The organism is Hyphomicrobiales bacterium, assembly GCA_030688605.1.
Taxonomy (GTDB): domain Bacteria; phylum Pseudomonadota; class Alphaproteobacteria; order Rhizobiales; family NORP267; genus JAUYJB01.
Genome location: JAUYJB010000014.1, coordinates 1 through 56,985 on the forward strand (window position 1 = coordinate 1; position 56,985 = coordinate 56,985).

Annotated in this window: 52 protein-coding genes, 1 tRNA gene and 1 pseudogene (1 of these 54 only partly in view); 31 read left to right on the top strand and 23 right to left on the bottom strand. The window is 65.4% G+C overall.

All coding sequences use genetic code 11. The annotated features are described in order from the left end of the window. Positions 1-874 (top strand): DNA gyrase C-terminal beta-propeller domain-containing protein (locus Q8P46_01640; GenBank protein MDP2618874.1); only part of this gene is annotated, 874 nt, incomplete at its 5' end. A gap of 203 nt (positions 875-1,077) precedes the next feature. After that, positions 1,078-1,692, top strand: a complete 615-nt coding sequence (locus Q8P46_01645; GenBank protein MDP2618875.1) for a LysE family translocator — start codon at positions 1,078-1,080, stop codon at positions 1,690-1,692. A gap of 86 nt (positions 1,693-1,778) precedes the next feature. On the opposite strand, the pseudogene Q8P46_01650 reads toward Q8P46_01645, so the two are convergent. Beyond that, positions 1,779-2,264, bottom strand: a pseudogene (locus Q8P46_01650) (cytochrome b/b6 domain-containing protein). A gap of 179 nt (positions 2,265-2,443) precedes the next feature. Between Q8P46_01650 and coaD the strand changes: the two are divergent. The 10 genes from coaD to Q8P46_01700 all read left to right on the top strand — a co-directional run bounded on the left by coaD (position 2,444) and on the right by Q8P46_01700 (position 11,180). Further along, complete coding sequence (coaD, locus tag Q8P46_01655; GenBank protein ID MDP2618876.1) at positions 2,444-2,941, top strand: pantetheine-phosphate adenylyltransferase; 498 nt, start codon at positions 2,444-2,446, stop codon at positions 2,939-2,941. Positions 2,942-2,982: 41 nt separating this feature from the next. Beyond that, entirely contained in the window at positions 2,983-3,453 is a 471-nt protein-coding gene (locus tag Q8P46_01660) for a peptidylprolyl isomerase (GenBank protein MDP2618877.1), read from the top strand. A gap of 23 nt (positions 3,454-3,476) precedes the next feature. Continuing rightward, a complete protein-coding gene (gene queA, locus Q8P46_01665; protein MDP2618878.1) occupies positions 3,477-4,562 on the top strand; it encodes a tRNA preQ1(34) S-adenosylmethionine ribosyltransferase-isomerase QueA in 1,086 nt (361 codons plus the stop codon). Continuing rightward, on the top strand, positions 4,559-5,689 hold the full coding sequence (gene tgt, locus Q8P46_01670) for a tRNA guanosine(34) transglycosylase Tgt (protein MDP2618879.1): 1,131 nt from the start codon (positions 4,559-4,561) through the stop codon (positions 5,687-5,689). The genes queA and tgt overlap by 4 nt, the downstream gene beginning before the upstream one ends. 54 nt (positions 5,690-5,743) lie before the next feature. Next, positions 5,744-5,819 (top strand) — tRNA-Lys (locus Q8P46_01675). 190 nt (positions 5,820-6,009) lie between these two features. Next, complete coding sequence (locus tag Q8P46_01680; protein ID MDP2618880.1) at positions 6,010-7,686, top strand: glycosyltransferase family 39 protein; 1,677 nt, start codon at positions 6,010-6,012, stop codon at positions 7,684-7,686. Next, the gene (locus Q8P46_01685) at positions 7,683-8,561 is read left to right on the top strand and encodes a phosphatase PAP2 family protein (GenBank protein ID MDP2618881.1); all 879 of its coding nucleotides are present in this window, start codon (positions 7,683-7,685) and stop codon (positions 8,559-8,561) included. The genes Q8P46_01680 and Q8P46_01685 overlap by 4 nt, the downstream gene beginning before the upstream one ends. A 42-nt stretch (positions 8,562-8,603) precedes the next feature. Further along, entirely contained in the window at positions 8,604-9,404 is an 801-nt protein-coding gene (locus Q8P46_01690; GenBank protein MDP2618882.1) for a glycosyltransferase family 2 protein, read from the top strand. Beyond that, positions 9,394-9,723, top strand: coding sequence for a lipid-A-disaccharide synthase N-terminal domain-containing protein (locus Q8P46_01695; GenBank protein MDP2618883.1), 330 nt, complete (start codon positions 9,394-9,396; stop codon positions 9,721-9,723). Before Q8P46_01690 ends, Q8P46_01695 begins: the two co-directional genes overlap by 11 nt. Positions 9,724-9,848: 125 nt before the next feature. Further along, positions 9,849-11,180, top strand: coding sequence for a UDP-glucose/GDP-mannose dehydrogenase family protein (locus Q8P46_01700; protein MDP2618884.1), 1,332 nt, complete (start codon positions 9,849-9,851; stop codon positions 11,178-11,180). 55 nt (positions 11,181-11,235) lie between these two features. Here the strand turns inward: Q8P46_01700 and Q8P46_01705 are convergent, their stop codons facing one another. Continuing rightward, positions 11,236-12,288, bottom strand: coding sequence for a glycosyltransferase family 4 protein (locus Q8P46_01705; protein MDP2618885.1), 1,053 nt, complete (start codon positions 12,286-12,288; stop codon positions 11,236-11,238). Between the two features lie 327 nt (positions 12,289-12,615). On the opposite strand from Q8P46_01705, the gene Q8P46_01710 reads away from it, so the two are divergent. From Q8P46_01710 to Q8P46_01730, 5 genes are read left to right on the top strand one after another with little or no spacing between them, the layout of a single operon-like run. Further along, positions 12,616-13,413: an FkbM family methyltransferase gene (locus tag Q8P46_01710; protein ID MDP2618886.1), complete on the top strand. Its 798-nt coding sequence runs from the start codon at positions 12,616-12,618 to the stop codon at positions 13,411-13,413. 34 nt (positions 13,414-13,447) lie between these two features. Next, complete coding sequence (locus Q8P46_01715) at positions 13,448-14,356, top strand: class I SAM-dependent methyltransferase (GenBank protein MDP2618887.1); 909 nt, start codon at positions 13,448-13,450, stop codon at positions 14,354-14,356. 25 nt (positions 14,357-14,381) lie between these two features. Beyond that, on the top strand, positions 14,382-15,164 hold the full coding sequence (locus Q8P46_01720; protein MDP2618888.1) for a glycosyltransferase family 25 protein: 783 nt from the start codon (positions 14,382-14,384) through the stop codon (positions 15,162-15,164). Next, a complete protein-coding gene (locus Q8P46_01725; GenBank protein MDP2618889.1) occupies positions 15,161-16,198 on the top strand; it encodes a glycosyltransferase in 1,038 nt (345 codons plus the stop codon). Before Q8P46_01720 ends, Q8P46_01725 begins: the two co-directional genes overlap by 4 nt. Positions 16,199-16,214: 16 nt before the next feature. Next, on the top strand, positions 16,215-17,045 hold the full coding sequence (locus Q8P46_01730) for a glycosyltransferase family 25 protein (GenBank protein ID MDP2618890.1): 831 nt from the start codon (positions 16,215-16,217) through the stop codon (positions 17,043-17,045). Between the two features lie 121 nt (positions 17,046-17,166). Here Q8P46_01730 and Q8P46_01735 read toward each other — a convergent pair whose 3' ends face one another. After that, on the bottom strand, positions 17,167-18,303 hold the full coding sequence (locus Q8P46_01735) for a cytochrome c3 family protein (GenBank protein MDP2618891.1): 1,137 nt from the start codon (positions 18,301-18,303) through the stop codon (positions 17,167-17,169). 290 nt (positions 18,304-18,593) lie between these two features. On the opposite strand from Q8P46_01735, the gene Q8P46_01740 reads away from it, so the two are divergent. The 4 genes from Q8P46_01740 to Q8P46_01755 all read left to right on the top strand — a co-directional run bounded on the left by Q8P46_01740 (position 18,594) and on the right by Q8P46_01755 (position 24,583). Further along, positions 18,594-19,802 carry a cytochrome P450 gene (locus tag Q8P46_01740; GenBank protein ID MDP2618892.1) on the top strand — a complete coding sequence of 403 codons (1,209 nt, stop codon included), beginning with the start codon at positions 18,594-18,596 and terminating at the stop codon, positions 19,800-19,802. Positions 19,803-19,843: 41 nt separating this feature from the next. Further along, on the top strand, positions 19,844-23,005 hold the full coding sequence (gene putA / locus Q8P46_01745; GenBank protein ID MDP2618893.1) for a bifunctional proline dehydrogenase/L-glutamate gamma-semialdehyde dehydrogenase PutA: 3,162 nt from the start codon (positions 19,844-19,846) through the stop codon (positions 23,003-23,005). A 100-nt stretch (positions 23,006-23,105) separates the two neighbouring features. Continuing rightward, entirely contained in the window at positions 23,106-23,846 is a 741-nt protein-coding gene (locus Q8P46_01750) for a VWA domain-containing protein (protein ID MDP2618894.1), read from the top strand. 5 nt (positions 23,847-23,851) lie between these two features. After that, positions 23,852-24,583, top strand: coding sequence for a DnaJ domain-containing protein (locus Q8P46_01755; protein MDP2618895.1), 732 nt, complete (start codon positions 23,852-23,854; stop codon positions 24,581-24,583). A gap of 15 nt (positions 24,584-24,598) precedes the next feature. Here Q8P46_01755 and Q8P46_01760 read toward each other — a convergent pair whose 3' ends face one another. Then, positions 24,599-26,089: a serine hydrolase gene (locus Q8P46_01760; protein ID MDP2618896.1), complete on the bottom strand. Its 1,491-nt coding sequence runs from the start codon at positions 26,087-26,089 to the stop codon at positions 24,599-24,601. A gap of 320 nt (positions 26,090-26,409) precedes the next feature. Here Q8P46_01760 and Q8P46_01765 point away from each other — a divergent pair, with 320 nt between their 5' ends. The 5 genes from Q8P46_01765 (at position 26,410) to Q8P46_01785 (ending at position 30,920) form a co-directional block, all read left to right on the top strand. Then, on the top strand, positions 26,410-26,742 hold the full coding sequence (locus tag Q8P46_01765) for a phasin family protein (protein MDP2618897.1): 333 nt from the start codon (positions 26,410-26,412) through the stop codon (positions 26,740-26,742). Between the two features lie 286 nt (positions 26,743-27,028). Further along, complete coding sequence (gene clpS / locus Q8P46_01770; protein ID MDP2618898.1) at positions 27,029-27,358, top strand: ATP-dependent Clp protease adapter ClpS; 330 nt, start codon at positions 27,029-27,031, stop codon at positions 27,356-27,358. An 8-nt stretch (positions 27,359-27,366) separates the two neighbouring features. Next, the gene (gene clpA / locus Q8P46_01775; protein ID MDP2618899.1) at positions 27,367-29,823 is read left to right on the top strand and encodes an ATP-dependent Clp protease ATP-binding subunit ClpA; all 2,457 of its coding nucleotides are present in this window, start codon (positions 27,367-27,369) and stop codon (positions 29,821-29,823) included. A gap of 9 nt (positions 29,824-29,832) precedes the next feature. Continuing rightward, entirely contained in the window at positions 29,833-30,576 is a 744-nt protein-coding gene (locus Q8P46_01780) for an AzlC family ABC transporter permease (protein ID MDP2618900.1), read from the top strand. After that, the gene (locus Q8P46_01785) at positions 30,576-30,920 is read left to right on the top strand and encodes an AzlD domain-containing protein (protein ID MDP2618901.1); all 345 of its coding nucleotides are present in this window, start codon (positions 30,576-30,578) and stop codon (positions 30,918-30,920) included. Before Q8P46_01780 ends, Q8P46_01785 begins: the two co-directional genes overlap by 1 nt. Here Q8P46_01785 and Q8P46_01790 read toward each other — a convergent pair. Genes Q8P46_01790 through Q8P46_01810 form a run of 5 tightly spaced genes read right to left on the bottom strand, consistent with a single transcriptional unit; the run spans position 30,898 to position 34,831 of the window. After that, positions 30,898-31,338, bottom strand: coding sequence for an HIT family protein (locus Q8P46_01790; GenBank protein MDP2618902.1), 441 nt, complete (start codon positions 31,336-31,338; stop codon positions 30,898-30,900). The two genes, Q8P46_01785 and Q8P46_01790, sit on opposite strands and share 23 nt — an antisense overlap. A gap of 35 nt (positions 31,339-31,373) precedes the next feature. Continuing rightward, positions 31,374-32,585 (bottom strand): GNAT family N-acetyltransferase, encoded by a 1,212-nt coding sequence (locus Q8P46_01795; protein MDP2618903.1) that lies wholly within the window; start codon positions 32,583-32,585, stop codon positions 31,374-31,376. A 52-nt stretch (positions 32,586-32,637) separates the two neighbouring features. Beyond that, entirely contained in the window at positions 32,638-33,384 is a 747-nt protein-coding gene (locus Q8P46_01800; protein ID MDP2618904.1) for a glycerophosphodiester phosphodiesterase family protein, read from the bottom strand. Beyond that, positions 33,381-33,845 (bottom strand): RidA family protein, encoded by a 465-nt coding sequence (locus Q8P46_01805; GenBank protein ID MDP2618905.1) that lies wholly within the window; start codon positions 33,843-33,845, stop codon positions 33,381-33,383. Before Q8P46_01805 ends, Q8P46_01800 begins: the two co-directional genes overlap by 4 nt. A gap of 11 nt (positions 33,846-33,856) precedes the next feature. After that, entirely contained in the window at positions 33,857-34,831 is a 975-nt protein-coding gene (locus Q8P46_01810) for a D-glycerate dehydrogenase (GenBank protein MDP2618906.1), read from the bottom strand. 147 nt (positions 34,832-34,978) lie between these two features. Here Q8P46_01810 and Q8P46_01815 point away from each other — a divergent pair, with 147 nt between their 5' ends. Continuing rightward, positions 34,979-35,791 carry a cell envelope integrity EipB family protein gene (locus tag Q8P46_01815; GenBank protein MDP2618907.1) on the top strand — a complete coding sequence of 271 codons (813 nt, stop codon included), beginning with the start codon at positions 34,979-34,981 and terminating at the stop codon, positions 35,789-35,791. A 9-nt stretch (positions 35,792-35,800) separates the two neighbouring features. On the opposite strand, the gene Q8P46_01820 is transcribed toward Q8P46_01815, so the two are convergent. Together Q8P46_01820 and Q8P46_01825 are read right to left on the bottom strand one after the other, a co-directional pair. Beyond that, positions 35,801-36,709, bottom strand: coding sequence for an ROK family protein (locus tag Q8P46_01820; protein ID MDP2618908.1), 909 nt, complete (start codon positions 36,707-36,709; stop codon positions 35,801-35,803). Between the two features lie 4 nt (positions 36,710-36,713). Continuing rightward, positions 36,714-37,379, bottom strand: a complete 666-nt coding sequence (locus Q8P46_01825) for a hypothetical protein (GenBank protein ID MDP2618909.1) — start codon at positions 37,377-37,379, stop codon at positions 36,714-36,716. Between the two features lie 197 nt (positions 37,380-37,576). On the opposite strand from Q8P46_01825, the gene Q8P46_01830 reads away from it, so the two are divergent. Beyond that, entirely contained in the window at positions 37,577-37,948 is a 372-nt protein-coding gene (locus Q8P46_01830) for a response regulator (protein MDP2618910.1), read from the top strand. Between the two features lie 29 nt (positions 37,949-37,977). Beyond that, positions 37,978-39,351 carry a PleD family two-component system response regulator gene (locus tag Q8P46_01835; GenBank protein ID MDP2618911.1) on the top strand — a complete coding sequence of 458 codons (1,374 nt, stop codon included), beginning with the start codon at positions 37,978-37,980 and terminating at the stop codon, positions 39,349-39,351. 550 nt (positions 39,352-39,901) lie between these two features. On the opposite strand, the gene rpmG is transcribed toward Q8P46_01835, so the two are convergent. The 4 genes from rpmG to topA form a co-directional block, all read right to left on the bottom strand. Continuing rightward, the gene (gene rpmG / locus Q8P46_01840) at positions 39,902-40,069 is read right to left on the bottom strand and encodes a 50S ribosomal protein L33 (GenBank protein ID MDP2618912.1); all 168 of its coding nucleotides are present in this window, start codon (positions 40,067-40,069) and stop codon (positions 39,902-39,904) included. Between the two features lie 130 nt (positions 40,070-40,199). After that, positions 40,200-40,952, bottom strand: coding sequence for an NUDIX hydrolase (locus Q8P46_01845; protein ID MDP2618913.1), 753 nt, complete (start codon positions 40,950-40,952; stop codon positions 40,200-40,202). A gap of 2 nt (positions 40,953-40,954) precedes the next feature. Then, a complete protein-coding gene (gene rnr / locus Q8P46_01850; protein ID MDP2618914.1) occupies positions 40,955-43,222 on the bottom strand; it encodes a ribonuclease R in 2,268 nt (755 codons plus the stop codon). Positions 43,223-43,248: 26 nt separating this feature from the next. After that, a complete protein-coding gene (gene topA / locus Q8P46_01855; GenBank protein MDP2618915.1) occupies positions 43,249-45,786 on the bottom strand; it encodes a type I DNA topoisomerase in 2,538 nt (845 codons plus the stop codon). Positions 45,787-46,089: 303 nt separating this feature from the next. Between topA and Q8P46_01860 the strand changes: the two genes are divergently transcribed. Next, positions 46,090-46,344 (top strand): hypothetical protein, encoded by a 255-nt coding sequence (locus Q8P46_01860; GenBank protein ID MDP2618916.1) that lies wholly within the window; start codon positions 46,090-46,092, stop codon positions 46,342-46,344. Positions 46,345-46,630: 286 nt separating this feature from the next. Here the strand turns inward: Q8P46_01860 and dprA are convergent, their stop codons facing one another. From dprA to Q8P46_01880, 4 genes are read right to left on the bottom strand one after another with little or no spacing between them, the layout of a single operon-like run. Then, complete coding sequence (dprA, locus tag Q8P46_01865; protein ID MDP2618917.1) at positions 46,631-47,794, bottom strand: DNA-processing protein DprA; 1,164 nt, start codon at positions 47,792-47,794, stop codon at positions 46,631-46,633. Beyond that, the gene (plsY, locus tag Q8P46_01870; GenBank protein ID MDP2618918.1) at positions 47,781-48,407 is read right to left on the bottom strand and encodes a glycerol-3-phosphate 1-O-acyltransferase PlsY; all 627 of its coding nucleotides are present in this window, start codon (positions 48,405-48,407) and stop codon (positions 47,781-47,783) included. The genes dprA and plsY overlap by 14 nt, the downstream gene beginning before the upstream one ends. A 15-nt stretch (positions 48,408-48,422) precedes the next feature. After that, complete coding sequence (locus Q8P46_01875; GenBank protein MDP2618919.1) at positions 48,423-49,736, bottom strand: dihydroorotase; 1,314 nt, start codon at positions 49,734-49,736, stop codon at positions 48,423-48,425. Positions 49,737-49,742: 6 nt separating this feature from the next. Continuing rightward, positions 49,743-50,702, bottom strand: a complete 960-nt coding sequence (locus tag Q8P46_01880; protein ID MDP2618920.1) for an aspartate carbamoyltransferase catalytic subunit — start codon at positions 50,700-50,702, stop codon at positions 49,743-49,745. A 663-nt stretch (positions 50,703-51,365) separates the two neighbouring features. Here Q8P46_01880 and Q8P46_01885 point away from each other — a divergent pair. Continuing rightward, positions 51,366-53,042, top strand: a complete 1,677-nt coding sequence (locus Q8P46_01885) for an acyl-CoA dehydrogenase family protein (GenBank protein MDP2618921.1) — start codon at positions 51,366-51,368, stop codon at positions 53,040-53,042. Positions 53,043-53,212: 170 nt separating this feature from the next. Here Q8P46_01885 and Q8P46_01890 read toward each other — a convergent pair whose 3' ends face one another. The 4 genes from Q8P46_01890 to pcaB all read right to left on the bottom strand — a co-directional run. Next, complete coding sequence (locus tag Q8P46_01890; GenBank protein MDP2618922.1) at positions 53,213-54,490, bottom strand: GNAT family N-acetyltransferase; 1,278 nt, start codon at positions 54,488-54,490, stop codon at positions 53,213-53,215. A 187-nt stretch (positions 54,491-54,677) separates the two neighbouring features. Next, positions 54,678-55,061: a 4-carboxymuconolactone decarboxylase gene (gene pcaC, locus Q8P46_01895; protein ID MDP2618923.1), complete on the bottom strand. Its 384-nt coding sequence runs from the start codon at positions 55,059-55,061 to the stop codon at positions 54,678-54,680. A 13-nt stretch (positions 55,062-55,074) separates the two neighbouring features. Then, a complete protein-coding gene (gene pcaD / locus Q8P46_01900) occupies positions 55,075-55,854 on the bottom strand; it encodes a 3-oxoadipate enol-lactonase (GenBank protein MDP2618924.1) in 780 nt (259 codons plus the stop codon). A gap of 5 nt (positions 55,855-55,859) precedes the next feature. Then, positions 55,860-56,985: the 3' portion of a 3-carboxy-cis,cis-muconate cycloisomerase gene (gene pcaB, locus Q8P46_01905; GenBank protein ID MDP2618925.1), read on the bottom strand. It continues 245 nt past the right edge of the window; 1,126 of the gene's 1,371 nt are visible here — the last part of the coding sequence; the start codon falls outside the window, past its right edge — the gene reads right to left on this strand; its stop codon occupies positions 55,860-55,862.

The window sequence follows — 56,985 nt, forward strand, 5'->3', positions numbered from 1 at the left end:
GCTGCAGGAGAACGAGATCATCACCACCATCATGCCGCTGCCCGAGGACGAGGCGAGCTGGGAGGGACTGCACGTCATGTTCGCGACCACGGGCGGCACCGTGCGGCGCAACGACCTCGCCGACTTCGTGCAGATCTACCGCAACGGCAAGATCGCCATGAAGCTCGACGAGGGCGAGGCGATCGTCGACGTGCATATCTGCGCCGACGACCAGGACGTGCTGCTGACCACCGCGCTCGGCCAGTGCATCCGCTTCCGGGTCACCGACATCAGGGTGTTCAAGGGCCGCGACTCCGTCGGCGTGCGCGGCATCAAGCTGACGGAGGGGGACCGGGTCATCTCTATGTCGCTGCTCTACCATGTCGAGGCGACGCCGGCCGAGCGCGCCGCCTATCTGAAGCGCGCCGCGGCAATGCGCCGGGCGGCAAACGGCGAGGAGAGCGTCGAGGAACCGGCGCTCGAAGGCGAGGAGGTCGATGAGGAGGCCGAGCTCGGCACCGAGCGCTACGCCGAGATGGGGGCGGCCGAGCAGTTCGTGCTGGCGGTTTCAGAGAACGGCTACGGCAAGCGCAGCTCATCTTACGAGTACCGGGCCTCCGGGCGCGGCGGCAAGGGCATCATCGCCATGACTGTGAACGAGCGCAACGGGCCTCTCGTCGCCTCCTTCCCGGTCGAGGACGGCGACCAGATCATGTTGGTGACCGACGGCGGGCAGCTGATCCGTTGCCCGGTCGACGGCATCCGCATCATCGGCCGCTCGACGCAAGGGGTCATCGTCTTCGACACCGCGGAGGGCGAGCGGGTGGTCTCGGTCGAGCATATCCGCGAGGAGGAAGAGGCGGAGGAGGGCGCGGCGGAGAATAATGGCGAATAAGCCGGTGTTCGCTCTTGTAGAATCGGTTCACGTCCGTATTCCGTTCACCGTCACCCCGACGAAAGTCGGGGGCCGGAGGCAATCCGCGTGGCGGTACGCGATGCTGCTCCTGGATACCGGCTTTCGCCGGTACGACGAGGGTGGGCGGTGAAGCATTACCTTGCCGCTGGCGCGGGCGACCCGCAAGTGGCAATGTCGCGGCCATGAATCTGGAGCTCTTCAGCGCATTTCTGCTGCTCGCGGTCGTGCTTTTCCTGTCGCCCGGGCCGATCGTCACCCTGGTCGTCGCCACCGGGGTCACCCAGGGCATGCGGGCGGCGCTGTTGACCGTCGCCGGCACGACGCTCGCCAACGGCCTGTTGCTGGCGATGATCGCGGCGGGCCTGACCTGGCTGATCCATACCTCCTCGGTGCTGTTCGAATATGTGCGCTTTGCAGGCGCCGCCTATCTCATCTGGCTCGGCATCCAAGCGTGGCGCCACGCAGACCAGGGCATGGAGGTCATCGCGCCGCCAGGGCGCGTCAATTTCTGGCGCGGCTTCTGGGTCGCCCTGTCAAACCCCAAGACCATCGCCTTCTTTTCCGCCTTCCTGCCGCAGTTCGTCGACCCGGCGCTTCCGGCGGGGCCGCAGATAGCGCTGATGTGCCTGGCCTCGGTGATGCTCGGCGGCGTGCTCGATTCGAGCTACGCGGTTGCCGCCGGCGCCGGCAGGGCGTTCCTGTTCACGCCGGCGCGCACGCGGATGATGGGCCGCGCCTCGGGGCTGGTGCTGATCGGCGGCGGAATATGGTTGGCGCTGGCGCGCCGGGCGCCGTGATGGCGTCTATTGGCTCTCGCGCTTTTCTCCGGTGACCATGGACCAGGCCAGGTTCTCCTGGTGCGCATAGCTCGCACCGCGATCAGCAGGAGCAGCACGTTGGACAATGCCTCGTGCAGCTCCTTGGCGGCCTCTCCGCGCCCGTCCTCTTCGTCGTCGTCGCGGGCGGCGGCGGGCGCCGCGAACAGGCTGGTGGTCACCGCGGCGAGCTGCGTTTCATCGCCCCGATAGGCGATGTGGCCGGTCCACACGACCGCGGCGATCGTGATCATTAGGGCCAGGACACTTAAGCCGCCGGCCGGGCTGTGCCCGATATAGCGCTTCGAGCGCAGCCGGATGAGGTCGCGCGCATAGGCGACCACAGTCCCCAGCGGGAACAGGAAATCGCTGAAGCGGGCGTGTTCCGGCCCGACGAACCCCCACAGAATGCGTAAGCCGATGATCCCGGCGACGTAATATCCAGCCACGACGTGCAGCAAGAGCGCGTCGTCCTCGGTCACGAAACAGATCAAGATCGCGGCAACCATGCTCCAATGAAAAGAACGCACGAACAGGTCCCAAACCCTGACCATGAGTGATTCCTCCATATCCCGATTGCGGGGGCGAACGTCCGACCACAATCATTCGACTTCAATATGGCGGTGTCGCCGCCAGCGGCGCAGTGCGCCGCCTTGCCGCAGGAAAGCGGTGGAACGTGGCGGCGCTGTTTCCTGTTGCGTTAACGCCGCCTTGCAATTATCCGGGTAGGGCCATGCGCTTGACCGGTCTATATCCGGGCACCTTCGATCCGGTGACCAACGGGCATCTCGACGTCATCGCGCGCGCCTGCGCCATCGTCGATCGGCTGGTCATTGCCATCGGCGTGCATCACGGCAAGGAGCCGCTTTTTTCTGCCGACGAGCGCATCGAGATGCTGCAGCGGGAGACCGCCGGGATTGCCGAAAACAGCGGCGCCGTGATCGACGTCGTCACCTTCGACGGGCTGGTCGTCGACATGGCCCGCGAGGAGGATGCGACCTTGCTGTTTCGCGGCCTGCGCAACGGAACCGACTTCGACTATGAGATACAGATGGCCGGGATGAATGGCGCCATGGCGCCGGAAGTCCAGACCGTGTTCCTGCCGGCTTCCGCCGAGGTGCGTCATATCGCGGCCTCTTTGGTGCGGCAGATCGCTTCCATGGGCGGAGATGTCGATGCATTCGTGCCGCCGCTGGTCGCCGAGCGGCTGCGCGAGCACTATGGTAGCTGAAGCTGCCGCCCCCACCGTCACGCAACGATGAGGAGATCAGGATGGCCCAGCAGGACCCGGAGAATACATTGATCATGGAAACGTCGCAGGGCCAGGTGGTCATCGCGCTCAGGCCCGATCTGGCGCCGACCCATGTCTCGCGCATCAAGGAGCTGGCGCGGGAAAGCTTCTATGATGGCGTCGTCTTCCACCGGGTGATCGACGGCTTCATGGCGCAGACGGGCGATCCGACCGCGACCGGAACCGGCGGCTCGGGCCAGAGACTGACGGCCGAATTCAGCGAGGAGTCGCATGTGCGCGGCACCTGCGCCATGGCCCGCGCCCAGGATCCCGACAGCGCCGACAGTCAGTTTTTCATCTGCTTTGGCGACGCCCCCTGGCTCGACGGCCAATACACGGTGTGGGGTCAGGTCGTCGAGGGGATGGACAGCGTCGACAAGATCAAGCGCGGCGAGCCGGTCAGCGACCCGGACAGGATCGTCAGCTTGCGCGTCGCCGCCGACGTCGCCTAAAGGCTCGGACTACGGGACCCAGGGTGCGTGTCGATGACTTCGATTTCGAGCTGCCGGAAGAGCGGATCGCCCTGCGCCCGGTCGAGCCGCGCGATAGGGCGCGGCTATTGGTGGTGCGGCCGGGCGCAACGCCGGAATTCGAGGACCGGATGTTTTCCGACCTGCCGGACCTGCTCGATCCCGCCGACATCCTGGTGTGCAACGATACCAGTGTGATCCACGCCCGGCTGACGGGCTGGCGAACGCGGGAGGCGGCGCGCGCCGCAATCGAGGTGACGCTGCACAGGCGCGGCGACGCGGCGACCTGGCGCGCCTTCGCCAAGCCAGCGCGGCGACTCAAGGTCGGCGACCGGGTGTCATTCGGCGCCGACGAGGGGGCGTGCCTCGCAGGCGCCCTCGACGGGACGATCGCCGCCAAGGGAACCGGCGGCGAGGTCACCATCGCCTTCGATTTTGCAGGCCCGGTGCTCGACGAGGCGATCGCGGCGGCGGGCGTCATGCCGCTGCCGCCCTATATCGCCTCGCGCCGCGCGCCCGACGAACGGGACGAGACTGACTATCAGACCGTCTTTGCCCGCGAGGAGGGAGCGGTTGCCGCGCCAACGGCGGCGCTGCATTTCACCGAGGCGCTGCTCGAGCGGCTATCGGGGCGCGGTGTCAAGACGGTCTTCGTGACCCTGCATGTCGGCGCCGGGACGTTTCTGCCGGTCAAGGCGGAGGATACCGCCGACCACCGCATGCAGGCTGAGTGGGGCACGATCGGCGCAGAGGCGGCACAGGAGATCAACCGCGCCCGGGCGGCCGGCGGCAGGGTCGTCGCCGCTGGAACGACGTCGCTGCGGCTGATCGAGGCGGCGGCGCGGCCGGACGGCGAGGTGACCGCCTTTGCCGGCGAGACCGACCTCTTCATCACGCCGGGCTACCGTTTCAATTCCGTCGACCGGCTGATCACCAATTTCCACCTGCCGCGCTCGACCCTGTTCATGCTGGTATCCGCCTTTTCCGGACTTGACCGCATGCGCCGCGCCTATGCCCACGCGATTGCCGAGGGCTACCGCTTCTATTCATATGGCGATGCCTGCCTGCTGCACCCCGAGGCGGCGCGATGAGCGGCTTTTTCTTCAAGCTTATCGCCGAGGACAAGGCGGCGCGACGCGGCGAGATCGAGACCCGGCATGGGCGCGTGCGCACGCCGGCCTTCATGCCTGTCGGCACCCAGGCGACCGTCAAGGCGCTCTATCCCCAACAGGTCAGGGAGGCGGGCGCCGACATGGTGCTCGCCAACACCTACCATCTGATGCTGCGGCCGGGCGCGGAGCGCATCGCGACCCTTGGCGGCCTGCACCGCTTCATGAACTGGGATGGGCCGATCCTCACCGATTCCGGCGGATTCCAGGTCATGTCGCTCGCCAAGCTCAGGAAAGTGTCCGACCAGGGGGTCACCTTCCAGTCCCATCTCGACGGAACGACCCATCAACTGACGCCCGAGCGGGCGGTCGAGATCCAGACCCTGCTCGGCGCCGACATCCAGATGCAGCTCGACGAATGCATCGCCTCGCCGGCAAGCCGCGCCGAGGCCGGGCGCGCCATGCGGCTTTCGCTCGCCTGGGCCGAGCGCGCGCGGGCGAGCTTTTCCGGCGCCAAGGGCCGAGCCCTGTTCGGAATCGTACAGGGCAACGTCTTCGAGGATCTGCGAACCGAGTCGGCGCGGGCGCTTGTGGACATGGACTTTGCCGGCTACGCCATCGGCGGGCTGGCCGTCGGCGAAGGGCAGGAACTGATGCTCAAGGTGCTCGACTTCACGGTGCCGCTGTTGCCGGCGCAAAAACCGCGCTACCTGATGGGGGTGGGAACGCCAGAGGACATCCTTGAATCGGTTTCCCGCGGCATCGACATGTTCGATTGCGTGATTCCGACCCGCGCGGGCCGCCACGGGCACGCCTACACGCGGCTCGGCCGGCTTAACCTGCGCAATGCGCGTCATGTCGAAGATGCCGGCCCGCTCGACCCGGAAAGCAACTGCCCCGCGGCGAGTTCCTACTCCCGCGCGTATCTGCATCATCTGGTCAAGGCGGGGGAATATTTGGGCGCCATGCTGTTGAGCTGGGCCAATGTCGCCTATTATGAAGGACTCATGGCCGGTATCCGCGAGGCCATATCGCAGGGACGGTTCGAGGCGTTCCGGCGCGAGACCCTGGCCGATCTTGCCCGCGGCGGCGAATCCGCGCAGGGATGAGCGCGGCAAATGGTTTCCTAGGTTCGGATAATGCTCTATAGCTGCCGCGCTCAAGAGCCCGTAGCTCAGTTGGCAGAGCAACTGACTTTTAATCAGTAGGTCCTCGGTTCGAATCCGAGCGGGCTCACCAACGCTTTCAAGCGGTTATCGTGAGGGCGATTGGACGGAAACATTGCCTTGCAGCGGGATGATTTCGCGCCGCGCCTTGCCGGATGAACCGATTTGACCGATCCAGTTGACCCCAGATGACCGGCCAACACACCAACTCCACCCGCGAAGGAGGCCCGGCGCAACCGGCTGCCGGGCAGCCCCGAAGGGAGTTGGCCGGAGGCGGGTTCTGTGTCTCGTTCCTCGACCGCATCGCGGCTTCGAGGGGGCTGAGCACCGCCGCGATCATCATTGTCGCGCTGTTCTGCTTTCTGCCGGGCTTGACCAGCATCGATCCCGTCGACCGCGACGAAGCCAGATTTGCCCAGGCGAGCCGGCAAATGCTCGAAACCGGCGACTTCGTCGACATCCGGTTCCAGGACCAAACGCGCTACAAGAAGCCGATCGGCATTTATTGGCTGCAGGTGGCGGCGGCCGAGATCGTCGGCGACGGCGCCGCCTCGCCGATCTGGGTCTACCGCTTGCCGTCGCTCCTCGGCGCTCTGGCGGCGGCGCTGCTCACCTGGTGGACGGCGCTGGCCCTTGCCAGCCGCCGCGCGGCGCTTCTCGCCGGCCTCGTGATGGCCGCCAGTCTGCTGCTTGTCGTCGAGGCCCATCTGGCAAAGACGGACGCCGTGCTGCTGGCGACGGTCTTGCTCGCGCACGGGGCGCTGGCGCGGATCTGGCTCGCAGACGGCGACCGGCCGTACCTTGGCCTTGCGGCCCTGTTCTGGACCGCGATCGGTCTAGGCATCCTGGTAAAGGGACCGATCATCCTGCTCGTCACCGGACTTACCGTCGCCATATTGATGGCGGCCGGCGGTCGACGCGGGCTTGCGCGGCGTCTTGCGGCATGGCGGGGCTTGGCATGGGCCGCCGCCCTGGTCGCGCCCTGGTTCGTGGCGATTACGATGGCGTCCGGCGGCAGTTTCGTCGCCGAGTCGGTCGGCGGCGACATGCTCGCCAAGGTTTTCAGCGTCCGGGAGTCGCACGGCGCGCCGCCGGGGACCTACGCGCTGCTGCTGTTCATCAGCTTCTGGCCCGGCGCGGCCTATCTTGCCCTCGGCGCTCCGTTTATCCGCGACAATGGGCGCCGCCCGGCGATTCTGTTTTCCCTTGCCTGGGCGCTGCCGACCTGGATCGTGTTCGAACTCATCGCAACCAAGCTTCCGCATTACGTTCTGCCGACCTATCCGGCGCTGGCGATTCTCGCAGCGACCAGCATCGACGAGGGGGCGGTGCGCGTGCGCGGATGGCTCGGTCATGTCGTCGGCTTCAACATTGTCGCCGTCCCGCTCGGGTTCTCTATCGGCGTGCCGATACTGTTCTATCTGTTCGAGGGGCGGCTGCCGGCGACGGCGGTGGGCGTGTTTCTCTGCGCCGTCATCGCCGCAACGCTCGCCTGGTGGCTGCTGGCGGTGAAGGGGAGGGCGGCGACGTCTGTTGTGACGTCACTGGCAGCGGCAACGCTTCTCTATATCGGCATGTTCGGGATCGCCTTCCCCGACATGACGTCCATTCGCGTCGCCAGCCGGCTGGTCGAAGCCGGGCGTGCGGCTGTCTCCTGCTCGGAGCCGGAATTCGCCGTCGCCGGGCTCGGCGAGCCGAGCCTGGTATTTGCCGCCGGCACCAGGACGCCGCTGACGGGAGGCGATGGCGCCGCCGATTTCCTAGCCGTAGGCGGCTGCCGGGTCGCATTCGTGGAGCTGCGCGCGCTGCAGACGTTCCAGAGCCGGGCCGAGGACCTCGGCATCTCGGTCGAGAAGAAGGGCGCCGTCAGCGGCTATAATATCGGCCGCCCGCGGCCGGTGACGCTTGAGCTGTACGTCAACAGGGACGCCGCGCCATGACCGAGACCGGCGACCGCAGGCGGCTGGTGTACCGCCTCGGCGAGCGGTTTCGACGCAATGGCGCGGCGGTTGTCAGCCGGCTGCGCGGCAAGCGAACGGCATTGCCGCCCGACGCGCGCAATCGCTCCCTCCGTATCGGCCTCGTCATCGCCGCCCTGACGGTGCTATCGATCCTAGTGGCGGCGATCTTTCTCGACGGGCCGTCGGTCCTTTGGGTGCGCTCCCGGTCGGCGTCGGTCAATCACGTATTCCAGGCCATCACCGGCCTCGGCAAGTCGAACTGGATCCTGATCCCGACGGCGATTCTGGTTCTGCTGCTGCTCTTCGGCGACTGGCAAAGGGTCGACCGGGCGACGCGACTGGCCTGGTCGACAATCGGCGCGCTCGCCTTCTACCTCTTCGCCGCCGTCGCCGGCTCGGGGATCGCCGTCAACATCATCAAGCCGTTCGTCGGCCGCGTGCGGCCTCTCGTCTTCGAAGCGGTCGACCCGTTCAATTTTCACCCGTTTCGGCCCGGCTACGACCATGCAAGCTTCCCTTCGGCCCATGCCACCACCATGGGCGCGCTGATCGTCGCAGGCTGCCTCATCTTTCCGCGCTGGCGGCCGGCCATCATTGCCGCCGGATTCGTGATCGCGGCAAGCCGGGTGATGGTGCGGGCGCACTATCCGAGCGATGTCGTCGGCGGCCTGGCCCTCGGCGGTCTGTTCGCCTATGGGATGGCGCGTTTCCTGGCCGGCATCGGGTACGGCTTTTCACACCGGCCGCACGCCACCATAAGGGCGCGGACCGAAGTCGTCCGCCGCGCTTTCGCCCGCCGCGGCGGACCGCGCCGGATGCTGGCCGGGCTTGTGAAGGCACTCGAAGCTCGCTAGAGCATTCGCCGGGCGTGATGCAGTCCATGATCCGAGGATTCAATGATGCCTTCCCGTTCGCCAAGGACCGCGGCGACAGCAGGGCCGTCGGCTGCCGATGGCGGCCGGGCGGCGCCTGCCGTCAGTGTCGTGGCGCCGTGCCGAGACGAGGCGGGCAACCTGCCCGAGCTTGTCGACCAGATCGGGACGGCGCTCGCCGGCCGGACCTTCGAGGTGATTGTGGTCGACGACGGGTCGAGCGACGATACGGCCACAGTGCTCGCCGCGCTGCACGGACAGAAGCCCTGGCTGAGGCATGTCCGGCACGAGCGCCCGACCGGGCAGAGCGCGGCGATCCGCAGCGGCATCTTGGCCGCGCGCGGCGACGTGATCGTCACCATCGACGGCGACGGCCAGAAAGATCCGGCCTACATACCGGCGCTTCTCGATGCGCTCGACAAGGGCGGCAATGAAGTGGCGCTCGCGGCCGGCCAGCGCACGGGGCGCGTCGCCAGCCTGGTGAAGCGACTTGCCTCGCGCTTCGCCAACAAGCTGCGCAGCGCGGTTCTGAAGGATGACACCCGCGACACCGGTTGCGGCCTGAAGGCGCTACCGCGCGAAGTGTTTCTGCGGCTGCCCTATTTCGACGGGTGGCACCGCTATCTGCCGGCGCTGGTTCAAAGCGAAGGATATTGCGTCACCCATGTCGACGTGGTCGATCGCGCGCGCCGCCATGGCCGGTCCAAGTACGGCATCCTCGACCGCGCTCTCATCGGCGTGGCGGACCTTATCGGCGTCTGGTGGCTGCTGCGGCGGCGCCGGCACGCCCCGAAAATGACGGAGACTGATTTCGATGCTCGCTGAGTGGTTCGAATTGTTTACGGCCTGGCTTTATCTGGTTTTCGTGGCCCAGTTCGATCTGTGGGTCGTGTTCGGCTTCATCGCGCAGTTCATGTTCATGATGCGCTTCGTCGTCCAATGGATCGCCAGCGAGCGCGCCAGGCGCAGCATCATCCCGATTGCCTTCTGGTTCTTTTCGGTCGCCGGCGGCTCGCTGCTGCTGACCTACGCGATCTACCGGCAGGATCCGGTGTTCATCGCCGGCCAGGCCGGCGGCCTGTTCATCTATTTCCGCAATATCTGGTTCGTCTTTCGCGAGCGCGCGGCGGCAGCCGGTGGATAAGCCCCGAGCGTTGCCATATGTTGCCCCATCATGTGTCGCAGGCGCCCCTCGATATCCGGACCGAGAGCTTAGCGACGGCGCGGTCGACCCGCTCACACATGACAAAGTAACGGGTTTGGAAAGCCATGCGAATCGCCGTTATCGGATCCGGCTATGTGGGACTTGTTTCAGGGGCGTGCTTCGCCGATTTCGGCCACGAGGTCGTCTGCGTCGACAAGGATCAGGAGCGGATCGAACGGTTGAACCGGGGCGAGATGCCGATCTACGAGCCGGGCCTCGACGTGCTCGTCAACGGCAACCGGTTCGCCGGCCGCCTCGCCTTTGCGACCGCGCTCGGCGAAGCGGTGAAGGGAGTCGACGCGGTGTTCATCGCGGTCGGCACGCCGGCGCGGCGCGGCGACGGCCACGCCGATCTTTCCTATGTCTACGCCGCGGCAGAGGAGATCGCAGCAGCGGTGGATCGACGAACCGTCATCGTCACCAAATCGACGGTGCCGGTCGGGACTGCGGACGAGGTCGAAGCCATCGTCCGCAAGACGCGCCCGGACGGAGATTTTTCGGTTGCCTCCAACCCGGAGTTTCTTCGCCAGGGGGCGGCGATCGATGATTTCAAGCGGCCGGACCGGGTCATTGTCGGCGCCGAGGACGAGCATGCGCGCGTGGTCATGCGCGCGCTTTATCGCCCGCTCTATCTCAACGAAACACCCATTCTGTTCACGAGCCGGCGCACCGCGGAGCTGATCAAATACGCGGCCAATGCGTTTCTGGCCACCAAGGTGACCTTCATCAACCAGATGGCGGACCTGTGCGAGGCGACCGGCGCCGACGTGCAGGATGTCGCCCGCGGGCTCGGCCTCGACCGGCGCATCGGCCCCAAATTCCTTCACCCCGGCCCTGGCTATGGCGGCTCCTGCTTCCCGAAGGACACGCTGGCGCTGGTGCAAACGGCACAAGACTTCGGCGCGCCGTGCCGTATCATCGAGGCGGTCATCGAGATCAATTCCCGGCGCAAGCGCGCGATGGTCGAGCGGATCGAGAAAGCCTGCGGCGGTACGCTGGCCGGCAAGACCATCGCGGTGTTGGGGCTCACCTTCAAGCCGGAAACGGACGACATGCGCGAAGCGCCCGCGCTCGACATTGTCGCCGGCCTTTTGGACCGCGGCGCCAAGGTGCGCGCCCACGACCCCAAGGGCATGGAGGAGGCGAAAAAGCTGCTGCCCGCCGCCGTCACCTATTGCGAGGGGCCTTACGAGGCGGCCGAAGGCGCCAACGCTCTGACCATCCTCACCGAGTGGAACGCTTACCGTGCGCTCGACCTCGGCCAGTTGAAGGCCGCACTCGCCGAACCCGTCATCGTCGATCTGCGCAATATCTATCGGCCGGAAGAAATGGACAAGGCGGGTCTCACCTATGTCAGCCTCGGGCGCCCGGCGGTCCGCGACCGCGGCGAATCGTGACCGCTGCATAGGCCCGTCATGGCTTGGAGCGGATTTCGTTCATATGAAATCCGCTCTAGCCGTTGGCGTCGCCGGGTTCTGCCAAGTTCAGTGATCGCGCAAAGAATCGACCATCCTCGTCGGCGAGACTCCGGTAGATGTCGATCAGCTTGGTCGCTTCTTCCCGAATGTCGAAATTGTCGACCACATGTTGGCGGCACGCGGCAGCAAGTTTGTTGCGAATTGTGTCTGAGCCCATGAGCGCGTCCGCCGCCGATATCAATTCCGCGACGCTGCCGGGCTCGATCAGATTGCCCGTCTTGCCTTCGGGGATGATTTCGGGAAAGGCGCCCACCTTTGTCGCCACCACCGGGACCCCGCACGCCATGGCCTCAAGGGGGGTCAGGCCAAAGCCTTCCCATCGCTGCGGCGCGACATAGATCGACAAGGCTTGATACCAGTGCGACATCTCATGGGACGGGATTTCGCCCGGAAACAGGATACGGTCGCCGAGGCCGGCGGCGTTCACTCTGTCCTGCAGCGACCGCCGGAAGCCGAAATGCGGCATGGTCGCGCGCCCGAGCACGAGCGCGCACCAGTCGGGATGCCGCGGCAAGAGTTCGATCATGGCGTCGACGAAAACGTCGGTACCCTTTTGATGGCGGATGCGGCCGAAACAGCCGATGCAGTGCTTGCTGCTTATGCCAAGCCTCTCACGAATCTTGGCCCGGCTCGCCGGCGGCTGGAAGGCTTCCAGGTCGATGCCGTGATAGATGATGTCGGCCGGAACCTCCAGATACTCCTTGGTCGCCCTTGAGGTGGCGACGACGCCGTCCATTCTGCGAAGCAGGAACTTGGTGTAGCGGGTGTGATCGCGTTGCGACGCGGATGTGAAAAGCAACCGCAACTTATGCCGAAAGACATATTTCAGGATAATGCCGAACAGCATTTCGGTGTTGCGTCGGGCATGGAATACACGCGGCCGCCCTTTGGCGGTTGGGCGATATCCCAACCGCATGAGTTCGAACAAGCTGATTTTCGGAACAAAATCCGGCAACCCCCAGCCGAAGCTGACGATTCCGATATCTCGCGCCTGTATGGGCACGAGACGCACAATCGTCGCCGTCACGCCCGACAATCTCCGCTTGAAGTTGGGCGCGACGACTTCGACGTCCTTGATCGAGACTGCGGGGTGGGCGGGTTTCATCGGAACCGAACGAGAATTCTCATGCCCTCAAGACATGGCCGGATGCATCAATCGGGCAGGGGTCGGGCGGCAGCCCGAAAGTGAGGCGTAGCGCGTCCCCCGTCGCAATTTCGACCTTCACACCTGGAACGAGATTTGGCAACTGATTGTGTCCGTTGTGCCGCCACCGGAACCGGCGGCCCGCCCGTCGCCGCGGCATGTTCCGGATAGCGCTAGGAAATCGGCGAAAAAGCTTCTAATTATCAGTCGATGAACGCTCGATCCGGCGGGGCGGTGATCAGCAGGCAGATCAAATCACCCCTTGTAAGGAGTGCTTATATCAAGAATCCGTTCAGAAACGTGATCCTGCACTGGCGTCGCCTAAGAAATCTGCAGGCTGTGCGAATTGACGGGATTGTCGTCAGCACCCGGCCGGAGATGGTGGTTCGGTCGGTTCGATCAGCGCTCTTCAAGAGCACCTTTGAGGCTCCCGAACGGCATCTGGTCGCCCGAGCCGTCGAAAGGACGGACCGTGTGCTGGAGATCGGTACGGGGACAGGCTTGGTCAGCCTGGTGGCAGCCAGGATCTGCGGTCCGGAGAACATGCTGTGCTACGAGGCGAACCCCAAGCTGCAAGCGATTATCGAGGAGAACTATAAGCTCAACGGGATGACACCGAATTTGCGAATGAAGGCGGTCACCGTTGACGGCCGAAAGGTAAGCTTTTTCGTCGATGAAAATCTATTGTCATCGAGCCTCGTTGATCGGAGGTCCGGCAGAAAGATTCTTGTGCCCAGCGATCCCTTGGGCGCGATCCTGGCCGAATTCCGCCCCAACGTGCTGATCATGGATGTCGAGGGCGCGGAAGTCGAACTGCTGTCGCGGACCCGATTGGATCCAATCAACAAGATTATCGTCGAGCTGCATCCGCATATCGTCGGCGAAGAGGCAGTTCGCCACCTTGAAGAGCATCTTATGGATATTGGTTTCACGCTTTTCCGGCGACAAGACAGGACCGAACATTACGAGCGCGTCGAACGGAAACCTGGAACGCTGTTGAATGAATGAGCCACATTCGCCGAGTGCATCGATAAGGTTTCGAATGCTCGACCCACTCTATGATGACCGCAAGAGCTCGTTTCACTGCTTGTCCGGAGATGGCAAGCTTTCTCTTGCGGGAAAACTTGCATATATTGGTTTTGTAACTCTTGAGTTTCAGTTAAATAGAGACCGTAGCTTAAATTGGCCCGTAGAATATTACTCTCCGGAGCTCAACGTCGAGCGGCTGACGTATACGTTCGGAGACCATCTCCTGACCGTCAGCCCGTCGCGGGCGCTATGTTATGATTTTCTTTTGCACCATGCGCGGACCTTCTTGGGCAATCGACCCGCCGTCATCGATCTGGGCTGCGGCAATGGGAGTTATTCGCGGCATTTGCGCAAGCTCGTTGAGTTCGCCTCATATCAGGGCCTCGATATCCTTCGCCGGTCCGATTGGGAGAAGCATGCGGCCGATGATGTTGCCTTTGCGACGGCGGTTCTCGGCAAGGATGTCATCGACGTGGATGGCCGCAACGCGGTGTTTTCGCAGTCCGTTTTGGAACATGTCGAACACGACCGGGAGATATTCCGTCGATTCAGGTCGACAGGGCCGGTGACGCTGAAACACCTGCATCTGATGCCGGCGACACGGTCCTGGTATGACTATCGGTTTCATGGCTACCGGCGGTACGGACCCGTCGAGCTCAACCGTCTGTTGAACGATCCGGGATTTTTCAATGTGAGGATCTTCGCCTTGGGCAACTGGCTCAGTAGAACCTATTACCGACCGCTGAAAGGACGGCGGGCGAAGTTTGGCGACGTTGGCGTAAAGGGTCGGAAGGCCTTGGAATCCTACAACAAATCGCTCTCTCCATTGGAGAATCTGGCGCGCAGGCGCGACGAGTTGATCGCCACCGAGATCTCGGATGTGTCTTTTTTCGCGATCGCATTCGAACAACGTCTGGGATGAGCGGCTCCGGATTGCGACAAACAACATGTGGCATTCCTATCTCATTAATCTGAGCGACAATCGAGTCCGTCTCGAACGTTCCCGCAAGCAGTTCGACGCGCTTGGCATCGGCTTTTCGCGGGTCGACGCGGTTAATGGCTGGATGTTGAGCGAAGCGGAGTCCGCGCGGGTATACGACCGCAGGGCGGGGAAACGGCGGTTCAAATACGAACTGGTGAAGCCGGAGATCGGCTGCTATTTGAGCCATATCGAATGCTGGCGGCAGATTGCCGAAAGCGGAGAGGGCGGCGGCTTCATATTCGAGGATGATTTTCACGCCGCCCCGGAGCTGAAGTCAGTGCTCGAGGCCGTCTCCCGCGACGATGGCGACTGGGATGTCGTTAAGCTTTTCACGCTCAAGGAAAGGTCGAAGCAGATCAGCCAAAGGCCGCTGACCAAGGACCACTGGATCGTCATGCCCTACCGGGTTCCGACCTGCCTGATCGGATACGGGATAAGGCGGCAGGCGGCGGATAGGCTCGTCGGGGAGTCGATCCCGTTCTTCCGGCCGGTCGACGAGGACATGAAATTCTTCTGGGAGAAGAGCATCAAAGTCGCGCTGGTCGTACCGCCGCCGGTGAGCGTCGGCGATCAGCAGACACAAACCGGCACGATCGGTATGGCACGGAAGACGGCCCAGGCAAGATCCGGCCGCGGCCAGCTCGCCAAAGCGGCGAAGAACATCGCCTTCCAACTCCACTATAACGGCCTGTTGCTGTATCACCGAACGGTTGGCGCGTTGGTTCCTGGGCGACGGCCATGGCGCTGAAGGTGGTTCATGCTCATTTTGGCAAGGACGGCGGTGCCGAACGTTTCTTTGTCAATTTGGTCAATTCCCTGCACGAGCACGGCGTCGAACAGAAATTCATCATCCGCCCCAATCGAAGCTGGCGCGGCGACATCGAGCAATGTGGCGAGATCATTGAAAACCATTATCGCCGCGTTTCGCTATCGGCTGTGCTTCTGGAGATTCGGTTCCGCCGACTTCTGCGTGAATTCAAGCCCAATGCCATCATGTCCTGGATGCCTAGGGCGAGCCGGTTGATGCAGAAATTCGATGGTGCCGTCAAGATCGCGCGGATGGGCGATTTTCCCCGCCATTTGAAGCATTTCGGCAATTGCGACATCCTGGTCGGGAATGTGCCCGGAATCGGCCGCCGCTGCCGCGAGCTCGGTTGGGAGAAACCGGTCCAGATCATCTCCAATTTTCCGCGCAAGACCTCCGGAAATAAGATCGCCCGTTCGAGCCTGTCGACGCCCGACGGCGCCTTGCTGGTGACGGCGGCCGGCCGGTTCGTCCCGCGCAAGGGGTTCGACGTCGTGGTCCGCGCCGTCGCCCGGCTTGACAACGTGCATCTGTGGCTGATCGGCGAGGGACAGGAAGCTGAGAATCTCATGCAGCTGGCCAAACAGGCCGGCGCGCAGAGCCGGATTCATTTTGTCGGCTGGCAGGATGACCCATCGCCCTATGTCGCTGCATCCGACATTTTTTGCATGCCATCGAGGCACGAACCCTTGGGCAATGTGATACTCGAGGCCTGGAATGTCGGCGTCCCCGTGGTCTCAGCCCGAAGCGAAGGACCGAGCTGGTTCATGCGCGACGGCGACAACGGTTTGATGGTTGCGATCGACGATGTCGACGGGTTCGCAAGGGCGTTCGAACGGCTTCAAGGCGACGAGGCGCTGCGGAAGAGGATCGTCCAAGGCGGGCGCGAGACGCTGGCCGGGCAGTTCTCCAAAGAGAGCATTACCCGCCAATATATGAAGCTGTTTTCAGGCGAGATCGAAAATCACGGGATATGACCGGGAACCCCTCCGGGTGAACATCATCATCATCAATCTTGCCGCGGCGACAGAGCGGCTATCCGTCCAGACAAAGCAGATGGCACGGTTGGGCCTTGCCTTCGAGCGGCTTGAGGCGATCAGCGCCGCCGATCTTACCGATGAGATCGACAAACCGATCTGGAAGAGCTGGCAAAGACCGATGCGGGCAGGCGAAATCGGCTGTTTTCTCAGCCATCGGGCCGCATGGCAGAAAATTGCCGAAAGCGGCCAGCCTGCCCTGGTGCTCGAGGATGATGCCCTGCTTTCCTCATTTGTTCCGGAGGTTCTCGGCGCTCTTGCCGCATGGGATCGCGCCGACCATGTGAGCCTGGAGGTCAAGGGTCGCAGGAAGCTCGTGGGCCGGGCCGCGATAACGGTTGCCGGCCGGGTCGGCGCGGTTCGAATGTATCAGGACAGAAGCGGCGCTGCGGCCTATGTGCTGTGGCCGAGCGGCGCCGAAAGGCTTCTAGCCAAGACCCGGCACAGGGCGGGTATTGCCGACGCGATCCTGTGCGAAAGCTATGACCTGCGCTCCTACCAGCTGGAGCCGGCCTGCGCCATTCAGCTCGACCAGTGCGCCGCCTACGGCCTTCCGCCGATCATCGCCACGGATTCGAGCACCGCACCGGATAGGACGCCCCGCCCCGATCCCGGAACTGTTCTCGACGCCGCCGGTTTCCGTTGGCGGCGCATCAAGGCCCAGCTTGGCATGGCGATCCGCCGCCTGTCCGTGATCCACCGGGCGGAAAAGCGCTTGGTGACCCTGGACAGGTCCCACTTCGACTGGGCGCGGGAGACGTTTGGACGGCCGCAAGAGGAAGCCTGACGGTGCGAAAGCTTGAAAAACGCGAGAAAAAGGCGCCGGCCGTTTCCGGCTGGCGCTCGTCTTCCCTCTAAAGTTCGTCGTCCAGGGCCGTTGCCGGCCCCGGAGCGACTTATCTCCGGCCTTATGATTCCGGCCGGATCAGCTTGCTTGTGTCGACCATCGCCTTCCCGGACAGGTCTTGGAGGCTGTCCACCAAGAGCTGGATGACGTACTGGCCGTTATGGGCATACGCCCCGGGGTCCTTGGCCGCGAACTGATAGTTGTAGGCGGCGCGCAACAGGCGCGGCGTCCACGACTGGTAGCGGTTCGGAAAGATCGCCTCGGACCTGTCGGCCTTGCCGTCCGCATTCGTGTCGGCGAAGAAGTACGGATGGTTGTGCGAGTCGTAAGCGATCGGGGTCTTGGCCACCTCGGTGGCATAGCTCTGGATCGCCTTGAGCAGCGCCTCTTGCAGGGTGGCGATCTCCTCGGCCATGCCTTCCTCAACATTGCCGTCGCCATCAAAGTCGACGGGCGTCATGCGGATCTTCGACAATTCCGCCCTGGACTTGATGCCCGCCTCCACGTGACAGGTGGCGCACAGTTCGAACCTGACCTTCAGGGCATGCTGCTCGTGGCAGTCGGCGCAGCGCTGTTGAATGCCGTTATGGCCGTAATAGCCCTTATAGGTCTGGCCATCATACTCATAGCCGCCCTTGGCCTGGGTGCCAAAGCGGGTCGCGCCGGCTGCCCGATAGTGGACGTTGACGAACCCGAGTTTCGGCTGCACCTCGTCGTCGGTCATGCCGGCGATCTTCTCGTTAACGCTGACCGTGGATTCGCGTCCCTGGTGGCAGGTCATGCAGCGCGAATCGTCGCCGACGTTCTCCACCGTCAATCCGGACGGGAAGGTGACGCTGCTCATCATGATGGTTGCATCATTATGGCAGGCGACGCAGGCGATGACCGTGCCGGTCGGGGCCGGGCGATTGACGACGCCCGGCTCGGAGCCGTCGGCGCCGACAAAGTCACGGAAGCCAGGCGTCGAGTGACATTTGGCGCAGGCGAGCGGAATCTCGCCCTCTTCGTTCCAGTGGATGAACGCCTCGGCGCTCGCCCGCGCGTGCGGCGAGCCGGCCCACTCCGTGACGAACGGGAATTCCAGCGGTGCAGATTGTGCGAAAGCCGGCGTTACGCCCAAGGCTGCGAGCGCCAAGAGCCCTGCGACAGCGGCAATTCGCCTCAGTTCCAGCAAGAGCGACATGTTGTGGACCTCCATTCTCATTCCGCCCGCAGGGACCAGCCCAGTCTTGCCCGCACGGCGAAGCCTAATTTTTCGCGCGCTCGAGGCGGCGCGATGCGATCGACAATCGTCGATGGCGCCTAGCACGGCCGCCGATTGCGCTCCCGTCATTCGATTCCTGTTCCGAATGAATGCTCGTTCAAGGCATCCATTTTCACCATGACATCGATCAAGTTTACGCGCGGCATCGGGCATCCCGGAATTCCCTTTCCGCCCCCTCGTTTGGCGATTGTCACGCCAATCCCGATCGACAATAATCGGCCGTCATGCAGCGGAAATCTCAGTCAGCGGTTCCGACACTCGACATCGACCCGTATGACCGGGCGACACTGATTGCGCCTTACGGCTATTATGACGCGCTCAGAGAGGCGGGGCCGGTCGTCTATCTGCCGCAATACGATGTCTACGCGACCGGGCGGCACGAGGCGGTCTGCGCCATACTGCAGGACTGGCCGACCTATTGCTCCTCGCGCGGCGTGGGCCTGTCGGATTTCAGCAAGGAAAAACCCTGGCGTGATCCTTCGGTCCTGATCGAATCCGATCCGCCGCGGCACAATGAAGTGCGCAAGGTGATCCTGCGCATCCTGTCCAAGCGCGCGCTCGCCGAACTTTCCGAAATGCTCGCGCGCGAGGCCGAGGCGCTGGTCGACAGGCTGGTGGAGCAACGGCGGTTCGATGCCTGCCGGGATCTCGTCCAGCCCTATCTTCTCAAGGTGTTCGGCGATGCGGTCGGCGTCGACGAGACCGGCCGCGAGCACCTGGTTACCTATGGCGAGGTGGCGTTCAATTCGTTCGGCCCGCTCAACGAGCATTTCCACGCCTCGATCGAGAAAAGCAACTCGTCCGGCGCCACCCAATGGGTCATGGACCGGTGCAAACGGGAAGCGCTCGGCCCCGGCAGGTTCGGCGCCAAGGTCTATGAATATGCCGAGGAAGGCAATGTCACCGAATATGAGGCGTGGAACCTGGTGCGCGCGCTCCTGTCGGCCGGCATCGACACCACGATTGGGGGCATAGCCCACCTGTTGTTGTGCCTGGCGCGAAATCCCGAACAGTATGATCTGTTGGCGACCGAGCCGGCGCGGGCCGGCGCGGCGTTCAACGAAGCGGTGCGTCACGATCCGCCGATCCATTCGATCTTCAGGACCACGACCCGTTGTGTGAGCCTGGCGGGCGTCGATCTCGGCGAGGGGCAGAAGGTGCTGGCCAGCATCGGCGCGGCCAGCCGCGATCCGCGGCGCTGGGACGATCCGGCAATGTTCGATCTGACGCGCGATACCGCCGGTCACATCGGCTTCGGCTCGGGCGTACATCTGTGCATTGGCATGAATATCGCGCACCTCGAGGCGGCGGCCCTCACCACGGCGTTCGTGGCCCGGGTGAAACGGATCGAATTGGCCGGCGAGCCGGTCTACAAGGCGAACAATTCCATGCGCTCGTTGGCCGAGCTGCCGGTTTCGGTTGTCCCCCATTAGGGCCGCATGGGTTATGATGGGTTCCCTCGGGAGCCATCGCCATGCGGCCCGCCGCCAATACCCCTATTGAGCTGCCGTTGCGCCAGGCGATTGCGGCCGACTATCTCGCAGAAGAGGCCGCGCTCGTCCGCGCGCTGCTGCCAGCCGCGCGTCTTGAACCGGAGATGCGCGCGCGGGTCGAGAAGAATGCGCGGCGGTTGGTCGAGGCGGCGCGCGCCGGCCGCCGAAAGTTCGGCGGCGTTGACGCGATGATGAGCGAATACGGGCTGTCGAGCGAGGAGGGCGTGGTGCTGATGTGCCTTGCCGAGGCGCTGCTGCGCGTTCCCGACGCCAACACAGCCGACAAGCTCATCGCCGACAAGATCGGAGGACGCGCCTGGGAAGCCCATCTCGGCCATTCCGATTCGCTTCTCGTCAACGCCTCGACCTGGGGGCTGATGCTGACCGGTCGCGTCGTCGATCTCGGCGAGGGCGAGGGAAGCGACGTGGCGAGCCTCGTCAAGCGGCTGGTGGCCAAGTCGGGCGAGCCCATCATCCGGCAAGCGATGCGCCACGCCATGCGCATCATCGGCGGTCAGTTCGTGCTCGGCCGCACCATCGAGGAAGCGCTTCGGCTCGGCGAGCCGCAGGCAAGGCAAGGCTACCGCTTCTCCTTCGACATGCTCGGCGAGGCGGCGATGACCGCGCGCGACGCTGCCCGCTATCTCGATGCATACCTGCATGCCGCTGAAATCATTGCGAAACATGCCGGGCTGGGAGAGGGGGAGAGCATCTTCGCCCGCCCGGGCGTTTCCATAAAGCTGTCCGCGCTTCATCCGCGCTTCGAGCCGAGACAACGTGCCCGCATCATGGCCGAGCTGGTACCGCGGCTTTCCGGCCTCGTCGCGGCGGCACGCGAGCGCGGGCTGGCGCTGACCATCGACGCGGAGGAGATGGACCGGCTCGATCTGACGCTTGGGGTTTTCGCGGCTCTCATCGGCGATCGCGCCGCTGCCGGCTGGGACGGGCTGGGCATCGCCGTGCAGGCCTATGCGCGGCGCGCCATGGCGGTGCTCGCCTGGCTCAAGGCGCTGGCCGAGCAAACGGGCCACAGGATTCCGGTGCGGCTCGTCAAGGGCGCCTACTGGGACAGCGAGATCAAGCGCGCCCAGGAAGCGGGGCTTGAGTCTTATCCAGTATTCACGCGCAAGGCTTCAACCGACGTCTCGTTTCTTGCCTGCGCGCGCTTTCTGCTCGCCCACCGCGATTGCTTTTATGCCCAGTTCGCGACCCACAACGCCCACAGCATCGCCGCGGTGCATGCCCTTGCCGGCGGCAGCGCGGATTACGAATTCCAGCGCCTGCACGGCATGGGACAGGCAATCTACGAGGATGCGACCCGGCCCGATGGGCTCGGCGTTGCCTGCCGCATCTACGCGCCGGTTGGCAGCCACGAGGATTTGCTCGCCTATCTGGTGCGCCGGCTGCTCGAGAACGGCGCCAACACCTCTTTCGTCAACCGTCTGGCCGACGACGCGGCGCCGATCGAGGAAATCATCCTCGACCCGGCGGAAAAAGTCGCGGCGCGGAAGATCATTCCGCACCCGCGCATTCCTCAGCCCGGCGATGTTTTTCTTCCCGAGCGCAAGAACAGCCGCGGCTTCTTGCTGCACGAGGATGCGGTGCGGGGGCCGCTGATCGCGGCGATGCAAAGTGCGCTGCAGGAGAAGGCCGATGCCGGTCCGATCGTCGCCGGCAAGGCCGGCTCCGGTGCGGAACGGACGATTTTCTCGCCCCATGACCGCCGGGTCCGCGTCGGTACGGTCGTGGAAGCGGGCGAGGCCGCGGTCGAGGCGGCGCTTGCCTCGGCATCGGCCGCGCAACCCGCGTGGGACCGGCGCGGCGGCGCTGAGCGGGCCGAACTTCTGGAACAGGCCGCCGACCTCTATGAGGCCAACGGCGCACGGCTGATGGCGCTGATGGTGCGCGAGGCCGGCAAGACGCTCGACAATGCGCTTGCCGATCTGCGCGAGGCGGCGGATTTCCTGCGCTACTATGCCATTCAGGCGCGCCGTCAATTCGCCGGTCCCCGGACTTTGCCGAGCCCGACTGGCGAGCGGAACGAAATGCATCTTCATGGGCGCGGCGTCTTTGCCTGTATCAGCCCGTGGAACTTCCCGCTCGCCATATTCACCGGCCAGGCCGCAGCCGCGCTCGCCGCCGGCAACACCGTCCTCGCCAAGCCGGCTGAACAGACCCCGCTCGTCGCTGCCGCGGCCGTGCGGCTGATGCATCGAGCCGGCATCCCCGACGATGTCATCCAACTCCTGCCGGGCGCCGGCGAGGTGGTCGGCGCGCGGCTCGTCGCCGACAGGCGCGTTTCCGGCATCGCCTTCACCGGCTCCAACGAGACGGCGGATGCGATCCAGAAACTGCTGGCGGGGCGTGGCGGCGCGATTGTCCCGCTGATCGCCGAGACCGGCGGCATCAACGCCATGATCGTCGATTCAACCGCTCTGCCGGAGCAGGCGGTGCGGGACGCGGTGCGCTCGGCCTTCGACAGCGCCGGCCAGCGCTGCTCGGCGCTGCGCTTGCTGTGCGTGCAGGAGGATATCGCCGGCCGGCTGCTCGAGATGCTGGTCGGCGCCATGCAGGAGCTTACGATCGGCGACCCGCTCGACTATGCCACCGATGTCGGCCCGGTGATCGACGAGGACGCGCGCGCGACGCTGGAAGCTCACAAGGCGCAGATGCGCAAACAGGCAAAGACGCTGGTCGAGCTTAGGCTGCCGGCGGCCGCGCGGCACGGCACTTTCGTGGCGCCGGCGGCCTACGAGATAGACTCGATTTTGGTCCTGAAGCGCGAGGTGTTCGGTCCGATCCTGCATGTGGTGCGTTTTCAGGCCGGAAGGCTGGCGCAGGTCTGCGAGGCCATCAACGCCACCGGCTACGGCCTGACGCTCGGGGTGCATAGCCGCATCGACGAGACCGTCAGCGAGGTTGCCTCGCGGGTGCGGGTCGGCAATATTTACGTCAACCGCAACCAGATCGGCGCCGTCGTCGGGGCGCAACCCTTCGGCGGCGAGGGACTTTCCGGCACCGGACCCAAGGCGGGCGGGCCGCATTATCTGCCCCGTTTTGCGGTAGAGCGCGTGACGTCGACCGACATAACCGCTTCGGGCGGAAATGCGGCGCTCCTGTCCCTCGATCCGGAAGGGCGATAGGCGCTGCGCGGAGGTTTGTTTTTTTGCCGCCGTGCCGCCATCTAATGTGAATAAGCATAATCTGAGTAGGCGGCGACGCGCCGCATCGGTGCACAGAGCCATGGCCAACAGGGACAAACCGAAAGCAGAGGTGGTTGAGAGCGGCACGCCGGGAAAGCCGGCGGAGACCTCCAGCCATTCGCAGATCGACGATTTTCTCAAGACGGCGCGCCGGCTTACGCTCCTGCGTGCGTCCGGGGAACGCGGCCGGCTGATTTTTGCCCTCGATGCGACGATGAGCCGGCAGCCCACCTGGGACAGCGCCTGCCGGCATCAGGCGGAGATGTTCCACCAGACCGCGGCGATCGGTGGACTCGATGTGCAACTCGTCTATTTCCGGGGCTTTCGCGAATGCCGGGCGAGCAAATGGGTCGACGACCCGAAACACTTGGCCGAACTGATGACCCGCATCGACTGCCGCGGCGGCCACACCCAGATCGGCAAGGTGCTGACCCATGCGCGCAAGGAGGCGGCGCGGCAGCGGGTTCATGCGCTGGTCTATGTCGGCGACTGCATGGAGGAAGAACTCGACCATCTGTGCGCCGAGGCCGGCAAGCTCGGCCTCTTGCACGTGCCGGCCTTCATGTTCCAGGAGGGCTATGAGCCGCTCGCCGAGCGCGCCTTTCGCGAGATCGCCCGGCTGACCGGAGGCGCCTGGTGCCGCTTCGATGTGGCCGCCGCCAACCAATTGCGCGAATTGCTCTCGGCGGTTGCCGTCTATGCGGCGGGCGGGCGCGCGGCACTGGAGAATTTGAGCGCCAAAGGCGGCCGCGGCCGCTTGTTGCTCGAACAGCTTCGGTAGGCAAGATGCCGGCATTCCTCGGTTTGGTGTTCCTGGTCGCGCTCGTCGTCATGGCGCTATATTTTTTCGCCAACGCCGACGTGCGCACGCTTACCAGCAACATGCACCGCATTGCCGGCATCGCCATGCTTCTCATCGCCGGCCTCCTGGCGCTGGTCGGGCGCTGGGCTCTGGCATTGCCGCTCGGTTTTTTCGGCTTCTCGATCCTGATGCGCGGCTGGCCGAGCTTCCCCGGCAGCGCGCAGAAGTCGGCCGGGCAGCGCTCGCGGGTGCGCTCGCGTCACCTCGACATGACGCTGGATCACGACACTGGCGAGATGGACGGCACGGTCCGGACAGGCCGGTTCGGCGGTGAGCGGCTCGGCAAAATGAGCTTGGCGGAGCTGCAGGAGCTCTATGGCGAGGTGGCGCATGACGCCGAAAGCGTGGCGCTCATCGAGACCTATCTTGACCGCCGCTTTCCCGACTGGCGAGAGGGGACGGGCGAGGCGCGGGCCGGCAATGGCGGCGATGGCGGCACCCGGTATGGGAAAAGCGGCGCCACGGGGCCGATGACGATGGATGAGGCGCACAAGGTCCTCGGCGTCGCCAGGGGCGCGAGCGAGGCGGAGATCCGCACCGCCCACCGCCGGCTGATGAAGAATCTGCACCCCGATCAAGGCGGCTCCACCTATCTCGCCACCAAGCTCAACGAGGCCCGCGACCTGTTGCTCAAGCGCGGCGGCAAACGGCGTTAGGAAGGCCTGGCCGGCCTATTGGCGTATCGGCAGGCAGGGGAACTTGGCCTCTTTGAGCTTCTTGCAGGCGGCCTCGGCGGCGGCCTTGTCGAAGCTCGAGAACCGCGCCCGGTAAAGTGTCGTGGCGTCCGTCTTCACCGACTCGGTATAGGCGAGCCGGTCGCTGAGGATTTCAGCTTTGCGCTGGGCGTCCCGCAACTTCCTGCGCGCCGCCTGCTCGTCGTCGTAGGCGCCGATCTGGATCAGCCACTTTTCGCGCAGGCGTTCGGCGATGGCGTTGGTCACCTTGGTGTCGGGGACAATGCGCGGCCGCGGCGTGGGCATCGGCGCGACGATCGTGATGTGGGATGGCTGCTGCGTCTGCATCTCCGCCGCCGGCACCTTGGCGATGACGGTGTCGCCCTCGGAGGGAGGTGCCGTGTCCTCGGCTTCATCGTCGCCCTCGGCCGGCTGCGACATCGCCAGCACCTCGGCGATCGGATCGCCGCCGGAAGCCGGCGCGACCGAGGCGGCAGCGGGCAGGAGGCGCGGATTGACCGGGGTGGGAGCGGGCAGGAGGTGCGGCTTGACCGAGGCGGCGGGTTCCGGTTCTGCGCTTGCAAGCTGCGGAGCCGCCGCCGCGACCGGCCGTATCGCCGGCAAGGGCGCCACCGCGGGCAGGGTGACAGCGTGCGCCATCTTCGTCTTTGCCGTCGATGCCTTGGCGAACTGCTGATTCAAGAGCGCCGTCACGTGATCGTCGCGCGCGCGCGCGCTCGGACCGCCCATGACGATGGCGATCAGATGACGGGAGCCGCGTTGCGCCGAGGCCGCGAGATTGTAGCCGGAGGCATGGGTATAGCCGGTCTTGATGCCGTCGACGCCTGAAACCCGACCGAGCAGCCGGTTGTGATTGCGATAATTGTGCCCCTGATAGGCGAAGGAGCGGGTCTTGAAGTAGTCGTAATAGTCCGGGAAGTCCCGGATCAGAGCGGCCGCCAGTGTCGCCATGTCGCGGGCGGTGCTGCGCTGTCGGGGGTCGGGCAGCCCAGAGGCGTTGCGGAAGGTGGTGGATTTCATCCCGAGAGCCCGCGCCCGGTCGGTCATCATCGCGGCGAAGGCGGATTCGCTGGTCCCGATATGCTCGGCAATGGCGGCGGCGACGTCGTTCGCCGATTTGGTCACCAGGACCAGGATCGCCGATCGCACCGATATTGTCTGGCCGACCTTGAGCCCCAGCTTCGAGGGTGCCTGACCGGCGGCGTGGGCGGAGAAGCGGATCTGCGTTGACGCGGTGACGCGGCCGGCGCGCATTTCGGCGAACAGCATGTACAGCGTCATCATCTTGGTCAGCGACGCTGGGAAGCGTTGGTCGTCCGCGTTGCGCGAGTACAGGACCCGGTCGGCGTTGGCATCGACGACGATGGCCGCGTATTTGCTCTGCGACCAGCCACCGGGGCGCGCGTGCGCCTGCGGCGGAGCCAGCATCGTGGCCAGGCCCAGCGCGATCAAAAACGAAGCCGACAAACGAGATTGGGTGCTCCCCAGCATTGCTACCGAATCCCATATTTGCGAACGCACGACAAGGCCGAAAAATGCGCCCTTTGGATAACGTTCCTTGTCACGGGGAAGGCAGGGTAGGATCGCCCGGTTACAAAAGCTTTAAGTCCGGTCATTTTGCCGCCGCCGCGGCCCCGGTCGCGCGGGCTTGGAGGGTCCATTTTGTGCAGTGCAGTATTTTCTTGACTATTTTTGTGCAGTGCATATATTCATATCCAGAACGCCGGATCGACACACAGACGGATACGAATCGGCGTCGAAACAGGATTTCAAACGGAGCGATTAAGATGATCAACGGATTTGAAGACTTCCAAAAATTCAGCAAGGACAACATCGACGTCACCATCAAGAGCTTTGGTGCGGTCACCAAGGGCTGGCAGTCGATCGCGGCCGAGATGGCCGACTACTCGAAGAAGAATTTCGAAGCTTCCACGGCGGCCTTCGAGAAGGTCGTCGGCGCCAAGTCGCTCGACAAGGCATTTGAGGCGCAGGCCGATTTCGCCCGCACGGCCTACGAGGACTATGTTGGCGAAGTTACCAAGCTGGGCGAGCTCTGTGCCGGGGTCGCCAAAGACGTCTACAAGCCGATCGAGACAGCGGTAAACAAGGCCACCAAGTAACTCTCTTTCTGCGGTTCCTCCTTTATCTTGGAGCCCGGCGCCAGCGCCGGGCTCTTTTTTTTTCAGTGGAAAAACATCCGGTGGCCACAATCTGTGCACGCTGATTTGATTTCAATTCGCGCTGTCCTATCTTGCGGTCTGGTCAGAGATCGATAGGCTTTCTAGTATAGCTCCGGAATCGTGGGACAGGGAGGCGCAGGCTCGAACGCGAATTCATACGAGTAAACCCATGAAGGAGATCAACGCGGCACTTTTCGAACTCTCCGCCCCGGTGCTCTTAGCGCGCATGAGCGCGGGCGACAACGGCAGCGGCAAGGGCGAGCCGGGAACGGGAATCATCACCCGCACGCGGCCCAAGACGAAACGGCCGCAACTGTATAAGGTTTTGCTGCTCAATGACGACTACACGCCGATGGAATTCGTCGTGCATGTGCTGGAGCGGTTCTTCAACAAGGGGCGCGAGGAGGCGACCCGGATCATGCTGCATGTCCACCATAACGGAGTCGGCATGTGCGGCGTATTCACCTATGAGGTGGCGGAAACCAAGGTGACGCACGTCATGGACTTTGCACGAAAGCACCAGCACCCGCTACAATGCGTGATGGAAAAGGAGTAGAGCCGCCCGTGCCGACCTTCTCAAAACAACTGGAACAGGCCCTGCACCACGCATTGTCGCTGGCCAATGAGCGTCACCATGAATATGCGACGCTCGAGCATCTGCTGTTGGCGCTCATCGACGATCAGGACGCAGCCTCCGTGATGCGCGCCTGCAACGTCGACATCGACGTGCTGCGCGCCAATCTGGTCGAATATGTCGACAATGAGCTCGACAATCTGATCTCCGATCTGGGTGAGGATTCCAAACCCACCGCCGGCTTCCAGCGGGTCATCCAGCGCGCCGTCATCCATGTCCAATCCTCCGGTCGCGAGGAGGTGACCGGCGCCAACGTGCTGGTCGCCATCTTCGCCGAACGCGAGAGCCACGCCGCCTATTTCCTGCAGGAGCAGGACATGACCCGATACGACGCGGTCAACTACATCAGCCACGGCATTGCCAAACGGCCGGGCATGTCGGAGGCGCGCCCGGTGCGCGGCGCCGACGAGGACGCGGCCACGGTCGAAGGCAGCGAGGAGACCAAGCGCAAGGCCGATGCACTCGACGCTTACTGCGTCAACCTCAATAAGAAGGCGGCGCAAGGGCGCATCGATCCGCTGATCGGGCGCGAGGCGGAGATCCACCGCACCATCCAGGTGCTGTGTCGGCGGCAGAAGAACAACCCGCTGTTCGTCGGCGATCCCGGCGTCGGCAAGACGGCGATTGCCGAGGGCCTGGCGCGGCGGATCGTTCATGGCGAGGTACCCGGCGTCCTGAAGAAGGCGACCATCTTCCAGCTCGACATGGGCGCGCTGTTGGCCGGCACCCGCTATCGCGGCGATTTCGAGGAGCGCCTGAAGGCGGTGGTCAAGGAGATCGAGGCCTATCCGGGCGCCATCATGTTCATCGACGAGATCCACACCGTGATCGGCGCCGGCGCCACCTCGGGGGGCGCGATGGACGCCTCCAATCTGCTCAAACCGGCGCTGCAAAGCGGTACGCTGCGCTGCATCGGCTCTACCACCTACAAGGAATACCGCCAATATTTCGAGAAGGATCGCGCCCTGGTGCGGCGCTTCCAGAAGATCGACATTGTCGAGCCGACGGTGCCCGACACGATCAAGATCCTGAAAGGTCTGAAGCCCTATTTCGAGGAGTTCCACGGCATCCGCTACACCGAGCAGGCGATCAGAGCGGCGGTGGAGCTGGCGGCCAAATACATCCACGACCGCAAGCTGCCGGACAAGGCCATCGACGTCATCGACGAGACCGGGGCCTCGCAGATGCTGCTGCCCGATTCCCGCCGCCGCAAGACCATCGGCATCAAGGAGATCGAGACAACCATCGCGACCATGGCGCGGATTCCGCCCAAGACCGTGTCGAAGAACGATGCCGAGGTGCTCTCGCATCTGAGCACCCATCTCAATCGGGTCGTGTTTGGGCAGGATCAGGCCATCGAAGCCCTCGCCGCGGCCATAAAGCTCTCGCGGGCGGGGCTGCGCGAGCCGGAGAAGCCGATCGGCAGCTACCTGTTCTGTGGACCCACCGGGGTCGGCAAGACCGAGGTCGCGCGCCAGCTCGCCGATCTTCTCGGCATCGAGCTCCTACGCTTCGACATGTCGGAATATATGGAGCGGCACACCGTTTCGCGCCTGATCGGGGCGCCGCCGGGCTATGTCGGCTTCGACCAGGGCGGCCTTCTCACCGACGGCGTCGATCAGCATCCATTCTGCGTGCTGCTGCTGGACGAGATCGAGAAGGCGCATCCGGACCTGTTCAACATTCTCTTGCAGGTGATGGACCACGGCAAGCTGACCGACCATAACGGCAAGCGGGTCGACTTCCGCAACGTGATCCTGATCATGACCACCAATGCGGGTGCTGCCGATCTCGCCAAGGCTGCCGTCGGCTTCACCCGGTCGAAGCGGGAGGGCGACGACGAGGAGGCGATCAACCGGCTGTTCACGCCGGAATTCCGCAACCGCCTCGATGCCGTCGTCACATTCGCCCGCCTGCCGCCGGAGGTGATCGCCAAGGTGGTCGAGAAGTTCATCTTCGAGCTCGAGGTGCAGCTCGCCGACCGCAACGTCACCTTCGACCTGTCGCCGGAGGCCAACAAGTGGATCGCCGAGCGCGGCTATGACGAAAAGTTCGGCGCCCGGCCGCTTGCCCGTGTCATCCAGGAACACATCAAGAAGCCGCTCGCCGACGAGGTCCTGTTCGGGCGGCTGAAAAAGGGCGGCACGGTCAAGGTGACGGTGGCCGAAGACGGCCAGCATCTGAGCTTCGAATTCTTCAACGAGGACCCGCCCGTAAAGCCGTCGCCTCCGATTGAAGCGCGCGGCAAGCCGGCGGCGAAGAAAAAGGCCGCGGGCGGGCGCAAGAAGGCTGCCGGCAAGGCCCGTTCGCGCAAGAAGAAGAAAGGCGGCGATTCTTCCGGTGGGGGCGGCAGTCTGGTGCCGCGGGTTCCGCTGCTCGTCGAATAGCCGGCGGTCTTGGCGGGTCTTGACCCAGGGGAGGGCGAACGGCCGGCTCTGAGCCGCCGCGCTGCCTTTCTCCGGGGCATGCGGCGGGCGCCGTCGACCGGGGCCTTCATTCTCATCTGCTCCTTTGTCGGCTATGGCGCGCTCGTTCATGAGAGCGGGCTCACCCTGATCCAGGCGCTCGCGATCGCGCTGTTCGTCTGGGCGCTGCCGGGTCAGGTCGTCCTGGTCAGCGAGATGGCCGCCGGCGCGGCGCTATGGAGCGCCGCCATCGGGGTCACGCTGACCTCTGTACGGTTGATGCCGCTCGTCGTCGTGCTGATGCCGATCCTGCGCGGCCCGCGCACGGGCAGGCTGCACCAGCTTCTGCTGTCGCATTTTTGCGCCATCACCATCTGGGTCGAATCGATGCAGCGGCTGCCGCGAATGTCGCGGGCCGAGCGGGTGCCCTATTATTGGGGCTTCTGCTCGGTTCTGGTCTCGACCAATCTCGTTGCGACAATCGTCGGCTACGAGGCCGCGGCCCTACTCACGCTGGAGCTCGCCGCCGGGCTGTTGTTCCTGACGCCGCTTTATTTCGTGCTGTCGATGCTGCGCGCCTCCGATACTCCGGCCGACCGGCTGGCGCTGCTGTTCGGCTTCGTGCTCGGGCCGCTCGTCTTCGTCACGTTGCCGGGCTTCGAGCTTGTGCTTTCCGGTCTTGTCGGCGGTACGGCGGCCTATCTCATCGACCGGAGGAGGAGGCGGCGGACATGATGGCGGCAGAAGGATATGGCTGGCTCGTCATGCTGTTCGTCGCCGGCACGCTTGCGACCGACATCTGGCGCGTCATCGGCGTTTTTGCCGCGCTCAGGGTCAACGAAGGCAGCGAGGTGTTTCTGTTCGCGCGGGCGATCTCGACGGCGCTGGTCGCGGCGCTGATCGCGCGCATAGTCTGCTTTCCGCCCGGCGCGCTCGCCGAGGCGCCGCTCTTATTGCGGCTGGGCGCGTTTGCAATTGGGCTCGGCGTCTATTTCGCGGGTCGGCGCGCCATGGCGCTCGGAATCTTCGTCGGCGAGGTGGTGCTCGTCGGCGGCTTTATTCTGTTCTCTCATCTTTGAGCGCCGCGCGCAGTTTCTCCGCGTTTGCGGCGAGAACGTCCGGATCGGCCATTTCGCCGGTGTGCGGCCTGAGGGGCACGTCGTGCCAGCGCGGGATGACGTGGAAATGGGTGTGGAAGACGATCTGACCGGACGCCGGCTCGTTGAACTGCTGGATCAGCACGCCTTCGGCCGTGAACGCCTTGAGCGCCGCGCGCGCGACCTTCTGCACCACCGCCATGACCGCGGCAAGGTCGGTGGGCGCGATGTCGAGGAGGTTGCGCGAAGGCGCCTTGGGGATGACCAGCGCATGGCCGTCGGCGCGCGGCATGATATCCATGAAGACGAGGGTCGCGTCGTCCTCGTGGACCTTGTGGCAGGGTATCTCGCCGCGGAGGATCTTGGCGAAGATATTGTCCTTGTCATAGCTGGCAGTCATGGTCACCCCCCTTGAATTCGGCCCGCTTTTCCTACTCAGGTCTCTTCGGGCCGGTCAAGGGCTCCGTCCTTTCTGAACGGCGCTTGTTCGGCCAGCAGGCGCTGCTCGAAGGCGACATGGGCGCGCTCCTCGTGGAGGAAGCGGGCGACCGCGCGGCGCAGGCCGGGATCAGCGATCCAATGGGCCGAATAGATCGTTTGCGGCAGATAGCCGCGCGCCAGCTTGTGCGGTCCCTGGGCGCCGGCCTCGACGCGGGCGAGGCGATGGGCAATCGCGAATTCGATCGCCTGGTAGTAGCAAAGCTCGAAATGCAGGAAGGGATGCTCCTCGATGGCGCCCCAATAGCGGCCGTAAAGGGCATCGGAACCGATCATGTTAAGGGCGCCCGCAATGGGCCGCCCTGCGCGGTAAGCGAAAATCAGCAAGACATCGACGGCCATCGTCTCGCCGAGCAGGCTGAAGAAGCGGCGGTTGAGATAGGGCCGGCCCCATTTCCGGCTGCCGGTGTCCAAATAGAAGGCGAAGAAGGCGTCCCAATGGGCCTCGGTGACCTCCTTTCCCGTGAGCCACTTGATCGTGATGTCGCCGGCCTGGGCGTCGCGGCGCTCGCGACGGATCTGCTTGCGCTTGCGCGCGGCAAGCGCGCTCAGGAAAGCCTCGAAATCGACGTAACCGGCATTGTTCCAGTGAAACTGCTGGCCGGTGCGCTGCAGGAAGCCGCGGGAACCGAGTAGGTCCCATTCGGGCTTGCTCAGAAAGGTGATGTGCACCGATGACATGCCGTAGCGCCTAACGAGTTGCTCGGCGGCCTCGGCGAGAACGGCGCCGAAATGGCGTGCATCGAGGTCCGGGCGCACCAGTAGCCGGCGGCCGGGGACCGGCGTGAAGGGGACGGCGACCTGTAGCTTCGGATAGTAGCTGCCGCCGGCGCGCTCGAAGGCGTCGGCCCAGCCCCAATCGAATACGTATTCGCCGTGGCTGTGGCTTTTCACGTAGCAGGGCATGCAAGCGGCAACGCCGCCGGCATCGTCCTCGACGACGATGTGCTGCGGCATCCAGCCGGCCTTGGCGGAGACGCTTCCGGATTTCTCGAGAATGGAAAGAAATGTATGTGAAATGAAGGGATTATAGGGAATTCCTCGGGCCTCGTCCTGGTGCCTGACCCCGGCGCAGGCGTCCCAGTCGGCGGCGGCGACGGCGCCGATCTCTCCGATCACTCTGGCCTTGACGGGTTCGCGGTCGCCCATGCCGACTTGTTGGTCCTCTGATCGACGCTCTTTCCCCCGCCCTGCGGCTATTTTACGGCAAGAACCCTTCGAAAATCATCGCGTCGGCAAACAATTTCGCCCGCCGCCGGTCGGCCTCGGTGCGCACGGTCCAGGTGATGAGCGGCAGGCCGAACAGATGGCGCGCAAGGAGCGGCGCGGCGCTCGGCAGGCCGTCGATGTCGTAGGCGACGAACTGCGGTCGGGTGCGGTGGCTATGCAGCATGTGGCGCAGCCGGAAGCGGCGCCAGTCCGACAATTTCGGCCAAGCGTCGCGGTTGCGGAAACGCTCCGACACGATGCCGCGCGGCAGGTCCGGGGCCAATTCGATGAAGGCCATGAGCGAATCGGGGTCGTACGACATCACCGCGACGGGCCCGCCATAGCCGCGCAGCACTTCGGCGACGCGGTGCTCCAGCGGGCCGACATGGTCCCATTGGCTCTTGATCTCGAGGATCAGCGGCGTGCGGCCGTCGACCAGTTCGATGAGCTGGCCCAGATCCATCATCCGATCGCCGCTGCCCCGGAAGCGAATCCTTTGCAATTCCTCCGAGTTGCGCCCAATCACCAGACCGCCCTCTTCGGTAAGCCGGCCGAGGGTCGAATCGTGGAACACCATCGCCTCGCCGTCGGCGGCAAGCCGCAGATCGACCTCCACCGCATAGTCCGCGGCCATCGCCGCCGCGACGGCAGACGACGTGTTTTCGACGATGCCCTTGACCGCGTCGTGCAGGCCGCGGTGGGCGATATGTTGTGCGGTCAGCCAGGACAGGCCGCTCATGCGATCTCGAATATGGCGTCGACCTCGACGGCGGCATCGAATGGCAGCGACGGGGCGCCGACCGCGAAGCGGGCATGGCGGCCGGTCTCGCCGAAGGCCAAGACCATCAGGTCGGAGGCGCCGTTCATCACCTTCGGCTGGTCGCCGAAGTCCGCGGTGCAGTTGACGAAGCCGCCGAGCTTGACGCAGCGCACGACCTTGTCGAGATCGCCGGTCGCAGCCTTGACCTGAGCCAGAATGTTGACGGCGCAGAGCCGGGCGGCGGCTTGCCCGTCGGAAAGCGAGACGCCGCCGCCGAGCTTGCCCGTATGGGCGATCATGCCGTCTTCGACCGGGAGCTGGCCGGCGATAAACAACAGATTGCCGCTCAGCACGAAGGGGACGTAGTTGGCGGCGGGGGCTGATGCCTGCGGCAGGCTGACGCCGTGCGATTTCAACTGCGCTTCGATGCGTCCGCTCATCGCCGCTCCCCTTAAGGCCTTATTGCGTCTTTTGGCGTCTGGCCGGCAAAAAAGGCGTCGAGATTGTCGAGCGCCCGGAAGCCCATGGCGTCGCGCGTTTCCTTGGTGGCGCTGCCCAGATGCGGCAGCAGGAAGGCGTTTTCCAGGTCGCGATAGCGCGGATCGATGTTCGGCTCGCCGCGGAACACGTCAAGGCCCGCGGCGGCGAGCTTGCCCGACTGGAGCGCCGCAATCACCGCGTCGTCGTCGACAATGTCGCCGCGCGCCGAATTGACCAGGATGGCGCCGTCGGGCAGGGCGGCGATGCGCTCCGCGTTGATCAGGCCCTGCGTCTCCGGGGTGGAGGCGCAATTGATCGACAGAAAGGCGCAGTGGCCGAGGAATTCAATCAAATCGGAGTGGAAGACCGCACCTTCCTCCAGATCCGGAGGGATTCTGGCGCGGTCGTGATAGTGGATTTCCATGTCGAAGCCACGGGCGCGCTTTGCGACGGTGCGGCCGATGCGGCCGAAACCGAGGATGCCGAGCCGCTTGCCGTTGACCTCGACGCCGAGCGGACCGGTCGGGGTCCAGATATCCCAGCGTTTTTCGCGCACCATCCGGTCGCCCCAGGAAGCGCCGCGGGCAGCCCCCAGGAGCAAGAGAAAGGTCAGGTCGGCGGTGGCGTTGGTGAGCACCTCCGGGGTGTTGGTCACGACGATGCCGCGTTTGGCCGCCGCCTTGACGTCGACATGATCGTAGCCGACGGAGAAGGTGGCGATGATGCGCACGCTCTCGGGCAGCCTCGAGATGAGTTCGGCGTTCAGCTTGTCGGTCGGGCAGACGAGCAGGCCGTCGGCGCCTTCGGCATGGGCGATGAGCGCCTCGCCGTCGAAAATCGTATCGTCCGGGTTGGTGCGGGCATTGTAGCTTTCCGCGATGCGCCGTTCAACCGCGGCAGGGAGAAGGCGGGATACGGCAAGCAAAGGACGAGCGGATTCTGGCACGGTCGGGTCTCCCTTGTTGGCGGTCGAGCGGCGTGATCAAATGCGGGCGGTTGCGAATCCGAAAAGGGCCGGGTCAAATGACCGGATCATGCTTTGAACTCTAAACTGACACGCATGCGCTCGTTGCGTCCAGCCCTGGCGGCGGCAATGACGCTCTTCTTCGCCGGCGCTTGGGCCATCAGCATGACGGTTGCGGCCACGGCGGCGGCGCTCAGCGCGCATCGCGCCGTCTACGACTTGAATCTGGCGCGGGCGGAGCCGGCTTCCGGCGTCGCCGGAATGAGCGGCCGGCTGGTGTTCGAGTTCAGGGGCGATTCCTGCACCGGCTATGTGGTCAATATGCGCTGGGTCAACCAGGTGGTCGAGGAGGACGGCACGGCGGCGGTGAGCGATTTGCGCTCCTCGACCTGGGAGGCCGGCGACGGCGGCGCCTTCGGCTTCAGCACTACGCAATATATGGACTCCGGGAACGGCGAGACGACCCGCGGCAAGGCCTATCGCCCCAGCGGTGGGCCGGTTGCCGTGAAGCTCGACGCACCGGAGCGAAAGACCGTGTCGTTTACCGGCGATGTGGCGTTTCCGACCGAGCATATGCGCGCGTTGATCGCGGCCGCGGGCGCCGGCCGGCGCGTTCTTCAGATGCGCCTTTTTGACGGCTCGGAGAGCGGGGACAAGGTCTATGAGACGACGGCCGTGATCGGCGCCGCCGCCAAGCCACGGCATCAGAACGCCGCGGCGCGGCGTGCCGGAGAGCTTAAGGGACTGTCGACCTGGCCGGTGACCATCGCTTATTTCGACGCCGAGGACGACCGCAGCGGCGAAGCGCGTCCCGTCTACAAATTCTCTTTCGATCTGTACGAGAACGGGGTTAGCGATTCGCTGCTGCTCGACTATGGCGATTACGCGCTGGAAGGGCGGATGCGGCAGATCGAGTTTCTGCCCGAGGCGGAGTGCAAATAGCCGCTACGGTCAGTTCCACAGGCGCGCGGCGCCGCGCACGCCGCTTTCCGCTCCATGCGCGGGGCGGCGGATATCGACGCCCTTGTCGCCGGAGAAAATGAAGGGTGCCATCAGCCCCGGAAGCTCAGCATAAAGGTGGTCCATTTTTGAGAGCCCGCCGCCGAGGACGATGATTTCCGGATCGAGAATGTTGACGACCGCGGCTAGCCCGCGCGCCAGCCGGTCGGCATGGCGATCAAGCGCGGCGCGCGCCAATGGCTCGCGCGTGGCGCGGGCCTCGATCTCAGGGGCCGTCAGCCGGGATTTCGCGGCTTGCGCATAGTCGCGCTCCAGAGCCGGGCCGGAGACCCAGCATTCCATGCAGCCGCGCCTGCCGCACCAGCAAAGCGGGCCGGGAACCTCGTCCGCCCGCGGCCAGGGCAGGGGGAAATGCCCCCATTCGCCGCCGATCGCTCGCGGGCCGTTGACGAGCCTCCCGGCGATGACGATGCCGCCGCCGCAGCCGGTGCCCAGAATGACCCCGAACACCGACTGCGCGCCCGCGGCCGCCCCATCGGCAGCCTCCGACAGGGCGAAGCAGTTGGCGTCGTTCTCGATACGCAGCGGGTCGTGCAGAAGCTTGGCGAGGTCGTCTGCCAGCGGGCGGCCGTTGATCCAGGTCGAGTTGGCGTTCTGGACGCGCCCACTCATCGGGCTGATCGAGCCGGGGATGCCCATTCCGACATGCGTACTTTGTGCCTTGCAACGCCGTTTCAGCCTTTCGATCATCCCGGCAATGGCGCGCAGGGTTGCCTCATAGTCGCCCCGCGGCGTCGCGATGCGCGCCTCGCCGACGGTCCGGTTCTCGGAATCGAGGACGATGCCGGCGATCTTGGTGCCGCCAAAGTCGATGCCGATGCGGTGGGAGGGCATGCTCATCGGCTCATGTGCGGCGCTCGAATTCACGGGCGATGACGGTTTCGATGAAGCTTTGCGCTTCGTCCCATTGGCCGGTGCGCAGGCGCACGCCCTCAATCGGCTCGGCAAGCTGCAAATAGCGGCTGTCGGACATGAAATGGATGACGTGCGCATGCGGCGCCTCGCGCACGACGGAGCGGATATTGCTCGGCGAATCGTCGATGAAGAAGACGGGCGCGGCGAGCAATGTGCAAATGCTGGCGACCGCCGGACCCTTCGGCCCCTCATTGGCGACCACGGGATAGAGGATCCCGTGCGCCCGCAAATTCTCAAGCCGCGCCTTGAAATGGGTGGCGTGGATGTTGGTCAGGAGCACGATCTGGGCGCGTTCGCTCAGCGCCCGAAGCGCGTCGAGGGCGCCGGGAACGAGGTCCATCCGGCTTGTCTCGGCGGCAAAGAAGCTGCGCAGCAGGTTACCGACCTCGGCATCGTCCGCAACAGAATCGTCGCCGCCGCGCTTGATGTTGCCAAACAGCGCGAAGCTGCGCGGGTCGAGCCGGAAGCCGTGGCGGACGATGTGCCGCTCGAAGGCGGCTACGAATTGCAGCACCACCTCATCAACGTCGCAGATAACGAGCGGCCGGGGGTCCAGCTCAAGCGAATCTACGGTCGCATGGGTCGGAAGGTTCATCGTTCCGGTACGCTGCGGGCCTTGCCTTTCGCGGCATTTCGAACGCCACTTCTAGCAGAGGATTAAGCCATTGGTTACATGTTTGCCTTCTAATATCCGGCAGTGGCGGAGGCCGGTTCTTCGTCGCTTGCTGTGCGCCGGATCGCAGCTTGGGGGCACAAGCAGGCGCGTCAAACGCGTCTAGGGGAACTTTGCCGATGGCCAAGACCGTCCTGATCGTGGAGGACAATGAGCTCAACATGAAGCTCTTCCACGACCTGCTAGACGCACACGGCTACAACACGGTCGAGACCCGCAACGGCATGGAGGCGTTGGACCTTGCGCGCAAGCACCGGCCGGACCTTATCCTCATGGACATCCAACTGCCGGAAGTCTCTGGTCTGGAAGTGACGAAATGGCTGAAGGAAGACGATGAGCTGCGCTCCATACCGGTCATCGCAGTGACCGCATTCGCGATGAAGGGGGATGAGGAGCGCATCCGCGCCGGTGGCTGTGAAGCCTATATATCGAAGCCGATCTCGGTCGCCCAGTTTCTCACCACGGTAAAGCAATTTCTCAGAGAGTCGTAAGCAGAGTCGTAAGAACTGGATCCTAGGCAATGACCGCACGCGTATTGGTCGTCGACGACATCGAGGCAAATGTCAAACTCTTGGAAGCCCGCCTCGTAGCGGAATATTTCGACGTGCTCATCGCCATGTCGGGCGAGGAGGCGATCGCGGTCTGTCAGCGCGGCGAGGCGGACATCGTACTGCTCGACGTCATGATGCCGGGCATTGATGGCTTCGAGACCTGCCGGCGGCTGAAGCAGGACCCACGCACCCACCATATCCCGATCATCATGGTGACGGCGCTCGATCAGCCGAGCGACCGGGTACGCGGCCTGGAAGCGGGCGCCGACGATTTCCTGACCAAGCCGGTCGGCGAAATCGCCCTGATTTCGCGAGTCAAGAGCCTGGTGCGGCTGAAAACGGTGATCGACGAGCTGAAGATGCGCATGGTCGCCGGCGAGGATGTGGGGATCAGCGATTCGGTCGCCGACATTCTGAGTCAGCCGACCCGCGACGGGCGCATCCTGGTCGTCGATACGCGGCGCTCGTCGTGCGATCGCGTGCAGGCCGCGCTCGGCGGCATCCACCGGGTCGATACCGAAACCGATCCTCAGAACGCCGTGTTCAAGGCTGCGGAAGGCGACTACGAGCTGGCCATCGTCAGCCTCGCTCTGGACGGCTTCGACGGGCTGCGGCTGTGCTCGCAGCTGCGCTCCCTGGAGCGCACGCGCCACATGCCGATCCTGGTGCTCGCCGACCCCGACGACAGTTCCCGGCTGTTGCGCAGCCTCGACCTCGGAGTCAACGACTATGTGGTGCGGCCGATCGACAAGAATGAACTGTTCGCCCGGGTGCGCACCCAAATCCGCCGCCATCGCTACACGGAGGAGTTGCGCGACAGCTTCCATCACAGCGTCGAGATGGCCATCACCGACCCGCTGACCCAATTGCACAATCGCCGCTACATGGAAAACCATCTCGGCCTGCTGGTCGCCAAGGCGCAGCGAAAGGGCGGCAATCTGTCGCTGCTGATCATCGACATCGACTATTTCAAGGCCATAAACGACTCTTATGGTCACGATGCGGGCGACGATGTGTTGCGCAACTTTTCCGAACGCCTGCGCAAGAATGTGCGCGGGATCGACCTAGTCTGCCGCTATGGCGGCGAGGAGTTCGTGGTGGTGCTGCCGGATACCAACATATCCCTGGCCCTATCGATCGGCGAGCGGCTGCGCACGCGGGTTGCCGGCGACGCGTTCCCGATCCGTGGCGGCAATAAGGCCCTCAACGTGACCATCAGCGTCGGCATCGCGACCTTGACGTCGCCGGAAGATACGCCGGAATCCCTCGTCAAACGGGCCGACAGGGCGCTCTACAGCGCCAAACGCGACGGCCGCAATCGCGTCGTTTCGAGCGCCGCCTAGGCAGCCGGCCGGGAAAATTCCAGTGGTCCGAAATTTCCACATTGAACCACGAAACCGCCTCATTCATAAAACATTCTCAAACTGCTTTTAAAAGTCTGGCTAAGTGTATAAGAAGTCTTTGCGACCAGCACCGGGCGCAATCAGCCGGCTGGCGTGAGCGCAGCGTGTTAACCGAGCTAATTTACGATACAAATGGAATTCCTTCTGCTAAGGCAATGTAAGAGTTGATTTTGTCGATAGAACGCATATTTTTTATGCAAGGTCAGAGTAGGCAAAAAGAGGGGGGTGAATTTCCCTGCACGAGATCGCGAGCGGCAGATCGTCGCCGGAGTCTCAAAACCCGGAATAGCTAACCCTGCGGAATGCTCAGGTCCGCCGCATCTCCTGGGTCCGTGGGGTTCGGCCGGCCGGAAGGCGGAATGAGTGGCCTCCTCGTACCTGTCCGCCGCCGGCCGGCCACCTATTTCGGACGTCCGACCATCATCCAGACTCAAAAAGGCACCGCCGATGACGGTGCCCCCAAGAAACCCAAGCGGCGGCGTAAGCCGCCTTATTTGATTTTGGCCTCCTTGAACTCGACGTGCTTGCGCGCCACGGGGTCGTATTTGCGCGCGCTCATCTTCTCGGTCTTGGTCCGGGTGTTCTTGCGGGTGACGTAGTAGAAGCCGGTGCCGGCGCTGCTCACCAGCTTGATCTTGACCGTGGTCGGCTTGGCCATGGCGTCACGTCCTCAATATCTGCGCATGCAGGCAAGGGCTGCACAAATGTCGCGGCACGGTATCGATGCGCTGCGAAAAGTCAAGCTAGAGCGGTTCCCTATAACCATGAACCGCTCTAGGGTGCGGGCGTCAAAGATCCTCGCGGACGAATTTCCGCCCGTGCATGTAGAAAAAGGGAACGGGACGCCGAGGTGCTGCCAATTGGCCCGTTTCGAGCCGCTCCTCGATCTCGCCGAGCACGAAGCGGGTGATGTTGGGAATGTCGATGGCGCGGGCCTCCTCGAAGGTCAGCCAATTGACCTCGAGAAGCTCGTCGGACGGCGTCTCGATGCGGCCGGCGTCGGAGGCGACGGCGCCGGCATCCAGCGCGAAGAAGCGCGTGTCGAAGCGGCGCGGACGGCGCGGCGGCGTGATGGCGCGGGCGATGAACACCATGCCGTCGAGGGCCGGCACGATCCCGTGCGCGAAAAAGCGCCGCCAGCTCGGCGAGCGTGTCTGCGGCGGCGCATCGACGCCGCGGCCGACCAACAGGCCGGCCTCCTCGTAAGTCTCGCGGATGGCGGCGAGCGCCAGCGCCCGGGCCATGCTCGCCCGCGCGCCGCCGCGCATCTTGACCATCAGCCGGCGCCTTGTGTCGGCCGTAACATCGGCCAACGGCGCGATGCGGCTGTCGGCGGGATCGACGCGGCCGCCGGGAAAGACGTATTTGCCGGGCAGGAAGCGGTGATTGTCGTGGCGCCGCCCCATCAGCACCCGCGGCCTGCCGCCCGAGCGGTCGACCAGCACCAGGGTTGCCGCATTCTTCGGCCGGATCGGCCGCCAGTTCGGATCGGGCGGCGCGCTGACCAGCGGTATGGGGTTGGCGTCAGCGGTGCGGTTCACTTCTAACCCCGTTTGCGGCGGCCCCGCGCGCGTTTCTTCTCGGCCCCGACGCGCCCGGACTTGCGGGGTTTGACATACTGCCCTTCGCTGACGAGGTCAAAGCGCAAGGCGCCGGCAAGCGGCACCGCCTCGACCAGACGCACTTCGACCGTATTGCCGATGCGGTGCATCTCGCCGGTGCGCTCGCCGATCAGCGCCTGGCGGCGCTCGTCGAGGCGGAAATAGTCGCTGGTCAGGCTCTTTGCCGGGATGAAGCCGTCGGCGCCCGAGTCGGCAAGCCGCACGAACAGGCCAAAGCGCGTGACGCCGGAGATGCGGGCCGAAAACAGGGCGCCGATGCGGCCTGCCAGATGATGCGCGATCAGCCGGTCGAGCGTGTCGCGCTCGGCCGCCATGGCGCGGCGCTCGGCGGCCGAGATCTGAGCCCCGATCTCGTCGAGCGCGGCGATGGTCTGATCGCCGAGCCCATCCGGGCCGAGGCGCAGCGCGCGGATCAATGCCCGGTGGACGATCAGGTCGGCATAACGGCGGATCGGCGAGGTGAAATGGGCGTAGCGGTGCAGATTGAGCCCGAAATGGCCGACATTGGCCGGCGAATATTCCGCCTGCGCCTGGGAGCGCAGCACAACCTCGTTGACGAGCTGGTCGATGTCGGAGCCCTCGACGCGGGTCAGGATGCGGTTGAAATGGGCCGGCCTCAGCGTGCCCGCCTTGGGGAGCTGGATTTCCAGAGTCTTGAGGAAGTCGCGCAGCGCCTCGAGCTTGATCTTCGAGGGCGGCTCGTGGATGCGGTAGAGGAGCGGACTCTTCTTGACCTCAAGCGTCTCGGCGGCGGCGACGTTGGCCTGGATCATGAATTCCTCGATCAGCCGGTGGGCGTCGAGCCGCGGCGGCACGATGATGCGGTCGATGGAGCCGTCGTTCTTGAGGATCACCTTGCGCTCCGGAAGGTCGAGCTCGAGGGGGCCGCGTGCCTCGCGGCCGCGCCTGAGCGCCTGCCAGGCGCCCCACAGAGGCGACAGGACGGGCCCGAGCAAGGGCCGCGTCGTCTCGTCGACGGCGCCGTCTATGGCGGCCTGGGCCTGCTCATAGGAGAGCTTCGCCGCCGAGCGCATGATGGCGCGCATGAAGCGGTGGCCGCGCTTGCGGCCGTCGGCACCGAAGACCATGCGCACGGCCAGGCACGGGCGGTCCGCACCCTCCTTCAGCGAGCACAGATCGTTGGAGATGCGCTCGGGCAGCATCGGCACGACGCGGTCCGGGAAATAGACCGAGTTTCCACGCTCGCGCGCCGCCTCGTCCAGCGCGCTGCCGGAGCGCACATAATGGGCGACGTCGGCGATGGCGACCAGCACCACAAAGCCGCCGGGATTGTTGGCGGCCGTCTCCGGCGCCGCCCACACCGCGTCGTCATGGTCGCGGGCATCGGTCGGGTCGATGGTGATCAGCGGAATTTGCCGCAAATCCTCGCGGCTGTCGGCGCTCACGGCGCGCGCGGCTTGCGCCTCGGCAAGGGCGGCTGTCTGGAACTCCTCCGCGATTCCATGAGCTTGCATGGCAATCTTTGAAATCGTCTTCTGGCTGCCGAGGGGCCCGTGGCTTTCGACAATCCGGGCGCGGGGTGCGCGGGCGCGGCCTTCGCCGGAGACCTCGATCGACACCAGGTCCCCCGGCTTGGCATCGCCGAGATCGCTCGGCCCGACCGTGAATTCCTTTAGATTGCGGCGATCGATGGGCTCGATGCGCCCGCGCCCGCCGGGCTGCGCCCGGTAGACGCCGAGCGTGCGGGCCGCCGCCCTGGCCAGGCGTTTGATGATGCGGGCCTCATAGAGCAGCCGTCCCTCCGGGCCTGCCTCCTCGCTCAGCGTCAGGCGGGCGAGCACGCGGTCGCCGACGCCGACGGCGCCCATCGGCACGCGGGTGCGCGGTGCGCGAACCTGAATGAGGGGCGCCGGCCCCTCGTCCTCGCGGATCCAGTCGAGCGGCGAGGCCGTGAGCTCGCCATCCTGGTCGCGGCCGCTGACCTCGATCACCGCGACCGGGGGCAGGGCGCCCGGCCGGGCAAGCTTGCGGCGCCGCCGCGAAATGGCGCCCTCCTCGGCGAGCTCTTTCAGGACTTGCTTCAGATCGGCGCGCGCGGCGCCCTTGATCTGGAAGGCGCGCGCGATCTCGCGCTTGCCGACGCGCCCCTCATGGTCGCGAATGAAAGCGAGAATCTCGGCCTTGTCCGGGAGCTTATTTGGCCCGGTGGCCTGTTTTTGTCGTGTCATGTCTTATGGGTGGCCCTTCGCTTGGGCTAGTTTCTCCTGCCCGCCGCGCCGGCCTTGGCCGCCTTGGCGGCAATCAGTTCGACCGCCCGGTCGAGAGTCACGTCCTCGGGCTTGAGGCTGCGCGGCAGCGTTACATTGATTTTGCCGTGCTTCACATAGGGGCCGTAGCGGCCGGAGAGAAGTTGGATCGACCCTCCCAATGTCGGGTGTTCGCCGAGATCCTTCAAGGTCTGCGGCCCATTCTTGCCGTTGCGCGCGCGGCGGTTGGCAATCAGATCGACGGCGCGGTTGAGGCCGATCTCGAACACTTCGGCGCTGCTGCGAAGGTTGGCGAACCGGCCGTCATGCTGGACGAACGGCCCGTAGCGGCCGATGCCGGCGGTGATCGGCTTGCCGGTCTCTGGATGCAGCCCGACCTGGCGCGGCAGGGAGAGAAGCCTTAGCGCCAGCGCAAGATCGATCGTCTCCGGGTCGACGTCCTTGGGTATGGAGCCGCGCTCCGGCTTGCCGCCGTCAGCCGCAGCGCGCTCGACATAGGCGCCGAAGCGGCCGTCCTTGAGATAAACCTCGCGGCCTCTCTCGGGGTCGGTCCCGAGCAGACGGCCGGCGGGCCCCTGCTTGTCGCCCGCGCCTGTTTGCGCCTCGCCCGCCAGTTGCCGCGTATAGCGACATTCCGGATAGTTGGAGCAGCCGATAAAGGCGCCGAATTTGCCGATCTTCAGGCTCAGCCGCCCGTCGCCGCAACTCGGGCAGCGGCGCGGGTCCTCGCCGGGGCCGGTGGCGGGAAAGATGTGCGGCCCGAGCAGCTCGTTGAGCGCCTCCAAGACCTGGGCAACCCTCAAATCCTTGGTCTCGTCGACCGCGGCGGAGAATTCGCGCCAAAAGTCGCGCAACAGGTCGCGCCAGGCGATCTCGCCGTTGGACACCTTATCGAGGCGTTCCTCGAGGGCTGCGGTGAAGTCGTACTCCACGTAGCGCCGGAAGAAGCTCTCCAGGAAGGCGGTGACGAGGCGGCCCTTGTCTTCGGGCACGAGGCGCTTCTTGTCGAGGCGCACGTAGCCGCGGTCGCGCAGCACGGACAGCGTCTGAGTGTAGGTCGAGGGTCGGCCGATGCCGAGCTCCTCCATGCGCTTGATCAGCGTCGCCTCGGTGTAGCGCGGCTGCGGCTCGGTGACATGCTGGTTGGCGGCGACCTTCTCGACCGCCGTCGCTTCGCCCGCCTTGACCGCCGGCAGGCGGGCATTCTCCTCGTCCTCCTCGTCGTCGCGGCCTTCCTGATAGAGCTTCAGGAAGCCATCGAAGAGCACCACCTGGCCGGTGGCGCGCAGGCCGTAGGGATTGCCGTCGCCGCCGGTGCCGGCAATATCGATGGTGGTGCGGGCAAGCTCGGCGCTCGCCATCTGGCTGGCGATCGCGCGCTTCCAGATCAGCTCGTAGAGCTTGGCCTGCTCCTCGTCGAGGAAGCGGGCAACGTCGGCCGGTCGCCGGCCCGGATCCGTGGGGCGGATCGCCTCGTGGGCTTCTTGCGCGTTCTTGGCCTTGGTCTTGTAGACGCGCGGGGCCTCCGGCCGGTAGCGGTCGCCGAACTGGCTTGCGATGGTGCGCCGGCAGGCGTCGATCGCCTCGCGCGCCATCTGTACCCCGTCGGTGCGCATATAGGTGATCAGCCCCTGGGTCTCGCCGTTGAGTTCGACGCCTTCATAAAGGCGCTGGGCGATCTGCATGGTGCGGGTAGCCGAAAGGCCCAGCTTGCGCGAGGCCTCCTGCTGCAGGGTCGAGGTGATGAAGGGCGGCTGGGGATGGCGCTTCTGCGGTTTGGTTTCGACGCTCAAGACGGCGAACCTGCCGGCTTCGAGCGCCTGCCTGATCGCTTCCGCCTCGGCCCGGCTCTTGATATCGAGCTTGCCGAGCTTCTTGCCGGCGATTGCAGCAAGGCGGGCGTCGAACGTCTCGCCGGCCGGGGTCTCAAGGCTTGCGACGAGCGACCAGTATTCCTGGCGGATGAAGGTCTCGATCTCGCGTTCGCGGTCGCAAACGAGGCGCAGCGCCACGGACTGCACGCGGCCCGCCGAGCGCGCGCCCGGCAGCTTGCGCCACAAAACCGGCGACAGGGTGAAGCCGACCAGATAGTCGAGCGCGCGGCGCGCGAGATAGGCTTCGACCAGCGGCTCGTCGAGGCCGCGCGGCTGGGCCATCGCCGCCAGCACCGCGTCCTTGGTGACGGCGTTGAAGACGACGCGCTCGACCTTGACGTCGTTGAGCGCCTTCTTCAGCTTGAGCGCTTCGAGCACGTGCCAGGAGATCGCCTCTCCCTCGCGGTCCGGGTCGGTGGCGAGGATCAGCCGGTCGGCCGACTTGACCGCCCGGGCGATTTCGTCGAGGCGCTTTCGCGCCTTGGGGTCGACGTCCCAGGACATGGCGAAATCCTCGTCCGGGCGCACCGAGCCGTCCTTGGCCGGCAGGTCGCGGACATGGCCGTAGGAGGCCATGACCAGATAGCCAGAGCCGAGATATTTGTTGATGGTCTTGGCCTTGGCGGGCGACTCAACGACAACGACGTTCATGGGATCCTCGAATGCGGAAGCCGGGGAGGGCGGCAGCCTGCGGCCTGCGGAGCGTGTGCGGGAAGGCCTCCTCCTCCGACGCGGCCAGACAATGAGAGAATCGGTGTGGCCTGTCAAACGCCGCCTGTTTGCCCGCCTTAGCCGAGACGATTAACGGCGGCGACCCAGCCGTTCGGGCTGCCTTCGCCGATAATCGTAAAAAGAGTACTTCACGAAAAATACAATCATAGGTATAGTTAGCTGCCTGAATGGGGGGGGCCGTTCCTGGTCACAATAAGAGTGCGGCGGCTCAAAGAGGATATCGTGACTCGCAAGACGCAAACTTCCAGGACCGAGGTCTTCGACGAGGCCGATGCGGCGGATGAGGGCGCAGCAACGCGATACCCGCCAGGCGATGCGATAAACTATATTCGCGACATGGTCGGTGCGTTGCACGACATGGCCGAGGATGCCGATCAGCCCCTGCTCGCCTATCTGCTCGACATGGCCCATGAAGAGGCGCGGCTGCAGGCGCGCAAAGCGTCGCGGGCGCAAAATCCGGCAATCGGGCGGGCCTAGAGCGGTTCATGGTTATAGGGAACCATTTGACCGGGATGATTTTGCGCCGTGGCCAGGCGCGGCTCGCCGGGCGATGCGGTGCATCGGCCAACAGCCGCAACACCGCCACGGCGCAAAAGAACCCAGCCTTCGGTGGGCCAAATCGGCCCACCGGGTTCGTTGCGGCGCTCGCCCGATATCCCGTATCGCGCGTCGCGGCCCACGCCTGCCCGGATGAACCGATTTGGCCCATCGAATCGATCCCCTATAACCATGAACCGCTCAAGACCTCACAGGATCGACAACCTCATAGGATCGACACAAGCTGGCCGCCGTGGCGGGCGAGGCGGCCGGCAAGGTCCAGTTCCATCAGCACCGTATAGACCGCGCCGGGGGCAAGCCGCGTGTGGCGGATGATCTCGTCGATCTCGACGGGCGCGGCGCCGAGCGCCTCGATGACGCGGTCGCGGTCGGTCTCGGCCAGCGCCTCCGTCCATTCCGCCGCCTCCGCCTCGGCGCCCTCGGACGCGGTCGCCGGCCGGGTGAGGGCGGCGGCGCCAAAAGCCCGCTGCGGCTCTTCCAGGATGGGCGCGAGCACCTCGATCACGTCCTCGGCCGAGCGCGCCATCGCCGCGCCGTCCCGGATCAGACGGTTGGTGCCGTGGGCGCGCGGATCGAGCGGCGAGCCGGGCACGGCGAACACCTCGCGGCCCATCTCGTTGGCGAGCCTTGCGGTGATCAGCGAACCGGAGCGGCTTGCCGCCTCGACGATGACCGTGCCCAGCGCCAGCCCCGCGATGATCCGGTTGCGGCGCGGGAAGTCGCGCCCCCGCGGCTCGAGCCCCAGCGGCATTTCAGACAGGATGGCGCCGGTCTCGGCGATCGCCGCGTAGAGGTCCTCATGCTCCTGCGGATAGACCCGGTCGACGCCGCCGGCAAGTACGGCGACGGTGCCGGTGGCGAGCGCGCCGCGGTGGGCGCCGGCGTCGATGCCGCGGGCAAGGCCGGAAACGATGGCGAATCCTGCTTCTCCAAGACCGGCAGCGATATTTGCCGCAATCCGCTTGCCGGCGGCGGAACAATTGCGCGAACCGACGATGGCGACCATGGGCCGGGCGAGGATCGCCGCTTCGCCGCGCACGAAGAGAAGCGGCGGCGCGCCCTCGCTATGCTGCAGCGGGACCGGATAGTCCGGCTCGCCCATGGCGACGAGACGGATGTCAAGCCGCGCCGCCGCCTCAAGCTCGGCCTCGGCCTCGTCGGCGGAAGCGATGCGGATTTGGCGCTTCAGCCCGCCGCGCGCGGACAGGCCCGGCAGGGCCTTGAGCGCCGCATCGGCGCCGCCGAAGCGGTTGATCAGCAGGCGGAAGGTGGTCGGGCCGACATTCTCGCTGCGGATCAGGCGCAGCCAGGCAAGCCGCTGGGCATCGCTGAGCCTGCGGCCCTTTCCGCCGCCCTCAGCCATCTTCATGCCCGCTCTCGCCGAGGCGCGGCTCGGTCCCGGTCACGAGCCGGCGGATATTGGCGTAATGCCGGAGCCAGACCAGGAGTGTGAGGGCGATGAAAAGTTCGGAAACCTGCTTTTCGTCGGCCGCGAAGAGGATGAAGGGTACCGCGAGGCTTGCCGTCAGTCCGGCGAAGGAGGAGAGGCGGGCGAACGCGGCGCAGTAGAGCCAGATGGCGGCGAAGGCCAAGGCCGCCGGCCAGTAGAAGCCGATGAGGACGCCGAGATAGGTGGCTACACCCTTGCCGCCCCTGAATTTGAGCCAGACGGGGAAGATGTGGCCGGTCAGGGCGCCGAAGCCGGCGACGAGCTGCGGGTCGGGGCCGTAGAGGCCCGCGAGCCAGACGGCGGCGGTGCCCTTGAGGATGTCGGCCAAGAGCGTCAAGGCGGCAAGGTCCTTGCGGCCGGTGCGCAGCACGTTGGTGGCGCCGATATTGCCGGAACCGATGGCGCGGATGTCGCCGAGACCGGCAAGCCGGGTCAGGATGACGCCGAAGGGGATAGAGCCGACGAGATAGCCGAACGCCAAGGCGATGGCGAGATAGGGGAGCGCGAAGCTCCAGCTGATCGGATCGGGCATGGCCGGCGCCGCTTCTCAGACTTCAACGGAAGCGTAATCGTAGACCGTATGCCCGGCAATGACGGTGCGCGTGACCCGACCCATGAAGCGTGCGCCCTCGAACGGCGTGTTCTTGGAGCGGGAAACGATGTGGGCCTCCTCGCACACCCAGGGCGCCTCGGCGTCGAATACGACGACGTCGCCGGGCGCCCCCTTGGCGAGGGTTCCCGCCTCGAGCCCGAGAATCTCGGCCGGCCGCGTCGACAGGGCGCGCAGGACGGTCGCAAGGTCGGCGTCGCCATTGTGCACCAACCGCAGGGCGGCCGCGAGCAGGGTCTCGAGCCCGATGGCGCCGTCGGCGGCCTCGGCGAAGGGGTGGCGCTTGGTCTCGACATGCTGCGGGTCGTGGGCCGAGACGATGACGTCGATCGAGCGGTCGGCAAGGCCTGCGACCATCGCCAGCCGGTCGTCCTCGGAGCGCAAGGGTGGCGACAGCTTGAAGAAGGTCCGGTAGGAGCCGATGTCGAGCTCGTTGAGGGTCAGGTGGTTGATGGAGACGCCGCAGGTGACGGGAAGGCCGTCCTCCTTGGCGCGGCGGACCGCGGCAAGGGAGTCCGCGCAGGAGAGCTGCGCTGCGTGGTAGCGGGCGCCGGTCAGGCGGGCAAGGCGCATATCGCGGGCGACGACGACGCTTTCCGCCTCGCGCGGAATGCCCGGCAGGCCGAGCCGGGTCGCCGTCTCGCTTTCGTTCATGACGCCTTGGCCTGCCAGGTCGCGGTCCTCGGCGTGGTGAACCACGAGGCCGTCGAAATTGCGCGCATAGGTGAGCGCCTGGCGCATGACCTGGGCATTTTTCACCGAATGGCGGCCGTCGGTGAAGGCGACGGCGCCGGCCTCCAGCATGAGGCCGAACTCGGTCATCTCCTCGCCCTTGAGGCCGCGGGTGATGGCGGCCATCGGGTGGATGCGCACGCTTGCCGTGTCGCGGGCGCGGCGCAGGAGGAAGTCGACGAGCGCGATGTCGTCAATGACCGGGTCGGTGTCCGGCATGACGATCATGGTGGTGACCCCGCCTGCCGCCGCCGCCAGGCTTGCCGAAGCCAGCGTCTCGCGGTGCTCGGCGCCGGGCTCGCCGACGAAGACACGCATGTCGACCAGGCCCGGGGCGACGATCCGGCCGGCGCAGTCGACGATCTTGGTGCCCGCCGGCCCGTCGTCCACTCCCTTGCCGGCGCCAGAGATCCGCCCGTCGACGATGAGCATGCCGCCCCGCTCGTCGAGGCCCGAAGCCGGATCGACGACGCGCGCGTTCTTCAGGAGCAGCGGGGCGTGGGCGCCGTTTATGGTCATCTCCCGTCAGTCCCTGTTTGGCAGGTTCGCGGCCAGCGCCTCGAGCACGGCCATGCGTACCGCGACACCCATCTCGACCTGCTCGCCGATCAGGCTCCGCGGCCCGTCGGCGACCGCCGAGTCGATCTCGACGCCGCGGTTCATGGGGCCCGGATGCATGACCAGCGCGTCCGGCTTGGCAAAGGACAGCTTCGCCTCGTCGAGGCCGTAGAAGTGGAAATATTCGCGCACCGAGGGCACGTAGGAGGCGGCCATGCGCTCGCGCTGCAGGCGCAGCATCATGACGATGTCGGCGCCCTTGAGGCCATTGCGCATGTCGGTGAAGACCTCGACGCCGAGCCGCTCGATGCCGGCCGGCAGCAGCGTCAGGGGAGCCACCACGCGCACCCGCGCGTGGAGCTGGTTGAGCAGCAGGATGTTGGACCGCGCGACCCGCGAATGCAGCAGGTCGCCGCAGATCGTCACCGTCAGACGCGCGATGCGGCCCTTGTGGCGGCGGATGGTGAGCGCGTCGAGCAGCGCCTGGGTCGGGTGTTCGTGGGCGCCGTCGCCGGCGTTGATCACCGAGCAGCCGACCTTCTGGGCGAGCAGATGCACCGCGCCCGACGAGCCGTGGCGCACGACCAGAATGTCCGGGCGCATGGCGTTCAGCGTCGCCGCGGTATCCAGCATGGTCTCGCCCTTCTTCACCGAGGAGGTGTCCACCGACATGTTCATGACGTCGGCGCCGAGGCGCTTTCCGGCCAGCTCGAAGGAGGATTGCGTCCGCGTCGAGGCCTCGAAGAAGAGGTTGATCTGGGTGCGCCCGCGCAGCACCGACTTCTTCTTCTCCACCTGACGGCTGACCTCGACCGCCTCGTCGGCGAGGTCGAGCAGGGTGACGATGTCGTCGCGGGAAAGGCCTTCAATGCCGAGCAAGTGCCGGTGGGGAAAAAATCGCAGGGCGCTCGACGGTATCGGTTCCATCGAAGCCATGGCTATAGGCGGAATCGCACGGGGGGGCAAGCATGGTGACCGGAACCGTCCACCGAATTCTGCCCGAGGCGTTAATGCCATACTGTCGAAAAGCAAAGGGGCAAGCTTCGCCGTTGCCGCGAGCCGCTTTGCTCCGGGTTTTGCCTTATCTTTCCCCCTTCGCCCAATAGGACGCGGGGCCGCGGGCGCTTCACGTCGCACCGCTACTCAACTAACTGGCGCTCCGCGAAGCGCCCGCCGCGGCGATTTTTGGCCATTGTCCGACCGCATCTTCGGCCAACCGGGCAGCGGGCTCTTCAGCCGCCTTGACCACGCCCCCGCACCTCGCGAACGCGGGGACCCATTGGTATTGCCCCTTGTGCATTCCCGAGAGAATGATCGATCGAGTCCGCCCCCCAAGGCCAATAGGTTGCCGATGTCTCGGGAACGACGTTGTGGGCCAAGGCTCCGACCGGAATCCAGAAAAGAGGCTGCCCAGAATACCGCCACGTGATTCGGGATCCAGCCTGCAGGATGGGTTGAGCGCGGCGAAACGCATCATCTCGCAAGGCAATTCCTAATGCGGTGGGTTTCGCTCCGCTACGTGCTTCGCCGGTATGACGGCGCACGCCGCAATAGCTGCTAATATGCGCCGTGCAGGAGAGGAGCGCGGCGATGAGTGAACCGTTCGAAACCCACGAGGTCTTCAACCAGTCGCCGGCCTTCGCCGATGTCGAGCTATTCGACGCCGACCTTCCGTTAAGGGAGGCGGCGCGGCGCGAGGGGGCGGGAGAGACTGCGGACCTAAGCGAATTCGGCAGGCTGCTCGGCACGGCGCAAATCCTCGAGGAGGGCCGCATCGCCAATGTCTGCGCGCCGACGCTGCATGCCTTCGATGCCAGCGGCAACAGGCGCGACCGGATCGAATTTCACCCCGCCTATCACGCCTTCATGCGCCGCAGCACCACCCAAGGGCTGCATTCGGCCGCCTGGGAGCATCTGCTGACCGGCAAGGCGCCGGCGCCGAGCCGCTTCGTCAGGCGGCTTGCCGGCATCTACATGATGTCGGAGGTCGAGCCCGGGCATCTGTGCCCCATCACCATGACCCATGCCTGCGTCGCGCCGCTGATCGCCGAAAAGCGCCTCAGCGAGGCGTCGGTGTGGCTGCCGAAGATCCTGTCGCGCGCCTACGACCCGGCGTTCAAGCCGATGGCCGAGAAACAGGGCGTGACCATCGGCATGGGGATGACCGAAAAGCAGGGCGGCACCGACGTGCGCGCCAACACGACCAAAGCGGAGCCCGCGGGCGAGGGCGAATATCGGCTTACCGGGCATAAATGGTTCATGTCGGCGCCGATGTGCGACGCCTTTCTGATGCTCGCCCAGGCGCCGGGCGGGCTTTCCTGCTTTTTCGTGCCGCGCTTCAGGCCCGACGGCAAGATCAACGCCATCCGTCTCATCCGGCTCAAGGACAAGCTCGGCAACCGCTCCAACGCTTCCTGCGAGGTGGAGCTTGCCGGCGCCCATGGCTTTCTCGTCGGCGAGGAGGGCCGCGGGGTCGCCACCATCATCGAGATGGTGACGCTGACCAGGCTCGACTGCGCCGCCTCCTCGGCCGGGCTGATGCGCTGGGGGCTTGCCAACGCGCTGCATCACGCGCGCCACCGCAGCGTGTTCCAGAAACGGCTCGCCGACCAGCCGATGATGCAAAGCGTGCTCGCCGACATGGCGCTCGACGTCGAGGCGGCCGTCGCGCTCGCCTTCCGGCTCGGCCGCGCCTTCGATCGCGCCGGGAAGGACGAACAGGAGGCCGCCTATGCCCGCTTCATGACGCCGATCACCAAATATTGGTGCTGCAAGATCACGCCAAGGCTCGCCTGCGAGGCGATGGAGTGCATGGGCGGCAACGGCTATGTGGAGGAGGCTCCCCTGGCCCGGCTTTACCGCGAGGCGCCGCTCAACGCCATCTGGGAGGGGTCGGGAAACGTCATGTGCCTCGACATGCTGCGGGCGTTCGACAAGGACCGGGCCGCCGCCGACGGCGTGCTGGCGGGCCTCTTCGAAGCGGCCGGCGGCAACATGCTGATCACCGCCGCGTTGCAACAGGCGGGAGCGATCCTTGCCGACGCCGGCCGCGCCGAGACCCAGGCGCGGTTCGCCGTCGAGCAGATCGCGCTTGCGGCAGCTTCCGTGCTGCTGAAGGAAGCAGCCCCCGGGGAAGTTGCAGACAGCTTCATCACGGCGCGGCTCGGCGGCAGCTTTTCCTACACCTATGGCGCTTTCGGCGGCAGCTTCGGCGGGGCCGGAAGCGCCGAGGCGCGGGCGATCCTTAAGCGGGCCCTGCCCGAATAGGCGGCATGCGGGCCGTCCTCCAAGCGGACCATCGCCGCGGATCTGAAGCTGGAGCATGACACTCTGGCGACCCGGCGCGGGCAGGCCTTCTGCCCGTGCCCGCGATGATCAGCCGGGAATGACAAGATTGCCGGATGAGATTGCCGGGATAAAACTACCGGGCGCCGGCCTCAGGAGTTTTCGAACCGCTCAAGGTCCCCCGCCTGGCTGCCGGCGGCAAAGCCGCGCTTGAAATCCCACCAGCTCTTGAGAAGCCGATTGGCGACGGCCCTGAGCCGCGGATGGCGCTTGACCCGGCGGACCGCCTCGAGCTCGATCCGGTCGAGCCCCGCCGCGAGCCGGCCCCTGAGCGTGAACGGCACGAAGGAGACGAGGATCGCGTCGCTGCGGTCGATCCATTGTGCCTTATAGTTCTCGTCCCCATTGGAGAAATCGAACACCTCGAGCCCCTCGCCGATGGCCTGCTTGAAGATGTGGACGAGCAACAGAAGGCCGGGCGAGTAGCGGGCCGCGCGCCCCTCCTCATAGGCGCAGAGATAGTAGATCAGCCGGGCATGGTCGACGAGGCAGAAGGCTAGCGCAACGGCGCGGCCGTCCAACTTCAACGCATAAAGGCGGTAGCGGGGATCATCCGAGGTGACCCGCGCCAGCTCGCGCAGGAAGCGGCGGGCGGCGGCATCGGCGAAGGCCACGCGCTCGCCGCGCGCCTCGAGCTGCGCGACCTTCCAGGCGACGAGCCTCAGCATGAGCTGGCGGCGCTCGATGGGCGAGGAGACGGCCTGAAAGGCGAGTTCGCCGAGCCGGGCGAGCTTGCGCTCCTTCTCGCCCAGCCGGCGCAGGGAGCGGACGCTGCGATGGGCGAGCGAGAAGTCCTGCCAGTTGTCGCCGAGCACGGCGGAGTGGGCGCGGCAGGTGAAAGGGACGCTGCGGAAACCGGCAAAGGGATTGGGCAGGCCGCGCAGGCTTTCCGGCTGCTTGGCGAGATACATATAGTCTATGCCCGGCACCAGGTTGCGCAGGCGGCCGACGATCGCGGCAGCGAAGTCCGCCGGCAGGCGCCGCAACGTGTCGAGGTCGAACAGCGGGCCGTTATAGTCGGCAAGCTCATGGCCGAGCCAGACCAGGCGCCGGGCGCCGCGCCATTGCTCGACGGCAAACGGCAGGATGAAGGCGAGCCGGTCGCCGCGATAGCCGAGCACGATCAGCGGCGAGACGGCGTTTCGGCCGCCGGCGGCGAACTGCCAGGCATGCATCCATTGATAGCTTTGAAACGGCGTGCAGGCGGCGCCTTTCTCGAAGGCGAGCCAGGTCTCGCGGGCGTCAGCGAGATCGTTGAGGATGCGCAGTTCGAACTCGGCCGTCGTCAGCGGCCGCAAGGGCGCCGCGAAAACGCCGATGCCGGCCTCCGCCTGGTAGGATTTTTCGGTTACCGCCAGATCCAGATCCATCGGCCATTGTCCCGCGTGCGCCGCCGGTTCACCGCCGCGGAAAGGTATCAGCAAGAAATGTGCCGACGATTAAGCCTTTGATTCAAATCGTTACCGGCGTTTCCGCGCCGGCGGCGGCGGCCACGCTGTGCCGATGTGGGACGATCGGAGCGGGGCCGGCCCAGGGCCGATCCGAAAATCGGACAGTCTATGGCTCGTCCGCGGCGGCGAAGGCCGATTCGGCCCAGCGCATGGCGTTATTGGCGGCCGGCAGACCGCAATAGATGGCGCTGTGGAGGATGAGTTCCTTGATCTCGTCGCGGGCAACGCCGTTGTTGAAGGCGGCGTGCACGTGCATCACGAACTCCTCCTCGCGGTTGAGCGCGATCATCATGCTGAGCGTCAACAGGCTGCGGGTCTTGCGGTCGAGGCCAGGCCGCGACCACACATCGCCCCAGGCGGTGCGGGTGATGAAATCCTGAAAATCGCGGTTGAAATCGTTAAGGCCCGCCTCGGCCCGCGCGACATGGGCCACGCCCAGGACGGCGCGGCGGAACTTCATGCCGGCGGCGTGCCTCTCCTTGTCGTTCATGCCTCGATCTCCGCTAATTGGTGAGAAACGTGACGACGGCCTGGTTGAAGGCGGCCGCCGCCTCGATGTTGGAGAGGTGCGCGGCCTCGATCGTCGCGAGCCGCGAGCCGTGGATGGCGCGCTGCAGGAACTGGCCGTGGTCGGGGGGCGTCGCCGGGTCGTGGGCGCCGACCACGATCATGCTCAGCGCGGCGATGGCGGAGACCGTCTGGCGCTGGTCCATGTCGCGGATCGCCATGCAGGAGGCGGCGTAGCCGGCAGGCGGGGTCGCCAGGAGCATCGCCCGGACCTTGGCGACGACGTCGCGGTGTTCCGAGCGGAAGCCGGCGGTAAACCAACGCTCGACCACGGCCTGCGTGACCGCCTCCATGCCGCCCGCCGTGACCGCCTCGATGCGCCCGTCCCAGAGCGAGCGCGGCGGCAGGTGGGCGGAGGTGTTGCACAGGACCAGCCGGCCGACGCGCCCCGGCATATTGACGGCGAGCCACTGGCCGACCATGCCGCCCATCGACAGGCCGCAGAAATGCGGCTTCGCGATGCCGACGGCATCGAGCAGGCCGACCGCGTCCTGGCACAGCATGTCGATGGAATAGGGCCCTTCGGGCGCCGCGGACTTGCCGTGGCCGCGGCTGTCGTAGCGCAGCAGCCTGAAATGCTGCGTGAACGTCTCGACTTGGCCGTCCCACATGTGCAGATCGGTGCCGAGCGAGTTAGACATCATCAGCACCGGCGCGTCCTCCGGGCCGTCGAACCGGTAGTGCAGGCGGGTTCCGTTCACTTCGGCAATTGGCATGTCGTCTATTTGTCCCTACGTTTCAGTGCTTTATCGGCGGCGCGGGTGACCGCATCGACGAAGGCGCCGGCCTCGCCCAGATAGCCCGCCGGGTCGAACAGGCGCTTGAGCGCGGCGGCGCCGATGGCGTCCGTGATCTCTGCGTTCTCGGCGATGACGGCGCTCAGATGCCGCTTCTCCGCGACCGCCTTGGCGCAAGCCTCGCCGACTTTTTCGTGCGCCGCAAGCCGGCCGAGCTTTGCGGCGAGCGCCATGGCGACGGCCTCGGCCATGATCAGGCCGTGGGTCAGGTCGAGATTGGCCCGCATCCGCTCGGGATCGACGACGAGCCCCTCGGCGAGCGCGCGGGCTGCCGCAAGGGCGCTTGCGCCATAGACCACGATCTCGGGCAAAGCCAGCCATTCGGCGTGCCAGCCGCCGGTGCCGCGCTCATGGTCCTGGCCGAGCGCGCGCAGCATGAGGGGCGCGAGCGCCTGCACCTGTTCGCAAGCGGCGAGAATCGCGGCAGCCGCGACCGGGTTGCGCTTGTGCGGCATGGTGCTAGAGCCGCCGCGCCCGACCTCCACCGGCTCCGACACCTCGGCGATCTCGCTCTGCATCAGAAGCGCCACGTCGCCCGCCATCTTGGCAAGGGTTCCGCAAAGGAGCGCGAACTGGGCGGCAAGTTCCGCGAAACGGTCGCGGGCCGACTGCCAGGGCATGTCGGGGACGCCGAGCTTGAGCTCCGCTGCCAGCGCCTTCTGCACGGCGCGGCCTTGGCCTGCAAGGGCGGCGAGGGTCCCCACGGCGCCGCCGAACTGGACGACGGCAAGGCGGGGGCGAAGCTCGCCCAAGCGCTCGCGGGCGCGCAGCAGGGCGGAAAGCCAACCGGTGACCTTGAAGCCGAAACTGATGGGAAGCGCCTGCTGCATGAAGGTGCGGCCGGCCATGGGGTGGTCGCGGTGCTTGCGGGCGAGCGCCGCGAGCGCGGCGATGAGGCCGTCAAGGCTTGCCTGCGTGTGGTCGAGCACCTCGCCGAGCTGCGTAACCAGGGCGGTGTCCATGAGGTCCTGGCTGGTCGCCCCCCAATGGACGTAGCGGCCGGCCTTGCCGCCGACAAGCGCGGTCAGCTTCTTGACCATGGGGATAACC

Coding starts and splice junctions, on each gene's coding strand:
- Q8P46_01685 (MDP2618881.1), top strand. CDS start 7,683: ATGACCGAGACCGGCGACCGCAGGCGGCTGGTGTACCGCCTCGGCGAG.
- dprA (MDP2618917.1), bottom strand. CDS start 47,794: ATGAAGATGGCTGAGGGCGGCGGAAAGGGCCGCAGGCTCAGCGATGCC.
- Q8P46_01885 (MDP2618921.1), top strand. CDS start 51,366: ATGAGTGAACCGTTCGAAACCCACGAGGTCTTCAACCAGTCGCCGGCC.
- Q8P46_01785 (MDP2618901.1), top strand. CDS start 30,576: ATGGCGGCAGAAGGATATGGCTGGCTCGTCATGCTGTTCGTCGCCGGC.
- clpS (MDP2618898.1), top strand. CDS start 27,029: ATGAGCGCGGGCGACAACGGCAGCGGCAAGGGCGAGCCGGGAACGGGA.
- Q8P46_01830 (MDP2618910.1), top strand. CDS start 37,577: ATGGCCAAGACCGTCCTGATCGTGGAGGACAATGAGCTCAACATGAAG.
- rpmG (MDP2618912.1), bottom strand. CDS start 40,069: ATGGCCAAGCCGACCACGGTCAAGATCAAGCTGGTGAGCAGCGCCGGC.
- Q8P46_01800 (MDP2618904.1), bottom strand. CDS start 33,384: ATGAGCGGCCTGTCCTGGCTGACCGCACAACATATCGCCCACCGCGGC.
- Q8P46_01820 (MDP2618908.1), bottom strand. CDS start 36,709: ATGAGCATGCCCTCCCACCGCATCGGCATCGACTTTGGCGGCACCAAG.
- Q8P46_01715 (MDP2618887.1), top strand. CDS start 13,448: ATGCTCGACCCACTCTATGATGACCGCAAGAGCTCGTTTCACTGCTTG.
- Q8P46_01700 (MDP2618884.1), top strand. CDS start 9,849: ATGCGAATCGCCGTTATCGGATCCGGCTATGTGGGACTTGTTTCAGGG.
- tgt (MDP2618879.1), top strand. CDS start 4,559: ATGAGCGGCTTTTTCTTCAAGCTTATCGCCGAGGACAAGGCGGCGCGA.
- Q8P46_01795 (MDP2618903.1), bottom strand. CDS start 32,585: ATGGGCGACCGCGAACCCGTCAAGGCCAGAGTGATCGGAGAGATCGGC.
- rnr (MDP2618914.1), bottom strand. CDS start 43,222: ATGACACGACAAAAACAGGCCACCGGGCCAAATAAGCTCCCGGACAAG.
- Q8P46_01690 (MDP2618882.1), top strand. CDS start 8,604: ATGATGCCTTCCCGTTCGCCAAGGACCGCGGCGACAGCAGGGCCGTCG.
- Q8P46_01660 (MDP2618877.1), top strand. CDS start 2,983: ATGGCCCAGCAGGACCCGGAGAATACATTGATCATGGAAACGTCGCAG.
- putA (MDP2618893.1), top strand. CDS start 19,844: ATGCGGCCCGCCGCCAATACCCCTATTGAGCTGCCGTTGCGCCAGGCG.
- Q8P46_01735 (MDP2618891.1), bottom strand. CDS start 18,303: ATGGAGGTCCACAACATGTCGCTCTTGCTGGAACTGAGGCGAATTGCC.
- Q8P46_01750 (MDP2618894.1), top strand. CDS start 23,106: ATGGCCAACAGGGACAAACCGAAAGCAGAGGTGGTTGAGAGCGGCACG.
- Q8P46_01720 (MDP2618888.1), top strand. CDS start 14,382: ATGTGGCATTCCTATCTCATTAATCTGAGCGACAATCGAGTCCGTCTC.
- Q8P46_01710 (MDP2618886.1), top strand. CDS start 12,616: ATGAACGCTCGATCCGGCGGGGCGGTGATCAGCAGGCAGATCAAATCA.
- Q8P46_01890 (MDP2618922.1), bottom strand. CDS start 54,490: ATGGATCTGGATCTGGCGGTAACCGAAAAATCCTACCAGGCGGAGGCC.
- pcaC (MDP2618923.1), bottom strand. CDS start 55,061: ATGAACGACAAGGAGAGGCACGCCGCCGGCATGAAGTTCCGCCGCGCC.
- Q8P46_01740 (MDP2618892.1), top strand. CDS start 18,594: ATGCAGCGGAAATCTCAGTCAGCGGTTCCGACACTCGACATCGACCCG.
- Q8P46_01805 (MDP2618905.1), bottom strand. CDS start 33,845: ATGAGCGGACGCATCGAAGCGCAGTTGAAATCGCACGGCGTCAGCCTG.
- Q8P46_01765 (MDP2618897.1), top strand. CDS start 26,410: ATGATCAACGGATTTGAAGACTTCCAAAAATTCAGCAAGGACAACATC.
- pcaD (MDP2618924.1), bottom strand. CDS start 55,854: ATGCCAATTGCCGAAGTGAACGGAACCCGCCTGCACTACCGGTTCGAC.
- plsY (MDP2618918.1), bottom strand. CDS start 48,407: ATGCCCGATCCGATCAGCTGGAGCTTCGCGCTCCCCTATCTCGCCATC.
- Q8P46_01825 (MDP2618909.1), bottom strand. CDS start 37,379: ATGAACCTTCCGACCCATGCGACCGTAGATTCGCTTGAGCTGGACCCC.
- Q8P46_01835 (MDP2618911.1), top strand. CDS start 37,978: ATGACCGCACGCGTATTGGTCGTCGACGACATCGAGGCAAATGTCAAA.
- Q8P46_01755 (MDP2618895.1), top strand. CDS start 23,852: ATGCCGGCATTCCTCGGTTTGGTGTTCCTGGTCGCGCTCGTCGTCATG.
- Q8P46_01695 (MDP2618883.1), top strand. CDS start 9,394: ATGCTCGCTGAGTGGTTCGAATTGTTTACGGCCTGGCTTTATCTGGTT.
- coaD (MDP2618876.1), top strand. CDS start 2,444: ATGCGCTTGACCGGTCTATATCCGGGCACCTTCGATCCGGTGACCAAC.
- Q8P46_01815 (MDP2618907.1), top strand. CDS start 34,979: ATGACGCTCTTCTTCGCCGGCGCTTGGGCCATCAGCATGACGGTTGCG.
- Q8P46_01645 (MDP2618875.1), top strand. CDS start 1,078: ATGAATCTGGAGCTCTTCAGCGCATTTCTGCTGCTCGCGGTCGTGCTT.
- topA (MDP2618915.1), bottom strand. CDS start 45,786: ATGAACGTCGTTGTCGTTGAGTCGCCCGCCAAGGCCAAGACCATCAAC.
- Q8P46_01875 (MDP2618919.1), bottom strand. CDS start 49,736: ATGACCATAAACGGCGCCCACGCCCCGCTGCTCCTGAAGAACGCGCGC.
- Q8P46_01880 (MDP2618920.1), bottom strand. CDS start 50,702: ATGGAACCGATACCGTCGAGCGCCCTGCGATTTTTTCCCCACCGGCAC.
- Q8P46_01790 (MDP2618902.1), bottom strand. CDS start 31,338: ATGACTGCCAGCTATGACAAGGACAATATCTTCGCCAAGATCCTCCGC.